This is a genomic window from Candidatus Pelagibacter sp. PS_16, from assembly GCF_059417965.1.
In genome coordinates this window covers 402,327-458,592 of sequence record NZ_CM182074.1, presented here as the reverse complement: position 1 = coordinate 458,592, position 56,266 = coordinate 402,327, and the positions used below count along the sequence as shown (strand labels likewise).

65 protein-coding genes and 1 tRNA gene (2 of these 66 only partly in view) are annotated in these 56,266 nt (G+C 30.2%); 24 read left to right on the top strand and 42 right to left on the bottom strand.

Features of this window, described 5'->3' with window-relative positions; translation table 11 throughout:
- From clpX to AC5SL0_RS02435, 4 genes are all read right to left on the bottom strand, one after another.
- Positions 1-1,047: the 5' portion of an ATP-dependent Clp protease ATP-binding subunit ClpX gene (clpX, locus tag AC5SL0_RS02450; protein ID WP_011282011.1), read on the bottom strand. It extends 222 nt beyond the left edge of the window; only the first 1,047 of its 1,269 coding nucleotides appear in the window; the start codon lies at positions 1,045-1,047; the stop codon falls past the left edge of the window.
- Between the two features lie 91 nt (positions 1,048-1,138).
- Entirely contained in the window at positions 1,139-1,750 is a 612-nt protein-coding gene (gene clpP / locus AC5SL0_RS02445) for an ATP-dependent Clp endopeptidase proteolytic subunit ClpP (protein ID WP_006997039.1), read from the bottom strand.
- Between the two features lie 31 nt (positions 1,751-1,781).
- Entirely contained in the window at positions 1,782-3,215 is a 1,434-nt protein-coding gene (tig, locus tag AC5SL0_RS02440; RefSeq protein WP_011282010.1) for a trigger factor, read from the bottom strand.
- 16 nt (positions 3,216-3,231) lie between these two features.
- A tRNA-Leu gene (locus AC5SL0_RS02435) sits at positions 3,232-3,316 on the bottom strand.
- A 101-nt stretch (positions 3,317-3,417) separates the two neighbouring features.
- Between AC5SL0_RS02435 and AC5SL0_RS02430 the strand changes: the two genes are divergently transcribed.
- Positions 3,418-3,669 (top strand): DUF1289 domain-containing protein, encoded by a 252-nt coding sequence (locus AC5SL0_RS02430; RefSeq protein WP_011282009.1) that lies wholly within the window; start codon positions 3,418-3,420, stop codon positions 3,667-3,669.
- Positions 3,662-3,838 (top strand): hypothetical protein, encoded by a 177-nt coding sequence (locus tag AC5SL0_RS02425; RefSeq protein ID WP_011282008.1) that lies wholly within the window; start codon positions 3,662-3,664, stop codon positions 3,836-3,838. Before AC5SL0_RS02430 ends, AC5SL0_RS02425 begins: the two co-directional genes overlap by 8 nt.
- A 77-nt stretch (positions 3,839-3,915) precedes the next feature.
- On the opposite strand, the gene AC5SL0_RS02420 is transcribed toward AC5SL0_RS02425, so the two are convergent.
- The gene (locus AC5SL0_RS02420) at positions 3,916-4,053 is read right to left on the bottom strand and encodes a hypothetical protein (protein WP_011282007.1); all 138 of its coding nucleotides are present in this window, start codon (positions 4,051-4,053) and stop codon (positions 3,916-3,918) included.
- Positions 4,054-4,071: 18 nt separating this feature from the next.
- Positions 4,072-4,623 (bottom strand): histidine phosphatase family protein, encoded by a 552-nt coding sequence (locus AC5SL0_RS02415; protein WP_011282006.1) that lies wholly within the window; start codon positions 4,621-4,623, stop codon positions 4,072-4,074.
- Positions 4,624-4,625: 2 nt separating this feature from the next.
- Between AC5SL0_RS02415 and AC5SL0_RS02410 the strand changes: the two genes are divergently transcribed.
- Positions 4,626-5,300 (top strand): uracil-DNA glycosylase, encoded by a 675-nt coding sequence (locus AC5SL0_RS02410; protein WP_011282005.1) that lies wholly within the window; start codon positions 4,626-4,628, stop codon positions 5,298-5,300.
- Here the strand turns inward: AC5SL0_RS02410 and AC5SL0_RS02405 are convergent.
- Positions 5,293-5,718 (bottom strand): YbgC/FadM family acyl-CoA thioesterase, encoded by a 426-nt coding sequence (locus AC5SL0_RS02405; protein ID WP_494618589.1) that lies wholly within the window; start codon positions 5,716-5,718, stop codon positions 5,293-5,295. The two genes, AC5SL0_RS02410 and AC5SL0_RS02405, sit on opposite strands and share 8 nt — an antisense overlap.
- A gap of 57 nt (positions 5,719-5,775) precedes the next feature.
- Between AC5SL0_RS02405 and AC5SL0_RS02400 the strand changes: the two genes are divergently transcribed.
- Complete coding sequence (locus tag AC5SL0_RS02400) at positions 5,776-5,913, top strand: hypothetical protein (RefSeq protein WP_011282003.1); 138 nt, start codon at positions 5,776-5,778, stop codon at positions 5,911-5,913.
- Between the two features lie 2 nt (positions 5,914-5,915).
- Here AC5SL0_RS02400 and AC5SL0_RS02395 read toward each other — a convergent pair whose 3' ends face one another.
- The 3 genes from AC5SL0_RS02395 to AC5SL0_RS02385 form a co-directional block, all read right to left on the bottom strand.
- On the bottom strand, positions 5,916-6,557 hold the full coding sequence (locus tag AC5SL0_RS02395) for a DUF3047 domain-containing protein (protein WP_494618587.1): 642 nt from the start codon (positions 6,555-6,557) through the stop codon (positions 5,916-5,918).
- A gap of 201 nt (positions 6,558-6,758) precedes the next feature.
- Positions 6,759-7,505, bottom strand: a complete 747-nt coding sequence (locus tag AC5SL0_RS02390) for an SDR family NAD(P)-dependent oxidoreductase (protein WP_011282001.1) — start codon at positions 7,503-7,505, stop codon at positions 6,759-6,761.
- A 4-nt stretch (positions 7,506-7,509) separates the two neighbouring features.
- Positions 7,510-8,922, bottom strand: a complete 1,413-nt coding sequence (locus AC5SL0_RS02385; protein WP_494618585.1) for a cytosine permease — start codon at positions 8,920-8,922, stop codon at positions 7,510-7,512.
- A gap of 116 nt (positions 8,923-9,038) precedes the next feature.
- On the opposite strand from AC5SL0_RS02385, the gene AC5SL0_RS02380 reads away from it, so the two are divergent.
- Positions 9,039-9,929, top strand: a complete 891-nt coding sequence (locus tag AC5SL0_RS02380) for a DMT family transporter (protein WP_271563930.1) — start codon at positions 9,039-9,041, stop codon at positions 9,927-9,929.
- Between the two features lie 4 nt (positions 9,930-9,933).
- Here AC5SL0_RS02380 and AC5SL0_RS02375 read toward each other — a convergent pair whose 3' ends face one another.
- The 6 genes from AC5SL0_RS02375 to AC5SL0_RS02350 all read right to left on the bottom strand — a co-directional run bounded on the left by AC5SL0_RS02375 (position 9,934) and on the right by AC5SL0_RS02350 (position 16,492).
- Positions 9,934-11,259, bottom strand: a complete 1,326-nt coding sequence (locus AC5SL0_RS02375; RefSeq protein ID WP_006997052.1) for a TRAP transporter large permease — start codon at positions 11,257-11,259, stop codon at positions 9,934-9,936.
- Positions 11,259-11,918: a TRAP transporter small permease subunit gene (locus tag AC5SL0_RS02370; protein ID WP_006997053.1), complete on the bottom strand. Its 660-nt coding sequence runs from the start codon at positions 11,916-11,918 to the stop codon at positions 11,259-11,261. Before AC5SL0_RS02370 ends, AC5SL0_RS02375 begins: the two co-directional genes overlap by 1 nt.
- An 88-nt stretch (positions 11,919-12,006) precedes the next feature.
- Positions 12,007-13,098, bottom strand: coding sequence for a TRAP transporter substrate-binding protein (locus AC5SL0_RS02365; protein WP_006997054.1), 1,092 nt, complete (start codon positions 13,096-13,098; stop codon positions 12,007-12,009).
- Between the two features lie 178 nt (positions 13,099-13,276).
- The gene (mmsB, locus tag AC5SL0_RS02360) at positions 13,277-14,203 is read right to left on the bottom strand and encodes a 3-hydroxyisobutyrate dehydrogenase (RefSeq protein ID WP_006997055.1); all 927 of its coding nucleotides are present in this window, start codon (positions 14,201-14,203) and stop codon (positions 13,277-13,279) included.
- A complete protein-coding gene (locus tag AC5SL0_RS02355; RefSeq protein WP_006997056.1) occupies positions 14,196-15,716 on the bottom strand; it encodes an aldehyde dehydrogenase family protein in 1,521 nt (506 codons plus the stop codon). Before AC5SL0_RS02355 ends, mmsB begins: the two co-directional genes overlap by 8 nt.
- Positions 15,716-16,492, bottom strand: coding sequence for an SDR family NAD(P)-dependent oxidoreductase (locus AC5SL0_RS02350; protein WP_494618582.1), 777 nt, complete (start codon positions 16,490-16,492; stop codon positions 15,716-15,718). The genes AC5SL0_RS02355 and AC5SL0_RS02350 overlap by 1 nt, the downstream gene beginning before the upstream one ends.
- A 124-nt stretch (positions 16,493-16,616) precedes the next feature.
- Here AC5SL0_RS02350 and AC5SL0_RS02345 point away from each other — a divergent pair, with 124 nt between their 5' ends.
- A complete protein-coding gene (locus AC5SL0_RS02345) occupies positions 16,617-17,033 on the top strand; it encodes a winged helix-turn-helix transcriptional regulator (RefSeq protein WP_494618581.1) in 417 nt (138 codons plus the stop codon).
- Between the two features lie 7 nt (positions 17,034-17,040).
- Here AC5SL0_RS02345 and AC5SL0_RS02340 read toward each other — a convergent pair whose 3' ends face one another.
- Complete coding sequence (locus AC5SL0_RS02340; RefSeq protein ID WP_494574280.1) at positions 17,041-17,787, bottom strand: FKBP-type peptidyl-prolyl cis-trans isomerase; 747 nt, start codon at positions 17,785-17,787, stop codon at positions 17,041-17,043.
- 88 nt (positions 17,788-17,875) lie between these two features.
- Between AC5SL0_RS02340 and AC5SL0_RS02335 the strand changes: the two genes are divergently transcribed.
- The 6 genes from AC5SL0_RS02335 (at position 17,876) to AC5SL0_RS02310 (ending at position 23,652) form a co-directional block, all read left to right on the top strand.
- Entirely contained in the window at positions 17,876-19,471 is a 1,596-nt protein-coding gene (locus AC5SL0_RS02335; RefSeq protein WP_006997060.1) for a GMC family oxidoreductase, read from the top strand.
- On the top strand, positions 19,471-20,061 hold the full coding sequence (locus AC5SL0_RS02330; protein WP_011281998.1) for a TerC family protein: 591 nt from the start codon (positions 19,471-19,473) through the stop codon (positions 20,059-20,061). Before AC5SL0_RS02335 ends, AC5SL0_RS02330 begins: the two co-directional genes overlap by 1 nt.
- Positions 20,062-20,820 carry an SDR family NAD(P)-dependent oxidoreductase gene (locus tag AC5SL0_RS02325; RefSeq protein ID WP_006997062.1) on the top strand — a complete coding sequence of 253 codons (759 nt, stop codon included), beginning with the start codon at positions 20,062-20,064 and terminating at the stop codon, positions 20,818-20,820.
- A complete protein-coding gene (locus tag AC5SL0_RS02320) occupies positions 20,805-21,605 on the top strand; it encodes a M23 family metallopeptidase (protein ID WP_018414037.1) in 801 nt (266 codons plus the stop codon). The genes AC5SL0_RS02325 and AC5SL0_RS02320 overlap by 16 nt, the downstream gene beginning before the upstream one ends.
- The gene (locus tag AC5SL0_RS02315) at positions 21,605-22,381 is read left to right on the top strand and encodes a fumarylacetoacetate hydrolase (RefSeq protein ID WP_006997064.1); all 777 of its coding nucleotides are present in this window, start codon (positions 21,605-21,607) and stop codon (positions 22,379-22,381) included. The genes AC5SL0_RS02320 and AC5SL0_RS02315 overlap by 1 nt, the downstream gene beginning before the upstream one ends.
- Before the next feature lie 119 nt (positions 22,382-22,500).
- Positions 22,501-23,652, top strand: a complete 1,152-nt coding sequence (locus AC5SL0_RS02310) for a M24 family metallopeptidase (protein ID WP_494618579.1) — start codon at positions 22,501-22,503, stop codon at positions 23,650-23,652.
- On the opposite strand, the gene AC5SL0_RS02305 is transcribed toward AC5SL0_RS02310, so the two are convergent.
- The gene (locus tag AC5SL0_RS02305; RefSeq protein WP_494618578.1) at positions 23,649-24,941 is read right to left on the bottom strand and encodes an NAD(P)H-dependent oxidoreductase; all 1,293 of its coding nucleotides are present in this window, start codon (positions 24,939-24,941) and stop codon (positions 23,649-23,651) included. The two genes, AC5SL0_RS02310 and AC5SL0_RS02305, sit on opposite strands and share 4 nt — an antisense overlap.
- 14 nt (positions 24,942-24,955) lie before the next feature.
- Positions 24,956-25,570: an arylesterase gene (locus tag AC5SL0_RS02300; protein WP_006997067.1), complete on the bottom strand. Its 615-nt coding sequence runs from the start codon at positions 25,568-25,570 to the stop codon at positions 24,956-24,958.
- Between AC5SL0_RS02300 and AC5SL0_RS02295 the strand changes: the two genes are divergently transcribed.
- Complete coding sequence (locus AC5SL0_RS02295; protein ID WP_011281992.1) at positions 25,569-26,234, top strand: ABC transporter ATP-binding protein; 666 nt, start codon at positions 25,569-25,571, stop codon at positions 26,232-26,234. The two genes, AC5SL0_RS02300 and AC5SL0_RS02295, sit on opposite strands and share 2 nt — an antisense overlap.
- The gene (locus AC5SL0_RS02290) at positions 26,170-28,755 is read left to right on the top strand and encodes an ABC transporter permease (RefSeq protein ID WP_006997069.1); all 2,586 of its coding nucleotides are present in this window, start codon (positions 26,170-26,172) and stop codon (positions 28,753-28,755) included. The genes AC5SL0_RS02295 and AC5SL0_RS02290 overlap by 65 nt, the downstream gene beginning before the upstream one ends.
- Here the strand turns inward: AC5SL0_RS02290 and AC5SL0_RS02285 are convergent, their stop codons facing one another.
- The 4 genes from AC5SL0_RS02285 to xsc are packed head-to-tail and all read right to left on the bottom strand — an operon-like array spanning position 28,756 to position 34,255.
- A complete protein-coding gene (locus AC5SL0_RS02285; protein ID WP_011281990.1) occupies positions 28,756-30,060 on the bottom strand; it encodes an NAD(P)/FAD-dependent oxidoreductase in 1,305 nt (434 codons plus the stop codon).
- A 4-nt stretch (positions 30,061-30,064) separates the two neighbouring features.
- The gene (locus AC5SL0_RS02280; RefSeq protein ID WP_006997071.1) at positions 30,065-30,814 is read right to left on the bottom strand and encodes an SDR family NAD(P)-dependent oxidoreductase; all 750 of its coding nucleotides are present in this window, start codon (positions 30,812-30,814) and stop codon (positions 30,065-30,067) included.
- A gap of 15 nt (positions 30,815-30,829) precedes the next feature.
- A complete protein-coding gene (locus tag AC5SL0_RS02275; protein ID WP_494618576.1) occupies positions 30,830-32,431 on the bottom strand; it encodes a flavin-containing monooxygenase in 1,602 nt (533 codons plus the stop codon).
- Between the two features lie 39 nt (positions 32,432-32,470).
- Positions 32,471-34,255, bottom strand: coding sequence for a sulfoacetaldehyde acetyltransferase (xsc, locus tag AC5SL0_RS02270; protein ID WP_006997073.1), 1,785 nt, complete (start codon positions 34,253-34,255; stop codon positions 32,471-32,473).
- Between the two features lie 111 nt (positions 34,256-34,366).
- Between xsc and AC5SL0_RS02265 the strand changes: the two genes are divergently transcribed.
- The 3 genes from AC5SL0_RS02265 to AC5SL0_RS02255 are packed head-to-tail and all read left to right on the top strand — an operon-like array spanning position 34,367 to position 36,915.
- Complete coding sequence (locus tag AC5SL0_RS02265) at positions 34,367-34,651, top strand: UxaA family hydrolase (protein ID WP_006997074.1); 285 nt, start codon at positions 34,367-34,369, stop codon at positions 34,649-34,651.
- 5 nt (positions 34,652-34,656) lie between these two features.
- Positions 34,657-35,823, top strand: a complete 1,167-nt coding sequence (locus AC5SL0_RS02260; RefSeq protein ID WP_494618575.1) for a UxaA family hydrolase — start codon at positions 34,657-34,659, stop codon at positions 35,821-35,823.
- A gap of 18 nt (positions 35,824-35,841) precedes the next feature.
- Positions 35,842-36,915, top strand: coding sequence for a YeiH family protein (locus tag AC5SL0_RS02255; RefSeq protein ID WP_494618573.1), 1,074 nt, complete (start codon positions 35,842-35,844; stop codon positions 36,913-36,915).
- Here the strand turns inward: AC5SL0_RS02255 and AC5SL0_RS02250 are convergent.
- The 13 genes from AC5SL0_RS02250 to mnmA form a co-directional block, all read right to left on the bottom strand.
- On the bottom strand, positions 36,912-37,994 hold the full coding sequence (locus AC5SL0_RS02250; RefSeq protein ID WP_011281987.1) for a sulfite exporter TauE/SafE family protein: 1,083 nt from the start codon (positions 37,992-37,994) through the stop codon (positions 36,912-36,914). The two genes, AC5SL0_RS02255 and AC5SL0_RS02250, sit on opposite strands and share 4 nt — an antisense overlap.
- Before the next feature lie 28 nt (positions 37,995-38,022).
- Positions 38,023-38,157, bottom strand: a complete 135-nt coding sequence (locus tag AC5SL0_RS02245; protein WP_494618571.1) for a hypothetical protein — start codon at positions 38,155-38,157, stop codon at positions 38,023-38,025.
- A 67-nt stretch (positions 38,158-38,224) separates the two neighbouring features.
- Positions 38,225-38,575, bottom strand: coding sequence for a hypothetical protein (locus AC5SL0_RS02240; protein WP_006997079.1), 351 nt, complete (start codon positions 38,573-38,575; stop codon positions 38,225-38,227).
- 18 nt (positions 38,576-38,593) lie between these two features.
- Positions 38,594-40,453, bottom strand: a complete 1,860-nt coding sequence (gene aprA, locus AC5SL0_RS02235; protein WP_006997080.1) for an adenylyl-sulfate reductase subunit alpha — start codon at positions 40,451-40,453, stop codon at positions 38,594-38,596.
- Positions 40,453-40,923 carry an adenylyl-sulfate reductase subunit beta gene (gene aprB / locus AC5SL0_RS02230; RefSeq protein ID WP_011281984.1) on the bottom strand — a complete coding sequence of 157 codons (471 nt, stop codon included), beginning with the start codon at positions 40,921-40,923 and terminating at the stop codon, positions 40,453-40,455. Before aprB ends, aprA begins: the two co-directional genes overlap by 1 nt.
- Before the next feature lie 20 nt (positions 40,924-40,943).
- A complete protein-coding gene (locus AC5SL0_RS02225; RefSeq protein ID WP_011281983.1) occupies positions 40,944-41,738 on the bottom strand; it encodes a hypothetical protein in 795 nt (264 codons plus the stop codon).
- A 104-nt stretch (positions 41,739-41,842) separates the two neighbouring features.
- The gene (locus AC5SL0_RS02220) at positions 41,843-42,277 is read right to left on the bottom strand and encodes an HIT family protein (protein ID WP_494618570.1); all 435 of its coding nucleotides are present in this window, start codon (positions 42,275-42,277) and stop codon (positions 41,843-41,845) included.
- Entirely contained in the window at positions 42,246-43,016 is a 771-nt protein-coding gene (locus AC5SL0_RS02215) for an aminotransferase class IV (protein WP_494618568.1), read from the bottom strand. Before AC5SL0_RS02215 ends, AC5SL0_RS02220 begins: the two co-directional genes overlap by 32 nt.
- A complete protein-coding gene (locus tag AC5SL0_RS02210; RefSeq protein ID WP_494618566.1) occupies positions 42,979-43,536 on the bottom strand; it encodes an aminodeoxychorismate/anthranilate synthase component II in 558 nt (185 codons plus the stop codon). Before AC5SL0_RS02210 ends, AC5SL0_RS02215 begins: the two co-directional genes overlap by 38 nt.
- A complete protein-coding gene (locus AC5SL0_RS02205; RefSeq protein WP_494618564.1) occupies positions 43,533-44,696 on the bottom strand; it encodes a chorismate-binding protein in 1,164 nt (387 codons plus the stop codon). Before AC5SL0_RS02205 ends, AC5SL0_RS02210 begins: the two co-directional genes overlap by 4 nt.
- 3 nt (positions 44,697-44,699) lie before the next feature.
- The gene (locus tag AC5SL0_RS02200) at positions 44,700-45,920 is read right to left on the bottom strand and encodes an MFS transporter (protein ID WP_494618562.1); all 1,221 of its coding nucleotides are present in this window, start codon (positions 45,918-45,920) and stop codon (positions 44,700-44,702) included.
- Complete coding sequence (locus tag AC5SL0_RS02195; protein ID WP_018414022.1) at positions 45,917-47,092, bottom strand: trans-sulfuration enzyme family protein; 1,176 nt, start codon at positions 47,090-47,092, stop codon at positions 45,917-45,919. Before AC5SL0_RS02195 ends, AC5SL0_RS02200 begins: the two co-directional genes overlap by 4 nt.
- Before the next feature lie 185 nt (positions 47,093-47,277).
- On the bottom strand, positions 47,278-48,393 hold the full coding sequence (mnmA, locus tag AC5SL0_RS02190; RefSeq protein ID WP_494618560.1) for a tRNA 2-thiouridine(34) synthase MnmA: 1,116 nt from the start codon (positions 48,391-48,393) through the stop codon (positions 47,278-47,280).
- Between the two features lie 5 nt (positions 48,394-48,398).
- On the opposite strand from mnmA, the gene AC5SL0_RS02185 reads away from it, so the two are divergent.
- From AC5SL0_RS02185 to AC5SL0_RS02175, 3 genes are read left to right on the top strand one after another with little or no spacing between them, the layout of a single operon-like run.
- Positions 48,399-48,605, top strand: coding sequence for a DUF3553 domain-containing protein (locus tag AC5SL0_RS02185; protein ID WP_006997091.1), 207 nt, complete (start codon positions 48,399-48,401; stop codon positions 48,603-48,605).
- Positions 48,602-49,372 (top strand): 3'(2'),5'-bisphosphate nucleotidase CysQ family protein, encoded by a 771-nt coding sequence (locus AC5SL0_RS02180; protein ID WP_494618559.1) that lies wholly within the window; start codon positions 48,602-48,604, stop codon positions 49,370-49,372. The genes AC5SL0_RS02185 and AC5SL0_RS02180 overlap by 4 nt, the downstream gene beginning before the upstream one ends.
- Entirely contained in the window at positions 49,372-49,518 is a 147-nt protein-coding gene (locus AC5SL0_RS02175) for a hypothetical protein (protein ID WP_006997093.1), read from the top strand. Before AC5SL0_RS02180 ends, AC5SL0_RS02175 begins: the two co-directional genes overlap by 1 nt.
- On the opposite strand, the gene AC5SL0_RS02170 is transcribed toward AC5SL0_RS02175, so the two are convergent.
- Positions 49,510-50,064: a regulatory protein RecX gene (locus tag AC5SL0_RS02170; RefSeq protein WP_006997094.1), complete on the bottom strand. Its 555-nt coding sequence runs from the start codon at positions 50,062-50,064 to the stop codon at positions 49,510-49,512. The two genes, AC5SL0_RS02175 and AC5SL0_RS02170, sit on opposite strands and share 9 nt — an antisense overlap.
- Before the next feature lie 37 nt (positions 50,065-50,101).
- On the opposite strand from AC5SL0_RS02170, the gene AC5SL0_RS02165 reads away from it, so the two are divergent.
- Positions 50,102-50,575 carry an ABA4-like family protein gene (locus tag AC5SL0_RS02165; RefSeq protein WP_020169300.1) on the top strand — a complete coding sequence of 158 codons (474 nt, stop codon included), beginning with the start codon at positions 50,102-50,104 and terminating at the stop codon, positions 50,573-50,575.
- A complete protein-coding gene (locus tag AC5SL0_RS02160; RefSeq protein ID WP_271480717.1) occupies positions 50,568-51,152 on the top strand; it encodes a 2-hydroxychromene-2-carboxylate isomerase in 585 nt (194 codons plus the stop codon). The genes AC5SL0_RS02165 and AC5SL0_RS02160 overlap by 8 nt, the downstream gene beginning before the upstream one ends.
- Here the strand turns inward: AC5SL0_RS02160 and AC5SL0_RS02155 are convergent.
- On the bottom strand, positions 51,149-51,532 hold the full coding sequence (locus AC5SL0_RS02155) for a rhodanese-like domain-containing protein (RefSeq protein ID WP_271480716.1): 384 nt from the start codon (positions 51,530-51,532) through the stop codon (positions 51,149-51,151). The two genes, AC5SL0_RS02160 and AC5SL0_RS02155, sit on opposite strands and share 4 nt — an antisense overlap.
- 39 nt (positions 51,533-51,571) lie before the next feature.
- Between AC5SL0_RS02155 and bcp the strand changes: the two genes are divergently transcribed.
- A complete protein-coding gene (gene bcp / locus AC5SL0_RS02150) occupies positions 51,572-52,039 on the top strand; it encodes a thioredoxin-dependent thiol peroxidase (protein WP_320412632.1) in 468 nt (155 codons plus the stop codon).
- 53 nt (positions 52,040-52,092) lie between these two features.
- Here bcp and AC5SL0_RS02145 read toward each other — a convergent pair whose 3' ends face one another.
- The 3 genes from AC5SL0_RS02145 to rseP all read right to left on the bottom strand — a co-directional run bounded on the left by AC5SL0_RS02145 (position 52,093) and on the right by rseP (position 55,090).
- Positions 52,093-53,394 (bottom strand): ammonium transporter family protein, encoded by a 1,302-nt coding sequence (locus tag AC5SL0_RS02145; protein ID WP_494618557.1) that lies wholly within the window; start codon positions 53,392-53,394, stop codon positions 52,093-52,095.
- Positions 53,395-53,540: 146 nt separating this feature from the next.
- Positions 53,541-53,816 carry an HU family DNA-binding protein gene (locus AC5SL0_RS02140; RefSeq protein WP_006997102.1) on the bottom strand — a complete coding sequence of 92 codons (276 nt, stop codon included), beginning with the start codon at positions 53,814-53,816 and terminating at the stop codon, positions 53,541-53,543.
- Between the two features lie 140 nt (positions 53,817-53,956).
- Positions 53,957-55,090: an RIP metalloprotease RseP gene (gene rseP, locus AC5SL0_RS02135; protein WP_011281967.1), complete on the bottom strand. Its 1,134-nt coding sequence runs from the start codon at positions 55,088-55,090 to the stop codon at positions 53,957-53,959.
- Positions 55,091-55,208: 118 nt separating this feature from the next.
- On the opposite strand from rseP, the gene AC5SL0_RS02130 reads away from it, so the two are divergent.
- Positions 55,209-55,613 (top strand): carbonic anhydrase, encoded by a 405-nt coding sequence (locus tag AC5SL0_RS02130; protein WP_018414011.1) that lies wholly within the window; start codon positions 55,209-55,211, stop codon positions 55,611-55,613.
- Between the two features lie 28 nt (positions 55,614-55,641).
- Here the strand turns inward: AC5SL0_RS02130 and AC5SL0_RS02125 are convergent, their stop codons facing one another.
- On the bottom strand, positions 55,642-56,266 hold the 3' portion of the coding sequence (locus tag AC5SL0_RS02125; RefSeq protein WP_020169293.1) for an ABC transporter permease. The gene runs 143 nt beyond the window's last position; 625 of the gene's 768 nt are visible here — the last part of the coding sequence; the start codon falls outside the window, past its right edge; it ends in the stop codon at positions 55,642-55,644.

Here is a 56,266-nt window from a genome sequence, read left to right as displayed (position 1 = left end):
GATCGCATTTTCTTTAAAACTTAACTTAGCTCCATCTAATTTAAATAATTCTTGGTATTGTTTAATTAGTGAGTTTTTTGGTTCTTGTAGTATTTTAACTAGAGATTTTTCATCAAGATCTTCTAATGTAGCTATCATTGGAAGTCTTCCAATAAATTCTGGGATTAAGCCATACTTTAACAAATCTTCAGGTTCTAAAGTTTTCATCCACTCACCTGTTTTTTTATCATCTGTTTTTTTTACATTTGCACCAAATCCTATTGATGTACCCTTATCTCTTTGAGATATTATTTTATCTAAGCCAGCGAATGCTCCACCACAAATAAACAAAATATTTGTAGTGTCTACTTGTAAAAATTCTTGTTGTGGATGCTTTCTGCCACCTTGAGGTGGAACGCTTGCCACTGTCCCTTCCATAATTTTTAATAGAGCTTGTTGTACACCTTCTCCAGACACGTCTCTAGTTATAGAAGGGTTTTCTGACTTTCTGCTAATCTTATCAACTTCATCGATGTATACAATTCCACGTTGTGCTTTTTCAACGTTGTAATCAGCAGCTTGTAATAATTTTAAAATTATATTTTCAACATCTTCACCAACATAACCTGCTTCTGTTAAAGTGGTTGCATCTGCCATTGTGAAAGGAACATCAAGGATTCTTGCTAGAGTTTGAGCTAATAAAGTTTTTCCACAACCAGTTGGACCAACTAAAAGAATATTTGATTTTGAAAGTTCAACTGTTTTGCTAGTTTTAGTCTCGTAATTAAGTCTCTTATAATGATTATGAACAGCAACTGATAAAACTTTTTTTGCGTGAGGCTGCCCAATAACATAATCATCTAATACAGCACAAATTTCTTTAGGCGGTGGTAACCCATCATGATGTTTAACAAACGTGTCTTTACTTTCTTCTTTGATGATATCCATGCATAGTTCAACGCATTCATCACATATAAATACAGTTGGACCTGCAATAAGTTTTCTAACTTCATGTTGGCTCTTTCCACAAAAAGAACAGTAAAGAATATTTTTATTATTTGTTGTCATATAATTTATAAACGAATCAGTAAAGTTACTTTAATATAGAAGACTCATACTAATCAAGTATCAGTTTAAAGGGGTGTCAAGATGTTGTGTATTAAGATCTATTTTCAACTACTTCATCTATCAAACCAAACTCTTTTGCTGTATCTGGAGTCATAAAGTTATCACGTTCTAGTGCTTTCTTCACATCATCAACAGATTTTCCAGTATGTTTTGAATAAATCTCATTAAGTCTTTTTTTCAAGGCTAAAACTTCGTTAGCATGAATTTCAATATCTGTAGCTTGTCCTTGAAAACCAGCAGAAGGTTGGTGAACCATAATTCTAGAATTTGGCAAAGAAAATCTTTTACCTTTTTTACCTGCAGCTAATAAAAATGAACCCATTGATGCAGCTTGACCAATACATAATGTTGAAACATCTGGTTTAATGTATTGCATAGTATCATAAATTCCAAGACCTGCTGTCACTAGTCCTCCAGGACTATTGATATATAAATTGATTTCTTTTTTTGGATCCTCAGACTCTAAAAACAAAAGTTGAGCTGTAACTAAAGATGCTACGTTATCATTTATTGGTCCTACCAAAAAAATAATTCTCTCTTTGAGAAGTCTTGAATAAATATCATAAGCTCTCTCACCTTTATTTGATTGTTCAACAACCATAGGTACAAGAGTATTCATTTGATCTAATAAATTTGTTGTCATAAGTTGATTCTCTTACTTATACAACTTGTGATTACTTTTTACTAACTTTTTTTGTTGAAGGTTTTTTAGATGCTGAGGGTTTTGGTTTTTTTTCAATTTTAGTAGATTTTGAAGCTTTTTTTTCCTCAGGATGATCGTGGTCATGATTGTGGTCATGTTCATGATTATGATCTTGTTTTTGATGTTCCTTTAAAATTTTTTCTGCTTCTTCTTTGCTAATTTCTTTTTTAGATGGTTTTGCTTTAGTTTTAATTAAATCGATAATTTTTTCTTCATACACGGTTCCTCTTAAGCTAGCTAATGCTGATGGATTTTTTTGATAAAATTCCATAACCATCTTTTCTTGGCCAGGCATCATTCTAAGTTGTTTTTGAACTTCAGCTTGAACTTCTTGTTCGGTTACTTTGATTTTATTTTGTTCACCGAATTCATTTAAGATCAACCCAACTTTAATTCTTTTTTTAGCGATTTCCTCAAAATTTTTTCTACTTTTTTTAGAATCTTCTTCAGTCATACCTTGAGATAAAATCTTAACTTCTTCTTCAATTAAGTTTTCTGGAATTTCATCTACTTTAAAATTTTCAATTTCTTTTAAGATTTGAGTTTTTGCCAATTTATCTAGAGAATTTTTATATTCATCATTAATTTGTTTACTAACTAATACTTTTAAATCAGCAAGATCTTTTGCACCTAAGTTTTTAGCAAAAACATCATCTATTTTTACTTCCTCTGATTTTTTTACTTCTGTAATTTTACAAATAAAATTAGCTTTCTTATTTGCGTATTCTTTTTGTGGATAATTTTCAGGCAGAGTAACGTCAACAGATTTTTCATCATTTTTTTTAACGCCGATAAGCTGCTTATCAAAGCCTTTAATAAATAAGTCCTTACCTAGAATTAATTGAGTATTTTTTCCTTCACCACCAGTAAAATCTTTTCCATCAATCGTTGCTTTGTAGTCAAAAATAACTAAATTTTCCTCTACTGCTCTAACATCTGCTGCAACTTCTTTAAAATTGTTCTGACTTTTGGCAATTTCTTTAATTCTTTTATCTGTTTCATTTGTGTCAATTTTAACTGAATATTCATCAAATTTAATATTTTCAACAGACTTTAACTCTACTTTTGGAAGTTCTGTTATCGACATTACATATTCTAAATCCTTATCTTCACCATAGGTTTTAAGATCAAGCTTTGGTTGTCCGGCTGGCTTAATTTTATTATCTTCTAAAGCTTTAACTGATGTGTCTTTTAGAACTTTATCTAGAACTTCACTAAAAATTGCTTGGCCAAATTGTCTTTTTAAAACTTCTTTAGGCACCTTCCCAGGTCTAAAACCTTTTAAGTTAACAGTCTTTTTAATTTCTTCATATTTTTCATCCATATAAGAATTCATAGTTTCTTTATCTATGAAAACTTTAATGTCTTTGTTTAAACCTTTTTTATTTTCTACTGTAACTTTCATAATTTTTTAAACTTGTTGGTAGGCGAAAAAGGACTCGAACCTTCACATCTTTCAATACTGGTTCCTAAGACCAGCGCGTCTACCAATTCCGCCATTCGCCCACAATTCTTGTGGCTTTATATAGGATAGTTTCTATTTGTCCAATGACAATAATAATGAAATATATTAATAATCAATTATATTTACTAATAATTTAAAAAAAATGATTATTTCTCCATGTATAAGCATATGTAAAACAGATCCTCAAACAGGATATTGTTATGGTTGTGCAAGAAATAATGAGGAAAAAAAAATGTGGAAAATGCAAGAAACTACAGAAGAATGGAAAAAATCAAACTTAACGATTATTCAGACACGTCTGAGTGGCTGGCAATTAGAGAGTTTTAAAGAATCTTATGATCATAAGATTGAAAATGGAATTTCACTTTATAAAAAGAATTTGAATAATGAGTAAATCTACTTTAGCTATATTAATTTATGTTGCGGGATTAATCTTTGGAGCATTGGTTTTAAATATATGGAGTGCAGAAACTGGACCCAAAGCTTTTATAGGGATAATTTGGACAGCGATTTTATTAATTGCACTTTTTTATGCAGACAAAAATGAAAAAAATATTAATTAAAATTAAAGCAGTAATAAATAGAGACACAGGTGCCTCCAAAATTTAAATGTTGATAAGTGCAAGTTTTTGTAAAAAAATTAAGATTTTTTATGTTTCTTGTTAACTTTACTTGTAAAATTTATTTTTTTTGAACCAAATCTACTATTAGTTATATTGCTTCTATGTTTAGCATAAGCTTGTTTTTGAGCTAACTTCATAGCTTTTTTAGATGACATTTTATTAGTTTATATTTTTTAAAAATTTTGTCGAGCAAGAACATTAAAATTTTTATCTGAAATGATTATCTCTCCAGAAGAAGGTGAAATATTTAGTACTTCTTGAATTGTTACATAATGTGTTACTAACACTAAATTATTATCACCGTTCCATTCATTAATATATTTTTTTAAATCATAAATTTGTTTATTTTTATTACTTGCAAATTTTGCACTGAAAAATGAATTTAAGAAACTTTTTGTTTGATATTTATCAAAAGCATGCTGAGCTGTTTGTTTACATCTACACCACTCACTTGATAATACTTTATCAATTTTAATATTATTTTCTGAAAAAAACTTCCCAATGTTTTTAGATTGTTCAATACCCTCTATGCTTAAATTTCGTTGGGTTTCACAATTTAATATATCAAAATCTAACGGATCACCTCCACCTGGTGCAATTGCATGTCTTATAAATATTAATTTTTTACCTTCTTTTAACAAACTTTGTATTTCATCATTTGAATTTGCTTTTACTGAAATATTGAAAGATAAAAGTATTAATAAAAAAAATTTTATAAATTGCATATATGAGTATAAAATTCAAAAAATTAAATAATTCAATAGTTAAATGTAAAAGTTGTCCTAGGTTAATTGAATTTAGTAAAAAAATTTCTGTAAAAAAAAGAAAACAAAATATGAAAGAAACTTATTGGGCTAAACCAGTTACAGGATTTGGTGATATTAACGCTAAACTATTAATAGTAGGTCTAGCACCTGCAGCTCATGGAGGTACTAGGACAGGCAGAGCCTTCACTGGAGATAAATCTGGAGATTTTCTATTTAACTGTTTATTTAAAGCTAACATATCGAATAGATCAACTTCTACGCATATTGATGATGGTTTAAAATTAAATAAAACCTATATTACAAATATTCTTAAATGTGTCCCTCCAGAAGATAAACCTTTAAAAAATGAATTAATCAACTGTTCAACATTTTTTAAAAATGAATTGATCTTATTAAAAAATTTAAAAGTTATTATAGCGTTAGGTAAAGTTTCATTTGATAATTGTATAGAATTTTATAAAAAAAATTATCATTTTGATAAAAAATTAATCTTCATACATGGTGTAAAATATTTATTACCAGATAATAAAATTCTAATTCCTAGTTATCACCCTAGTCCAAGAAATGTTAATAGAAAAATAATTAATACACAAAAAATGGTAAGCTTGTTAAAGAAGGCTAAGAAAATTATTTAATTTTAATGCTATCGCAAAAATAAGGTTTAAAATCTTTGAAAATGTCCTCTGGAACTTTTATAGGTTTTCCATTTTTATCTACAAAAACTAAATGTACTTTTGCCTCAACAATTAATTCTTCATCTCTAGAAATAAATTGTGACATAAAAAAAGAAGTCTTTGTAATAGATTTAACAAAGGATCTAATTTTTAACTCGTCTTCAAGATAAGAGGGTTTTTTGTACTCAATGTTACAAGATTTAACAATAATTAAGGCTCCATAATCTTCTTTAATTTTTTTATTATTAAAACCGATTGTAAACAATGCTTCTGTTCTTGCTCTTTCAAGAAACTTCAAATAGTTCGCATAATAAACAACACCACCAGCATCAGTGTCTTCATAATAAACCTTTATATTGTGAAAAAAATTTTTGTGCATGAATTTATACTATCAAAAATAAATATTTTTAACATCAAACTAAGATATAATATAACAATGAAAGTTTATATAACTTGGCTTTTAGGTGTAATTGCTTGGAATTATTTGGTCCCTAATGCTGCACCCATTGAAGATGTAATTGTTGCGGTACTTTTATCTTTTTTAAGTATTGGTCTTAAAAAAGTATTTAAATAATCTTATTTAGCTGAAAAATAAATATCTTGATAATAAGATATAGCTTTTAATTTCGAATTATCAGTGTCAGTCATTATAGCAATACCTGAAATTTCTGTAACATCAATTTCATGAAGTTTCTTAAAATCTTTTTGCACATTTGCTTTAACAGTAACCCATGTATTTTTGTTATTTTTTGTAGTTGAGAGAACATAATCAATAGATTTTTTTGTATATGGACTTGGCCAATATTTTCCAACATCATTATTACTTGAAAAAATATAATTAATTGCCCTGTTAGATAATGGTGTAGAACCTGTTTTCTTTATTACAAAAACTCTAGCGGCATAATCGTGCCCTTTTTTACTATTTTCTATAATTCCAGATAAATCTTTCTCAACTTTCCATGTAATATTAATAAAAGGAGTTTTATTAAGATCAATTTTAATTTCTTTCCCCAAGCCTGACCCAACACCTTCAGCCTCTGCTCTTATAAAGTTACCATTTTCGTTAGACCCAACTTTCCAGCTGGTCTCTCCTTTAACTTTTTTAACTTTTAATGTATTTAGCTCATTGTTAGTAAAATCAAAAACGTAAACATTTTCAGCTAACAAAGGTTTTGTTATTAAAAATAAATATCCTAATAATATTAAAAAAAATTTCATCAGTATGGGGGTATATCTAAATTAAATTTTAAAACAATATTTGAACACACTTTAATCATTAAATTATCAATATTGGATACTATATAAATAGAATGAAATTAATTTCTATATTTGTTTTATTAATATATTGGTCCATAATTCTACTGGCACCAGTTATTTCTAAAGAAAGTAAGTCTCTTAATATTGATTCTAAAGTGCTAGTTAGTAAGTAGAACGACCACCACTAATATCAAAAACAGCTGCTGTTGAAAATGAGTTTTCTTCTGAAGCTAGCCAACAAATTAATGAAGTAAACTCTTCTATCTCCAAAAATCTACCTCTAGGAACCTTAGAAAGCATTCTGGCAACATGTTCTTTTGACATTTGATCAAGAATTCTTGTTTTAGCTCCTGCTGGAGTGACAGCATTTACAGCTATATTCTTATCAGCCAGTTCTTTTCCTAGCGATTTTGTTAAACCAATAACACCCGCTTTTGCTGAACTATAAGCGCTTGCGTTTGCATTACCATCTTTTCCAGCAACAGAAGCAACATTAACTATTCTACCATAATCATTTTTAATCATATAAGGCACCACACATTTACAACAGTTAAATGTACCCATTAAGTTAATTTCTATTATTTTATTCCATTCAACTACATCGTAATCCCAAAGTGAAGACGTAGACCCAGTAATACCTGCATTATTAATTAAAATATCAATATTTGAAGATTTTGCTATTTCATCAACTGTATCTTTGACATTTTTGAAATCAGATACGTCAACAACATTATATGAAAGATTTGGATCGTTCACAGCTTTAACAGCTTTTTTTAATTCTTCTTCATCTATGTCCCAGATAATAGCTTTTGTTCCTGACTTTAAAAACCGTTTAGCAATATCTAAACCAAAACCTTGTGCACCACCGGTGATAATTGCTGTTTTATTTTTTAAATCAAATTGATGCATGAAATTATTTACTTGTTAATAAATAGTAAGTCAATGAAGAGACAAAAGCACCAATTAACCAAGAGTAAGAATTAAAATTCATTAAACTTTCATTCCAAATTGTTGAAGCAGCAAAAATAAAACCTAGAGTAATAGAGTATACCGCTTTTATATGCCATCCATTAGAGTAAAAGTAAACTCCATCAGGTTCTGCTGAAAGTATATCTTTATTATCTAAGTTTGATTTTTTAACTAAATAATAATCTATGATTATAACACCAAAAAGAGGTCCAAAAAATGCAGCAAATGTATCAATAAAAGATAAAATTCCTATCTGACTTAATAATGGTAACCAAAAAATACCAATTACAAATCCAAAAATAACAATAATAAAAGAAGAAGTTTTTAGATTAAGTTTACTTGGAAAAAAATTTAACAAAGAATTTTGAGCAGGCACATAATTTGCAATTAGATTTGTAGATGCTGAAGCTACAATAATGAAAAATAAAACTATTACAGTTATAATAGTGTTATCTAGAGTTCCTATAATATCTGTAGGATTTGTAAGTATCTTTCCAATTTCCTCAAGTTTTTGATGAAAAATTACATCAGCTCCAACAACTATAAACACAGCAAAAAATGAAAATATAATAAGATTTAAAAATAAACTCAAATTACCTTTTTTTAATTCCTCTTCATCTTTAACGTAACGGGCAAAGTCTCCAAAATTTACAAGTATAATTGAAAAGTAAGCAAAAACTATTCCAACTACAGTAATTAGGGGAGCAATATTACTCTTAAGAAATATATTGTTATAAGTAAACATGTCAGCAAATGATCTTGAAACCTCCTTAACATCTAAGAGAAGCACAACAAAAAAAAATAACAACATTCCAGAGTAAACTGTTGCTGCTGAATAATTAATAATTAATTTATTAAATTTATGACCTCTACTAAATAAAAAAGATTGTAATAGAATTGCTATTAAAAAAGCAGCCCAATCAATAATGTTAAGACCTGAAATAAAAACTAAAAAAATATCATGTTGAAGAAAAGTATTATCAACAGAAAAGAAAAATATTCGGATTAAATAACTAAATGCTTTTGATAAAAAATAAGTTTGAATTCCAAACATGAAGATACCAACAAGGCCTCTTATTAAAGAAAAATATTTTGCTCCAAACACACCCAATGAAGTCCTTAAGATAACAGGAAATGGAAGACCATATTTTTGCGAAGGTTTTCCTATTAAGTTAGCTAAAAAATAAACTAGAAGGGATCCAATTAAACTTCCTAAAAAAACAACCGCAATGTTTAAGTCATAAACCAGATATAATGATGCTATTAAGGAAAAAGCAATAACACTTTGTATATTAATGCCCCAAAAACAAAAGACATCTTTCCAATTCCAAGTTTTATCATTTGGGTTGACTGACACTAATTCCCAGTTGATAAGATTATTTTTGTTTTTATGCTGAATCACTAACAAATAATAAACTAATAAGTTAAAATGGAATATCTTTTTTTTTCATTTGTAATAGTATTTTCGATCTAATGCTCTTTCTTAAAAAAAATATTGGTTACTTAGCAATGTTTCTTGCTGTAATTGGTTTTGGCTCAGGCCCTCCATTTGTAAAACTTGCTCTAGAGGAATTTCAAATTGTTGATTTACTAGCTGTAAGATTTGCAATTGCTTTTTTGCTTATGTTAACATTTGCTTTAATAATGAGAGTTGACTTGTCAATTAAAAAAATAGGTCTAGCACCTTTCTTGATGGGTTTATTAAACCCTTTTCTTGTAACATTAGCCTTCCATGTAGGTTTAATGCTTACGTCGCCTATTAATGGTGTTGCTATTATAAGTACAATGCCAATCATGCAACCTTTTGTTGCTAAAATATTTTTAAATGAAAAAATTGAGATAAAGGTTTTAATAGGAGCTTTTATAACAATTATTGGAACTTACATCCTCTTATCAAGTCAAACTATTATTGGTCAGGGAAATTATATTGGGGACTTTATTATTTTTGCAGGAATGACTTTGGCTTCAATTAATGAAGTTATTGGTAGAAAAAAAATGCAAACTAATGTTAACCAGCTAGGTGTAAATACTTACCAATATTTTACTGGTTTCATTTTATCATTTTTAATATTATTTATTATTTGGCCTAACTCTACCTTTAGATATTCATTTCATTTAGAATTTACACCATCAGTAATAGCTGCAATCACTTTATCTTTTATAACTTTTGGTTCTTATTTATTTTATAATTATGCCTTAAGGAGGGTTCCAGTAGGAAGAATTAGTCTTATGTATCCTTTAACAGGGCCCATAGGAGCTTTATCTGCCTGGGTAGTAATTGATGCAGAAATTACTTTAAAGATATTTATTTCATTGGGAATTATTTTAGTTGGAACTGTAATTCCTTATATAAATAAAAAATAAACTCTTAAGGGTACATTACACTAGGTAACCAAAGTGCAATTTGAGGAAATGCGATGATCAAAATTAAACCTAAAAGCTGTATTCCCATAAACTGCATCATACCAAGATAAATATCTTTAAGTTCCCATTCTGGCACAACACCTTTTAAAAAATACGCAGATAGAGCTACAGGTGGAGATAACCAGGCGGTCTGTAAATTCACAGCTACAAGTATTGCAAACCAAGTCAAGTTGAAGTCTAATTCTTTAATCAATGGAACAAATATTGGTAATACAATAAGAACTATTGGTACCCACTCTAAAGGCCAACCTAACAAGAAAATTACTGCCATTAGTATAGCTAAAATAACATATCTGTTAACTTCTAAGTTTAATAAAAATTCAGTTAATAAAGATGGTGTTCCTAATTTTGAAAAAACTGCTCCAAAGAAATTCGATGCAGCAACTAAAAACATTATCAATGCAGTAATCTCTAAAGTTTTAATTAAAGAATTTTTTAAAGTTTTTAAAGTTAATTTTTTATATGCTAAAGCAAGTAACAAAGATCCAATAGCTCCAATACCGGCACCTTCAGTAGGTGTTGCTAAACCAAATAATATGCTACCTAGAGCAAAAAATACTAATCCGGCAGGCGGTACTAACCCTAAAAAGAATTCTACCCAAACTTTACCCATACTTTTTGGTTGCATACTTTTTGGTAAAATTGGACCAAGTTTTGGATCAAAATAACATCTAACAGTGGTGTAAAGAGCATAAAGAACTGCCAACATTATTCCTGGAATTATTGCTGCAGCAAATAAATCTGTTACTGGGATTTCTAAAACAGGCCCCATTACCACTAACATAATGCTTGGTGGAATTAAAATTCCAAGAGTTCCTCCGGCACATATTAAGCCTGCAGATAATCTAGTATCGTATCCAGATTTAATCATAGTTTTACCTGCCATGATTCCAAGGATTGTTACTGATGCCCCAACTATTCCTGTTGCAGCAGCAAAAATTGTAGACACAAACATAACTGCATAAAATAATGCACCCCTTGTTCTAGATAGCATTAATTGTATGGCTGAAAATAGTCTTTCCATAAGACCTGCAGATTCCATTAATATGCCCATAAATATAAAGAGTGGGACGGCAACCAGCGTACTTTCCGTCATAATCATATTAAACTGTAGGGTCATTAAATAAAAAACTAACTTTCCAAAACCCCAATAACCAAACACAAGACCTAAAAATATTAATGTAAATGAAATAGGAAAACCAATAAAGATAGCAAATAGCATTACTCCTATCATTATTGCTCCAATTAATTCTTGTGAAAAAATTTCCATTATGGCCATCTACCTTTCACAAACGCATAATATGTTTTAAATAATTCTGATATCCCTTGAATTAATAACAAAAAAGCTCCAATTGGCATGCAGCTTTTTAATGGCCACATTACTGGCATCCAAGTAGTATCCATTGCTCTTTGAATTCTAACTTTTCCATCTAAGCATTCTGCTAAAATAGATCTCCCACATATAGAAGTATAAGCATAATCAAAACTTACCCAAAAGAAGACTATGAAACCTGGAAAGAAGAATAATAAATATAAGAATAGATCTACTTTTGCTTGAGTTTTAACATTCCAATTTCTATATAAAAAATCAGCTCTTATATGAATACCTTTTGATAATGCGTAACCAGCACCCAACATAAAAAATGCTCCTGCAATCATTCTGGTTACATCATAAGCCCAAAGAGTTGGTCTATTAAAAAAATGTCTACCAATAACTTCAAAAGTCATTGCAAAAATTAAAGGAATTACCATCCAACAAATTACTTTACCAATTCTCAACATGTTAAGGTCGATAAACTCTATAGTTTTTGCCATCCAAGGAACCATATCCTTAGGCATTTTTAAACTAGTTCGACGTTCTGCTATTAACTCATCAGTAATATCTAGAGTTTCTTTAACACCAGCAGAATGTGATTTTTTTTTGACCATTTTATTGATTGGTAATGTCGATTAAAATTTTTTCTATTTTAAAAAAACGGGAACTTAAAAATATTAAGTCCCCGTTTAAATTATTTATTTACTTTTGCGCTTTTGCAAATGCAGTTCCAATTGATGCATCAGATGTTTCCATTTGAGCAATAAAAGGTACTACGATTTTTGCGTGAGCAGTCATGTGCTGGTAAACTTCATCAAAGAACTTATTTTCTTTTGAGTTCTTTTGAATAGTAGCTTTAGCAGCAGCCATATACTCAACAAAGTAATCAGCTGGTGTATCATGAAGGATAACACCATGCTTAGATGTTAATTCAATTAACGCTTTTCCATTTTCAACAGCTCTGTTAGTGATGTTTCTAGTTATCATCGCTTCAGAAGCAATTTCCATTGCATATTTCTCTTGGTCAGTTAACTTATTATAAACATCCTTGTTAAAGAACACATCTCCATTTACAACGTTTTGGTGTAAGCCTTGAAGGTAGTAATTTTTCAATACCTTTTGGAAACCAAATACTAGATCTGGTTTTGGACAACACCATTCAGCAGCATCGATTGTTCCTTTTTCAAGTGCTGGTAGAATATCTCCACCACCCATTGAAACTGATGCAACACCAATGTCTTTGTATGTTTGACCAGGAATTCCCGGAGGAGTTCTAAATCTGTATTTTCTGAAATCAGCCATACTGTTGATCGGCTCTTTGAACCAACCTAAAGCCTCTGGACCAGAAGATGCCATGATGAAACCTTTTACGTTCATACCCATTTCATCCCATAGTTGATCGTATAAAGCTTTTCCACCGTTATCAAAATACCAAGCTAACCAAGATTTAGTACTTAAACCAATACCACCACCTGCAACTGGCGAACCAAATAACATTGCAGCAGGGTGATAGTTAGACCAGTAATGAGTCCAAGCAGCACCACCATCAACAAGACCCTTGTCAACAGCTTCTAATGTTTCTTTAACACCTACAACTTCTCCAGCTCCTAGAAGTTCAAATTTTAATGAACCACCAGTAAGGCCAGTAACTCTTTCAGCCCACATTCCTACGATTTGCGCATCATAAGAAGTTTTTGGAAAGGTCATTTGTATTTTTAAAGTTTTAGCAGAAGCAGAAGCAATAATAGATACTGCAAATACTAAACTTAAAATCAATGATGTGATTTTTTTCATGTTTATCCCTCTCTGTTTTTTTATTTAGTCTTAATAAATTTGAAATAAACATTATTGTAGGAGAAAAGTAAACTTAAAATAAGTTAAATATAGACGATACAACCTATAATATACTACAATCAATTGAATTGTTTGGTATACTTTTAATACTGTTAAGTAAATTTACAAATATTGTTTTTTATTTATTTCCTTTTGGATCAAATGGATAATTCCAAGCATCACCACCAATCATTTTAGATATACCTGAATAGTCAGTGTCACTATCACCCTCATCACAGAATTTTGAAAAAATTTCTAAAGCAGCTTTACCTAATGGTGTAGAGGCATCTACAGACTGAGCGGCATCCATGGCTAGCCTTAAATCCTTTCTCATCATTGATGCTGTAAAACCTGGTCGGTATTTATTATTTGAAGGAACTCCATCAGTAAGATTTGGTAAAGGTGTATAATTAGTCATAGCCCAATTATTTCCTGAAGCTGCTTTTATTATTTCATGAACCTTTTTAATATCCATTTTTAATCTTTTAGCTAACATTAAAGATTCAGATGCTGCTATCATAGAAATTCCTAAAGACATATTGTTGCAAATTTTTACACCTACTCCACTTCCTTGAACACCTGCATGTAAAATTTTTTGTCCCATAATATCAAATAAAGGTTTTGCTAATGCTACAGCTTCATCACTTCCACCAACTAAAAAATTTAATTTTCCAATTCTTGCTCCCATCACACCACCAGTAACTGGTGCATCTATCATTTTAATTCCAAGTTTTTTTGATTCATTACCTAGCTCTAGAGAAGTCTCAATATCAATTGTTGAGCAATCAATTATCAAACATTCTTTTGGAATTTTATTTAATATTCCTTTGTCTCCTAAATAAAGAGATCGAACATGCTTTCCCTCTGGTAGCATAGATATAACAGTACTAGCGCCATCTAATAATTCATCAATAGTGGATACAACGTTTAAACCTGACTCTTTTGCAATTTTTATTACCTCTGGTGAAACATCAAAAGCTTTTACTTCTTTGCCAGCTTTTACTAATTGATCAGCCATAGGGTTTCCCATATTTCCAACACCTATAAATGCAATGTGATTAGTCATCTAAATTTGATTTACCTCTATTAATTAAAACTGTTTTACTTTGTGTAAAGTGGTTAATCATACTATCAAAAGCATATTCTTTACCTAAACCACTCATTTTAATTCCTCCATAAGAAACATTGGCTCTTGGAGCAACGCATTGATTTACCTGAACAAAGCCAGCTTCAATTTCATCTACAAATTGCAATGCTCTAGATAAGTTTTGAGTCCATAAAACGGCTGATAAACCAAAAGGTGTGTCGTTAGCGCTTTTCATAACTTCATCAAAACTCTTAAACGGAATTGCGCAAGCAACAGGGCCAAATACCTCTTCTTGACATACAGGAGATTCTACAGGAACGCCTGACAATAAGGTTGGTTCATAAAAGAAACCTTCCTTATAATCTCCTCCTTTAGGTTGATTGCCACCATGTAAAACCTTTGCAGATGATGTTTTTTTAGCAATGTCCATATAATGTAAGGTTCTTTTGAGTTGTTCATTAGATATTATTGCGCCAATATCAGATTTACTATCAAGTGCATTTCCCATCTTAAGTTTACTTAATTTAGAAACTACACCTTCTAAAACTTTATCATAAATTTTTTCGTGTATATAAACTCTTGATCCTGCGGTGCAAGCCTGTCCTTGACGAGTATACCTCATACCATCAATTACGCCTGGTATTGCTATATCTAAGTCAGCATCACTCATTATAATATTTGGATTTTTTCCACCTAATTCTAATGTAACTGGACATAATTTTGGAGCAGCTTTTATTGCAATAATTTTTCCAACAGAAAACGATCCTGTAAAAGTAACCTTTCTAACTTTAGGATGATCAATTAATGGTTCACCACACTCTTCTCCATAGCCTGAAATTACATTTAAAACTCCAGGAGGAAGTTCTTGTTGTAATATTTCACATAAGAGTAAAGCACAAAGTGGTGCTTGCTCAGCAGTTTTTAACACTACAGTATTTCCCGCTACAATAGCTGGTGCAATTTTTGCAACAGTCAAAAATAAAGGAGCATTCCAAGGAATAATTGCACAAACAACTCCAATTGGATCTTTGGTTGTGTAATGAATTGTATTTGGAATGTTTGGTGGATAATTTTCACCTTTTATTTCTCCTGCAAGTCCAGCAAACATATGAGTTAATTCAATTGATGCTGCTGTCTCCGGTATGGCTTGAGTTCTAAGTGCGTTACCAGTATCTAAAGCTAATAATGTTTCAATTTCATTTTTTCTATCTTCTAATTTTCTAGCAGCAGCCGTCATTATTTTACCACGTTCTCTCGCAGGTACTTTTTTCCATTTTTGAAATGCAGCTTCTGCTGCATCAACCGCTATATTCACATCAACCTTATTGCACTGTGGAGCTTCACCAATATTTTCACCTGTACTTGGATTTAATACGCTAATTTTAGCTTCAGCTTTAGCAGGTGACAATTTTCCATTAATTAAAATTTTATTAGATAATCTTTTTGCATTACCTAGTGCTAGTTCTAAATTATTTTTAAAATCATCACTCATTAATTACTTATTTCACCTTTTCTAGTTTTTGCTGCTAACCATCCACCATCAATTTTTATTTCAGATCCATTTATAAAATCTGCATCATCGCTAGATAGAAAAACAGCTGCACCAGATATATCAGATGGCAAACCCCAACGTCCAACTATAGTTTCTTTGCCCCAAGCTTTACCGTGAGTAGGATCTTCAGCAAATTTTTGATTGAAAGGTGTTGAAATTAACCCAGGACAAATAGTATTTACGTTAATATTTTTCCCAGTTAAATCGACCGCTAAGGCTCTCGTTAAACCTAGTATACCAGATTTTGCAGCAACATAGGCTACTCTATCAGGTCTACCCATAAAACTTGCAATAGATCCAAAATTAATAATTTTTCCTTTACCATTTTTTATCATATGAGGAATAACAGACTTACAGCATAGATATGGTCCGGTTAAGTTTACCGATATCATGTCATCCCATTGCTGTTTTGTATGATCTAGAATATTGTTAATATGTCTTATACCAGCATTATTAACAAGAATATCAATCTTACCAAATTTTTTAATAGCAACATCAGCCATGTTATTTGCACTATCTTCTTCGGCAACATTTGTTTCTACAACAATTGCTTCACCATTATTACCTTGAATTTTTTTAGAAATTTTTTCACCATTTTCAATATCCATTTCAGCTATAACAATTTTTGCTCCCTCACTTGCTAGTCTTAAACAAATCTCTGCACCAATTCCTTTTCCACCACCTGTGACTATTGCTATTCTATCTTTTAGTTTCATTGAAATCCTGTTATAAAAATTTTTAATTTTAATTAAGTTATTACTTTTTAAAATATTAATCAAAAGAATTATTAAATATAAAATTTTTTTGGTATTAAAACTAAACTAGTATATTAAACATACCATGATAAATAAATTAGAAATAAATAAAGATCCATTAAATAATGCTTTAAAATTAATTAGTGGAAAGTGGAAAATTAAGATACTTGAAAAGTTAATTAATAAACCAATAAGATTTGGTAAACTTAAGAAAGATTTAAATACGATAACTGCTCAAATGTTGTCTAAACAATTAAAAGAAATGGAGAATGACACTCTAGTAAAAAGAAAGGTTATTAAATCAAACCCAATAACTGTTGAATATTCTTTAACACAATTTGGCAGCTCTAGCTTACCAATAATTAGAGCTTTAATTAAATGGGGAAGTATTAATAAAAGGAAAATGTCAAGCGTTATTGGAAAAGACCAGGAAAGAGCAATTGATTTATTAAATGATGAAATTAGATTTAAAAACTTACAAAGAAAAAACTTTTATCGATAGAATGATATTACTTATGAGGGCCAAGTTTTTTATTTTCACTCTGCCAAGCTTTAATTCCACCTTTTAAAACCGAAACATTAGTAAAGCCCAAGTCTTCAGAAAATGAATTAGCCAACATTGATGCCGTTTCTCCATCATGACTTATAAAAATCAAATTAACATCTTGAGATTGAGAAGCAGCTAGTGCTCTAATTTTATCCATAACATACACTTGAAATTTACCATTTTTATCAAAAGCTGTTTCTGGGAATGAACCTTTGATAACACCTGTTTTATCCCACTCTTCTTCTGTTCTAATATCAAGTGCCACGGCATTATTTTCAATCATGTCTATTAACTCATCTGATGAAACTGATTTATAACTAGGATCTAAAACGTCAATTACTTCAAATTCAAATATTAGATCTGTATTAGGTGGTATAATATCTCCACCACCCTTTTTTCCATAGGCTAATTCAGCTGGAATTTTAATTTTTCTTTTAGTTCCTTTGGTAGTTCCCATTATTCCTTGTTCAAAACCAGGAATTACCTCTTTCATACTCATTTGTACTACTAAAGGTCTATCTTTACCAATATTTGTATCAAAAACTTTTCCATTTTCAAATGAGCCTGTGTATTCAAGCTGAACCCAAGAATGCTTTATAATCTTTTTTCCCGTACCAGGCTTATCATTAATAATTTCAATTTCAACAGACTGAACGTGAAATGATAAAGATAAAAAAATTGTACATATAAATATTAATATTTTTTTCATTATTTTGTAGTTGTTCAAATATCAGAAATAAATATGCTTTTCTATATATTATTAGATTATTAATAAAAATTAATTTATAAAAATATATATGGATAATTTTGACTACATTATTATTGGAGCTGGATCAGCAGGTTGTGTTCTTGCAAATAGATTATCTGAAAATCCAAAAAACAAAGTCCTTTTAATTGAGGCTGGTGGTAAAGATAATTACCCATGGATTCATATACCAGTAGGATATTTCAAAACTATGCATAACCCCAATGTTGATTGGTGTTATAATACAGAACCGGATGAAACTATGAACAATAGGTCCATAAGGTATCCTAGAGGAAAAACTCTTGGAGGTAGCTCATCAATAAATGGTCTACTTTATGTTAGGGGTCAACACAGAGACTACGATGTTTGGAGGCAGCTAGGAAATAAAGGCTGGAGTTGGGAAGATGTATTACCTTATTTCATCAAAGCTGAAAATCAAGAACGAGGAGAAAGTGAATTTCATGGTGTAGGAGGTCCTTTGTCTGTTTCTGACCAACGAATACAATTGCCTTTATTAAATCAGTTTCAAAAAGCGGCTGAGGAATTTGGAATTCCAAAAACTAAAGATTTTAATACAGGAGACAATCATGGCTGTGGTTATTTTCAAGTAACAGAAAAGGATGGCTTTAGATGTAGTACTGCTGTTGGTTATTTAAACCCAGCTAAGAAAAGACCTAATTTAAAAATAGTTACAAAAGCTCATGTTAAAAAGATTAATTTTGAAAACAAAGTTGCTAAAGAAGTTGAGTATTGGATTGAAAATGAAATATTCACTGTAAGTGCAAATAAAGAAATTGTCTTATCTTCAGGAGCAATAGGTTCTCCACAATTATTACAAGTATCTGGAGTTGGAAATTCAGATAAATTAAAGGAACTAGGAATTGAAATGGTGCATGAATTAAAGGGTGTAGGTGAAAATTTACAAGACCATTTAATGTTTAGACCAATATATAAAATACAAAATATAAAATCTCTTAATAAAAAAATTAATAGTTTATTTGGTAACTTGTTAATTGGATTGGAATATATCTTTAATAGAAGTGGGCCCATGACTATGGGTGCAAGTCAAATGTGTATGTTTGCAAAAAGTGATCCTTCATTAGAGCTGCCTGATTTACAATGGCATGTTCAGCCAATGAGTATGGATACATTGGGAGCTACCAAAAACCATGATTTTCATGGTTTTACTCCAACAGTTTCACAAATTAGACCAACTAGTAGAGGTCATATTAGTATAACAGATAAAGACTCACGAACTTACGCAAAAATAAAAATGAATTATTTGTCGACAGATGAAGATAGAAAAATTGCAGCAGCTGGTCTTAAATTAACAAGAAAAATTGTTTTAGAATCTGAGACATTTAAAAAATTTAGCCCAGAAGAATACCGACCTGGAATTCATTTAACAGAAGATGAAGATATTTTAAAAGCAGCAGCAGATTATGCTCAAACTATTTTTCATCCTGTTGGAACATGTAAAATGGGTCAAGATGATATGGCCGTTGTTGATGATCAGCTAAAAGTTCATGGAATTAAAAATTTAAGAGTAATAGATGCATCAATAATGCCCAATATCACCTCTGGAAACACTAACGCACCCACAATAATGATTGCAGAAAAAGGTGCTGATATGATACTAAGCAGCTGATGTTTGCAGAATTATTCGGGCCTGAACAACTTATAATTTTAGGCCAAATTATATTTATCGATTTAGTATTAGCTGGTGATAATGCCATTATTATTGGAATGGTTGCCTCTAAATTTCCACCCGAACAAAGAAAAAAAGTAATTTTTTGGGGGATAGGTGGTGCAGTAATTTTAAGAATTATCTTAACCATGTTAACTGCTTATTTATTACAAATAACAGGATTAAGATTAATAGGAGGATTGCTTCTTCTTTATATAGTCTACAAACTCTATACAGATGTAATCAAAGGTCAGTCAGGTGATGAAGATATTAAAGTAGATAATTCAAGCTTTATGAAGGCTATATGGACAGTTTTACTTGCTGATTTTACGATGAGTTTGGATAATGTTTTAGGTGTAGCTGGTGCTGCTGGTGATCACTATGTATTATTAATATTTGGTTTAGCTTTATCAATAATTCTTATGGCAACAGCTGCTACTGTAATATCAAGATGGATTAATGAATATAAATGGATAGCCTGGATTGGTTTAATTGCTATACTGGTTGTTGCTATCGAATTAATTTATACTGATTTAAAGTTATTTATTTAAATGTACTTACAAAAAATAAATCTTAAAAACAAATATGCATTAGTTACAGGTGCAGGTAAAGGATTGGGAAGAGCTTGCTCAATTGCTCTTGCTGAAGCTGGAGCTACAATCATTGCTTTAAGTAGAACTCAATCAGATCTTGATAAACTTGAAAAAGAAATAAAAAAGATAAAAGGTAAAGTTATCAAAGTTAATTGTGATGTAATGAATTATGAAGATCTTAAAGAAAAACTAGATAAGATTAAGATTATAGATATTTTAGTTAATAATGCTGGGACAAATATTCCAGAACCTTTTGAAAAAATTAAACAAGAAAACATGAACTACTTAGTAGATTTAAACCTTAAAGCTGCTTTTAATGTTGCTCAATTAGTTGTTAAAAAAATGTTAAAGAATAAAAAAAGAGGTGGATCTATTATTAATATGTCATCTCAACTTGGTCATGTTGGAATGTCTGGTAGAAATGTTTATAATATGACAAAATTTGGTATTGAAGGTTTGACTAAAGGTATGGGTGTTGAGCTTGCAAAAAACAATATTAGAGTAAATACAGTGGCCCCTACTTTTGTAGCAACACCGATGGTTAAAAGATTTTTTAAAAACAAAGAATTTAAAAAACTAGCTTTAGGCAATATTCCTATGGGAAAATTAGCAACAGAAAGTGATGTTGCAACAAGCGTTTGTTTTTTAGCTTCATCCGCTTCATCGATGATTACAGCCACATCAATCCTAGTAGACGGTGGATGGACAGCAAAGTAATATATAGATTACTTTCATTAGTAGCGTTATTTTTTTCAACTCAATCTTTTGCAGTAGAGTTTCAGGGAAAATTCATTCAAGGACATTACATTATTGGAAAAACTGAGCCTGGTTCATCAATTTTTGTAGATAAAAAAAAAGTTAAAGTCACAAAAGATGGTTATTTTGCATTTGGAATTGAAAAAGATAGAAAATTTGACATTACAATTACTGAAAATAATAACAAAATTATAAAAAAAATTAAAAAAAGAAAATATAATATTCAAAAAATTGAAGGCTTACCTAAAAAAAAAGTTACACCACCTGAAGAATTTTATGCAAGAATAAAAAAGGAAAACAAATTAATAGCTGATGCAAGAGAAATTGAAAGTGACTTACAGTTTTTTAAAGAAAAGTTTATTATCCCAGTTGATGATGCAATAATTACTGGTGTTTATGGTAGTCAAAGAATTTTAAATGGCATACCCAAATGGCCTCATTACGGTTTGGATTTTGCTCAAAAAAAAGGTACTCCAGTTAAAGCAATGAATAACGGTGTTGTTACTCTAGCTGAAAAGGACTTATTTTATACTGGAGCAACTTTAATATTTGACCATGGTCATGGTGTTTCAACTCTTTACATGCATATGGATGAAATTTTTGTAAATGTAGGTGATCATGTTAAAAAAGGAGATATCATTGCTACAGTTGGTTCCTCTGGTAGATCAACAGGACCACATCTTGATGTAAGACTTAATTGGTTTGGTACTAGACTAGATCCTGCAACTATATTAAACATTCAATAATGAAAAAAACCATATTAGAAAAAACAGCAAATAAATTAGTTAATGCATTTATTAACAATAAAATAATTGCACCACTTCCAATAAAATTTACAAAAACATTAAGTGAAGCTCAAAAACTAAGAAAATTATGCGAGAGTAAAGTTAAAGATCCAATAATAGGATTTAAAGCTGCAGGGACAGGTATACCTGTCATGAAAAAACTTAAAGAAAAAAAACCTTTCTATGCTGCAATCTTTAAAAAGAATTTTATAAAAAGTGGAAAAAAAGTAAAAATTAATAAATCAACTTTAGGGATAGAACTTGAGGTTTGTTACCTAATTAAGAAAAACTTTTTCTCATCAAAAGGATTAATTACAACGAAAAATATAACAAAACATATTTCTCACATGGCAGCTTGTATTGAGGTTATTGGTTACAGGCAAAAGAAAAAAGGCATTACTAGTTTTGGAGATTTATGTAGTGACTTTGGTGCTAATGTTAAGTTTTTAATTGGGCAAAAGAAAAAATATAAAAAAATTAATATTGGAAATTTAAAGACAAATATTGCTAATAAAAAAATTGGACAAAGCGTTAATGGAAATACAAATACCGTTTATATAAACCCATTAAACTCACTTAGATTTGTTTTGAATGAGTTAAAAAAAGATAAAGTCACTCTTGATAAAGATTTTTATGTATTTACAGGATCGACTGTTGGTGTTGTTCCAATCCTAGGTAAAGGTCTTTATACTGGAAAAGTTGATCAACTAGGTTCAGCTAAAGCTATTATTCATTAATTTTAGATTATCATTTAAAAAACCTTAATAATTAACAATAATTTGGGTTCGTTTTACTAAAAAAAATCTTAATTTAAGGCTACTTGTGCTTAATATTTTTAAAAGTTATAGTTTTTATTATGGCACTTCATTTTAGCAAACAAGAATTTGAGAAAAGAAAACTGGCTACATTAAAATCAATGAAAGAGCATAATCTTGATGCTCTTTTAATGTTTCGTCAAGAATCTATGTTTTGGCTTACAGGCTACGATACCTTTGGTTATGTTTTCTTTCAAACATTAATATTGGACAATAAAGGAGATATTATTCTTTTAACAAGGGCTCCAGATTTAAGACAAGCACAAAATACATCAAACATTGAAGATATAAGAATTTGGGTAGATAAAGACCAGTCTAACCCTACAGATGATCTTAAAATTATTTTAAACGAATTAAATTTAAAAGATAAAAAAATCGGAGTTGAATACGAAGCTTACGGTATGACAGGTCGTAATGCTTTAAGACTTAATAAATCGCTAGAAGGTTATTGTGAGGTAGAAGATCAATCAGAATTAATCACCAAACATAGGGTTGTTAAATCTACTGAAGAAATTGTTTATGTAAAAAAAGCTGCAGAACTTGCAGATCAAGCACTTGATGAGGTTTGGAAATATGCAAAAGCTGGTATTGGTGAAGCAAAAATTTTAGCTGAAATGCAAAGAGTTGTTTTAGAAGGTGGCGGTGATTATCCAGCAAATGAATATATTATAGGCTCTGGACACAATGCATTATTATGTAGATATCAATCTGAGAAAAGAATTTTGTCAGATACCGATCAGTTAACTATTGAATGGGCTGGGACTTATAAACATTATCACTCTGCAATGTTTAGAACTATTCCTATTGGTAAAGCTGATCCAAAGCATATTAAAATGCATGAGGCTTGTCTTGAGGCTTTGACTAATTGTGCAAAAACTCTAATACCAGGAAAAACCGCAGGAGATGTATTTGATATACATGCTAAAACTTTTGATGCTCTTGGGTACAATAAATCAAGAATGAATGCTTGTGGCTATTCATTAGGGACAACCTTCTCACCCAATTGGATGGACTGGCCAATGTTATACAAAGGTAATCCTTATGTAATAACTCCTGGTAATGTCTTCTTTATGCATATGATCTTAATGGATTCAGATAGTAAACTTGCTATGAATTTAGGTGAGACCTATCTTGTAACCGAGAATGGTAATGAGAGATTAGGTAAGCAAAAGTTGGATTTGGTTGTTCTTTAAATTAAATCATATTGATACTGTCTAGCTTTAACAACATCTTCTGGAAGACTTAACTCCACATCATCTAATCTTATAGATTGATCTTTATTAATATCTTTCTTAACAATTGCTCCATCAGTTAAACCAAGAGGTAAAATTTTTTCATCTTTTGATTTTTTAGAAGTAATTAATTTCCCTCTAGCACAAAAACCACCCTCACCGTCTAATCGCTCACCAATTTTTAAATCTTTTTTAGCATAAGCTGCAACATCTGCATTATAATTTATAGTTTGACCTGTTGCTTTTTGATCAAGTGCAATTGCATATATCGATTGAGCAAGTTCTAAACCAATATAATGATATGGCCTCCATATAGCTGAATAACTGCCAGACAAATCGGTCACCATTCCATAATCTTTAAAGCAATTTTTGACATATTGATTTTGAGCTTTAATTACTATGTAAACACCCCATCTAAGATCATTTGGAATATCTTTTTGATTTAAATCAATGCTAGATATCACCTCTACTTGACCTTCATAATCAATTAATCCTCCTTCCACTTTTGGAATTAATTTTTTAGCAATGTCATAAACCCCAACAGGTGGAAAAGTTAATCCATTACTTGGACATTTTAAATTTGATGCATTACTGACTGCACACATTTCAATTGCAGATTTATCTCCACATAAAAAACTATTAAACATTTTAGGATTCATACCAGATTCAATTTCAGCACGTTCTTTACTTAAACCGTAGTGACCCCAAACCGTGTCTGGTGTTGAATATTCAAAATCTGGGTGGTACTTCGTTCCTTTTCCTGCACAAACTACAGAAAAACCGTTTAACTTAGCCCATTCAATCTGTTCCATAATTAATGAAGGTTGATCACCATATGCCATTGAACAAATAACATTGTTTTCTTTTGCAAGATCAGCAAGGTATTTCCCACAAGTAACATCAGCTTCAACATTTACTAATATGATGTGTTTTTTGTTTTTAATAATCTTTACAGCATGAACTGTTCCTATAATTGGATTTCCAGTAGCTTCTATAAAAACTTCAACATCTCTATCAATTGCCTCATCTAAAGTAGTTACAAAATTTATTTTATTAACTGTCTCTGTAGTTAAACCGCTCTTAAGACAGTTTTTTTTGGCGTTATCAATATTAATATCAACGATAGTATCAATAGTAATTTTTTGTAATTGATTGTATTGAGCAAGAAACATGCTTACAAATTTTCCACAGCCAATGAATGCAACTTTTATCGGTTTTTTTCTGGATTGTAGTTTGGTATTTAAAAACATTTGATCACGATATACTATTTTTTTATAAAATTGATGATACTTTTTGTAAGTGTATCACTTATAATTATAGTTCCTTTTTCATTTGGGTGCATACCGTCATCTTGATTAAGTTCAGGTTTTAAAGCAACACCCTCTAATAGGAAAGGGATTAAATTTAGTTTATATTTTTTAGCTAAACTTGGATAAATATTATCAAATTTTTTTTTATAACTAATTCCATGAGTTGTTGGAGCAATCATTCCTGCTAAAATTATTTCTATATTTTTTAATTTTGCTGTTTGAATAATTTTTTCTAAATTTTTTTCAGTCTCGATTGGGCTTATTCCTCTTAACATGTCATTAGCACCCAATCCTAAGATCATTAAGTCAATATTCGGTTGAGATAAAGACCATTCAACTCGATTTAATCCTCCAGCAGATGTGCTTCCAGATACACTTCCATCAATAATTCCAAGATCATAACCACTATCATTAAGGTTATTTTGAAGGACAATGGCTAAATGTTTTTCCTGTGGAAGACCATAGCCTGCCATTAAGCTATCACCAAATAAGATAACGTTTTCTAGAGCATTGACGTTTATGCTCACTAGACAGACGGCAATAATTTTAATAATAAATCTTTTAATCATGGATAGTCTTCTTAAGCTAAAAAACGTTAATCTTAAATACCAAACTGGTAATGATACTATTAAGGTTTTAAAGAATATTAATTTAGAAACTAAAAAAAATGAGTCTATTTCAATAGTGGGTGAAAGTGGATCTGGAAAAACTAGCTTAATCATGCTTGCTGGGGGACTAGAGAAAGCAACCTCTGGTAAGATATTTTTTGAAGATCAAGAAATATCTAAAATGAGTGAAGATGAAGTTTCTAAAATTAGAAGAAAAAATATTGGTATTGTTTTTCAATCTTTCTATCTTATTCCAAATTATACAGCTGTTGAAAATGTTGCTCTAACCTTAGAGTTAAATAATTTAAAAAACCCTACTGAACGAGCCAAAGAGTTGTTGGATCGATTTGGACTAAAAAATAGATTTAATAATTTACCTAGTCAACTTTCAGGTGGTGAACAACAACGTGTAGCAATTGCTAGAGCTATAGCCATGAAACCTAAGCTAATTTTGGCAGATGAACCTACGGGAAATTTAGATAGTGAAAATTCACAAATGATTGCAGATATTTTATTCAAATATATTAAAGAAGAAAAATCATCTTTAATTATGGTCACCCATGACCCAAAACTTGCAAATAAAGCAAAAAGAAAAATTAAAATCAAAGATGGAAAAATTGTCTAAGCTTTCAGAGTACAAGTTAACTTTGATATATGCCTTAAGAGACTTGAGTAGAAATTATAAAAAAATTTCTAGTATTATTCTAACACTTTTTATCAGCCTATTTATTTTAAGTTCAATTTTCACCATTGAAGATAGTTTGAATAAAGAATTAAATAATAATTCAAGAGCACTTTTAGGTGGAGATATTGAAATTGACTATAATCGTAATGTTGGCAACTTAGAATTAATTAACCAAGTTAAAGAATTTGCTACTGTTTCACAAATGGTTGAGTTTAGCACCATGATCTCAACTACCAACCAATCTAAAAATAAATCAATATTTTCTAGAATTAAAACAGTAGATCAAAATTACCCATTATTTGGCAAGGTAGGTTATGAACCAAGTGGTGCATTTGAAAAATTACAAACTATAGAGAATACAATCCTTGTTAATGAAAACATTTTCAAAAATCTCAATTTAAAAATTAATGATAAAATCAAAGTTCAAGATCAGTTATTTACTGTAATTGGTATCGTAAAATCAGTACCTGATATTGGGGGTGCTTTTGTATTTGGTGATTTTGCTTTAGCTGGCAAACAAACATTAGAATTATTAAAACTTAATAATCTAGGGAGCTTTTTAAATTATGAGTATAAAGTAAAATTTAATGAGGGAGATAATCCAAATACTTTATCTAAAAAAATTGAGCAGTTATTCAAAAATGAAAAGAAGGTTAGAATTAGATATCACGAAAAATCTGACGGTCCTTTAAAGAGAATAATTGATAATTTCTCTCAATTCTTATCTCTTGTATCAATTAGTGCAATGTTAATTGCAGGAATTGGAATTGCTAACACTCTACTTTCATTCATTAATCAGAATAATATGTCTATTGCAGTTAAGAAGTCTTTAGGCTTTTTCTCAAAGGATATAAAGATAGTCTACTATTTACAATTGCTCATTCTACTATTCATAATATCAACTGCCGCCTACTCTTTTAGTTTCTTTCTAGTCCCTATTGTTGATGTTTATCTGTCAGCTGGTCTTGGATTAAATATTGAAGGTAGTTTTTCTATTCTTAATTATTTCAAAGTTTTTTTAGTAGGGTTATTAGTATTAATCATATTTTCTATACCAACCATTAATGCAATTGATCAAGTTAAGGCATCAAACTTATTTAGAAATGTATTTCAAAACCTTCAATTTTATTATTCAAAAAAATCAATTCTTTTAAGTCTGTTACTATTATCAATTTTAATTTCTTTATTTACCATCGGTTCTGCTCGACCTGTTTATAGTTTGGGTTATTTTGGAGCTTTCTTTGTTTGTTTATTAGTCTTCTACTTATTATCAAACTTAATCATTAAATTGTTTAAAGGACTTAAAGAGCATCCAAATATTTCAATTAAAGTATCAGTTAAAAATATTACTCAAACTAAAAGTATTACCCCTATAACTATTATGTCTTTAGGTTTGGGGGTCACTTTACTATTAACTTTAGCTTTTGTAGGTTCAAATTTTAAAAGAGAAATTGCTAAATCTATACCAGAACTTGCGCCTGATTATTTTTTCATTGGTATTCAAAGTGATGAAAGACAAATATTTGAAGATTTAATTTTTGACATGGATAAAGAAGCTAACCTTGAAATTGTTCCAATGGTTTCAACAGGTATTGTAAAAATAAATGGAATAGATCCAAATACTTATATCGATTCAAGTAATGATAGCCACTGGGTGATCAGAAATGACAGAAGGTCTTCTTGGGCTGATAAAGTTTTAAAAGATAACCCAATTGTAGAAGGCAAATGGTGGGATCTAGATAGACCTGATAAACTTCAAATTTCACTTGATAGTAAAATTGCTAAAGATTTTGATATTAAAATTGGTGATATTTTTACTCTTAATATTTATGGACGTGAAATTGAAGGTGAAATAGTAAATTTTAGATTAGTAGACTACAGAGATTTTTCTATTAACTTTGCAATGTTATTAAATCCTCAATTTGCAAAAAATATACCTCACGAATATTTGGCTACTTCAAAGTTTAAAAGTTTAGAGAATTTTAACGAAACTGCTTTACTAGATAAAATGCCTAGTCTTTCTATTATAAAAATTACTGATTACTTGGAGAAAGTAACAGATCTTTTAAACAAAGTGTTTATTGCTGTAACCGTTATCTCTGCAATAACTATAGTCATTGGTTTAATTGTCATTTCAAGTGCAATTATAGTTCAGGGTAAAATTAAAGAATTTCAAAATTTAATATTCAAAATTTTAGGTTTTTCCAAAGTTGAGGTTATACTTTCTTCAATTATTGAGTTTTTTATAATATTCACATCCATAATTCTAATAGCTCTCTTTTTTGCGGTCATAGGTTCACAATTTATCATTGAAAATATTTTTCAAATCACTTGGAAGTTTGATTTAGCAATATTTTTACAGGTAACTATTGGAATTGGGCTTGCAACATTAATCTTAATTATGATTACTAATTTTAAGTATTTAAGCCCTAAAGTTTATCCACTTATAAGAAATCAATAACTACACATCAGATCGAGATCTAAACCTCTCAAACATCAATCTTGTTTTAACCCCAATATTTAAAAACGGCTGAGGTGGAAGCCAAGTAGGTTTAGTTCTAGATTCTATTATATTAATTTCATCACTATTTTCATTACTTGCTTTAATTGCTATCTGTTCACCAAATAAAGTTCCAACTCCAATACCAGAACCGTTATAGCAGCCTGCCACAAAAACATTGTCTTCTACTTTTTCAAAAATTTGTGAACTATTTCTAGTTCTAGATACAACCCCAGACCAACTAGATTCAATAATATTATCTGCTAAACTTGGAAATCTTTTTTTTATTCCAAGTTTTTGAGTTAAAGATCTTTCATCCAACTCTGTTTTAGACATTTTAAAAGGACTATGAACTTCAGCAGTGTTTCTAATTAAAATTCTTTTATCTTTTGTCATTCTAATGGTTGCGCCCATTGGTCTAATAGGTAGCACACCCCACTCTCTAGGCTCACCAATAGACTTAAATTCTCTATCAGTTAATGGTCTTGTCATGCTTGCAGTTAAAGTTAAGGGAAAATTATAATTTTTTTTTACACCAAGTGATTTTAAAAAACCATTAGTACAAAAAATAATCTTTTTAGTAATTATTTGATGCTTATTAAATTTACAAATAATTCTATCAGTATTTTTTGCCCATTCATTTAGCTGAGAATTCTCAAGCAACTCAACATTATCAGGTAAGGTATCAATCATAGCTCTGACTAATTTTCCCGGATGCAATAACACTCCACCTTTGGTATAAAGGGCAAGGTTATAAAAATTTGTACCTAATCTTTTACTTAAATCATCTTTTTCTAAAATATTATGTCCGAAGTTTAATTTTGACAAAGTTTTACTAAAATTTTCTAATATCTTTCTATCTTTTTGATTTGATGAGGCAAAATATTTTCCACTTTCATTCCAATCACAATCTACCTGATGTTCTTTAATAAACTTTTTTACAACATCAATTCCCAATTTATAAATGTCTGTTTTCTTTCTATATTTAGAAAGTTCTTTGTTAGACGTGAAACCATCATTAAGTGTAGTATCAACTAAATAACCAGAGTTCCTTCCACTTGCTCCCTCACCTGCTAATTGGGCATCTACAACAATAATTTTTTGATCTGGATGAAGTTCTGATAATTTTCTAGCAGCAGACAAACCTGTATAACCAGCACCTACTATTAACCAGTCACAAGATTTATCTTTATCTAAATTTTTTATATTAGATCTTCTATCAAGGTCACTAATCCAGCTACAGCCTAAGTCGTTTACTATCCTCATATTTTTAGTATGTTGCTCTTCCGCCCGTAAGATCATAAACGGCACCAGTAGCAAAAGAATTTTCTTCACTAGAAAGCCAGGAAACTAAAGAGGCTAACTCTTCAACTTTAGCAAATCTTTTTCTAGGAATTTTTGAAAGCATATAGTCTATAAATTCAGGTTCCATTTCATCAAAAATTCTTGTTTTTGCAGCTGCAGGTGTAACACAATTAACAGAAATATTTTTATCAGCTAATTCTTTTCCTAAAGATTTAGTTAAAGCGATAGTTCCAGCTTTAGCAGAACTGTAACATGCTGCAGTTGGGTTTCCTTCTTTTCCAGCATTTGATGAAATGTTAACAATTCTTCCATAATTATTTTTAATCATGTGAGGAACAACAGCCTTACAGCAGTAGTATGTTGCTGTTAAATTAATTTTTAAAATCTTTTCCCATTCATCAATTGGGTAATCCCATGTATTTGCATTTATCCCATGGTATCCAGCGTTGTTAACAAAAATATCTATCTTATTACAAATCTTTAAAACTTGTTTGATGCCTTCTTTAACTTTTTTATAATTTGTTATATCAATTGGAAAAGCATAACATTTCTTTGAATTTATAATTTTTATTGCGTCTTTAGTAGCTATTGAATCTATATCCCAAATTACAACAGTTGCACCAGATTCTATAAAGCGTTTTGAAATAGCCAATCCAAAACCTTGAGCTCCTCCAGTTACTACTGCAATTTTATTTTTTAAATCAATTTTATTCATAATTATTAAATAATTTTAATGCTTATCAAAATTAAAACCTTCATAGTTTTTTAAAACAATGTCTTCACAAATCTTTTTATACTTTGGAAGTCCAGATGGGTAAGGCATAAAAACTTTGGGTTTTCCTTCAATATTACCACCATACAACCATGAGCTTTTAGACTCTGGTATTAATGTTTCTTCTACAGCTTTATCAATTACCCCTCTCCACTTTAAAGAGTAATCATTATTAGTTTCAATTGTTGAATATTTATTTTTTTCCATATGTGAAATACAATCAGTTATAAACTCGACATGTTGCTCTATAGCCATTGGAACATTTGTTAATACTGAGGGACTTCCAGGTCCGGTAATGGTAAAAAAATTAGGAAATCCAGGTATCTGTAGACCTAAATAAGTTAATGGACCATTTTTCCATAATTCACTTAGTTTGATATTATTTTTACCCACCATATCAATTGATAATAGTGCACCTGTAATAGCGTCATACCCTGTTGCAAATACAATTATATCAAATTCATAGTTATTTTCTATGGTGCTGATTCCAGTTTCAGTAATTTCTTTTATTGAGTCTTTCGAGATATCAATTAATTCGACATTATCTTTATTAAAAGTTTCATAATAATCAGTATTTAAAGTTGGTCTTCTAGTTGCAAATGGATATTTAAAATCTGTCACAACTTTAGCATAATGTTTATTTAGCATTGTTGTCTCTACCTTTTCTTTAATAAAATTAACAATTGTTTTATTAGCATCCAAATTTGTTGTTATATCTTTAAAAAGACCGCGAAAACCCAACCCACCCTTTTGCCACCCGTTTTCATAAATTTTTTTTCTATCTTCATTACTGACATCAAAAGTGGACTGACTTGAAAAATGAAAAGCGTGACCAGTTGGTGTTGACTTAATTAAATCTCTAATTTCTTGATAATTATCTTTTATCTTTTTCTTATATTTATCATTAACAATTTCATTTCTTGCTGGAATACTAAAATTTGGTGATCTCTGAAAAATTGAAAGCTTCTTTGCTGATTTAGCTATCTCGGGTGCCAACTGTATTCCAGTAGACCCAACACCAATTTGTGCAACTCTTTTATTTTTAAAATCTACACCAGTATGAGGCCATTTTCCTGTATGGTACCATTTACCTTTAAATTTTCTTAAACCATTTATTTTTGGAATGTTTGCTGCTGATAAACAGCCAACAGCACTAATTAAATATTTGCATAAAAAAGTTTTGTCTTTATTGGTTTTGATGTTCCATAAATTACTTTTTTCATCGAAATGTGCTTTAATAACTTTATTATCAAAAAGCATATTTTTTTTTAAACTTAATTTTTCAACAACATAATTTAAATATTCTAATATGATGTCTTGCTTTGAATATCTTTCTGGCCATGACCAATTTTCAAATATCTCTTTTGAAAATGTAAAGTTGTAAGTATGACTTTCTGAGTCACATCTGGCCCCTGGATATCTATTCCAATACCAAGTACCACCTAAGTCCTTACCTGACTCAATTACTAGAGTGTTAAGTTTTAATTTATCTCTTAAGCTATGTAATTGATAAATACCTGAAAAGCCTGCACCAATTATTATAGCATCATAACTAACCATAATAGAATATTATGGTATTTTATTTGATATTAAAACAATTTATGAAACTAGCGAAGGTTGCTTGATCATGTCTTCTTTTTTGATCCCTGCAACTTTAACTGGTCTTTTCATAGCATCTCTTCTGAAAGGCTCTCCCAGTTCTTGGTTAAGAATTACTTCAATAAATGTTGTAATCCCTTTCTTTTGATCTTCACATGATTGCTTGATAGCAGCAGTAGTCTCTTCCATGGTTCGAACAGTAACCCCTTTTAATCCACAAGCATCAGCAACTTTTGCATAACTTAATTCTGGATCAAGCTCTGTTCCAACGAAGTTATCATCAAACCATAAAGTAGTATTTCTTTTTTCAGCACCCCATTGGTAATTTCTAAAGATTACCATTGAAATTGCTGGCCATTCTGATCTAGCACATGAGCTCATTTCGTTCATGCTAATACCAAATGCACCGTCACCTGCAAAACCAATTACTGGTGTATCAGGACATCCAATTTTTGCTCCAAGAATTGCTGGAAAACCATAACCACAAGGACCAAATAATCCTGGTGCTAAATATTTTCTACCTTTTTCAAATGTTGGATAAGCATTTCCAATTGCACAGTTATTACCAATATCACTTGAGATAATTACATCATCAGGCATACCTGCTTGAATTGCTCTCCATGCTTCTCTAGGAGACATTCTATCTGCATCTCTTTTTCTTGCTTCTGCATTCCAAACTGTACCTTCATCATCATCTTCGTGATCTAAACTTGATAACTCTTGTAACCAAGCAGATTTAGTTTGGTGAATTGTATTTTTTCTCTCTTCTCTATTTGTATCTCCTGCTGTTGGAGAAAGTTGAGCTAAAATTTGTTGTGATACTAATTTTGCATCCCCACAAATACCAACTGTGACTTTTTTAGTTAAACCAATTCTATCTGAATTCATATCAACTTGAATGATACTTGCATCTTTAGGCCAGTAATCCATTCCATAACCTGGTAAAGTTGAGAAAGGATTTAATCTTGTACCAAGTGCAAGAACAACATCAGCTTTCTTAATTAATTCCATTCCAGCTTTTGATCCATTATAGCCTAAAGGTCCAGCTGCTAATGGGTGACTTCCTGGAAAACTATCATTATGTTGATACCCTGAACAAACTGGAGCATCTAATTTCTCAGCTAATTTTTTACAATCTTCAATTGCCCCACCAATAACAACACCTGCACCAGATAGTATTACTGGAAACTTAGCGTTTGATAATAAGTCAGCTGCTTTTTTAATTGCATCAACTCCACCTGCTTGCCTTTCAAGTCTAACAATTGGAGGAAGATCTATATCAATTACTTGTGTCCAATAATCTCTTGGAACATTTATTTGTGCTGGAGCTGATCCTCTGATCGCTTTTTCAATTACTCTATTTAATACTTCTGCCATTCTTGAAGGGTCTCTAACTTCTTCTTGATAGCAAACCATATCTTTAAATAAATTCATTTGTTCTACTTCTTGAAAACCACCTTGACCCATAGTTTTATTGGCAGCTTGAGGTGTTACTAATAATAATGGTGTGTGGTTCCAGTATGCAGTTTTAATTGGTGTTACAAGACCGGTAATTCCAGGACCGTTTTGAGCAATAACCATTGACATTTTGCCAGTAGATCTTGTGTAACCATCAGCAATTAATCCACCGTTTGTTTCATGAGCAACATCCCAAAAGGTAATTCCAGCATCAGGAAAGATATCTGAAATAGGCATAAAAGCTGAACCGATAATTCCGAATGCGTGTTCAATTCCATGCATTTGTAAAACTTTTACAAAAGCTTCTTCTGTTGTCATTTTAGTCATAATAATTAGGCCTTCCTGCTTAAGTTGTTAAAAAATCTATAAATAATTTGTTAATTTTAAAGATTAATATATAAGATTTAAAAAATTTCAAACAAACAAATCGACACAATTATGGCTACAGATATTATTATACACGACGAGAAAGACAACGTAGGAGTAGTTGTTATTGATAAAATTACTCCAAAACAAGATTGCGCATGTTGGATTATGGAGAATGATAAAACAGTTCAAATTCAATCAGTAGATGAAATTCAATTAGGACATAAAATTGCAATGGTTGACCTTAATGAAGGTGATACTATTTTGAAATATGGTCACGATATTGGAAAAGTAGTTAAATCAATCAAAAAAGGTGAACATGTTCACGTTCACAATGTAAAAACGAAGAAGTGGTAAAAAATATGGAAATTCCAAAAAGTTTTTTAGGTTATAAAAGAGAAAATGGCAGAGTTGGTACTAGAAATCACGTAATCATCTTACCTGTAGATGATATATCAAATGCTTGTGCTGAAGCTGTAGCAAATAATATTAAAGGTACAATAGCTCTTCCTCACTCTTACGGAAGACTTCAATTTGGTGCTGATTTAGATCTACACTTTAGAACAATGATTGGGACTGGGAAAAATCCTAACGTTGCTGCTGTAATTGTTATTGGAATTGAACCTAAATGGACAAAAAGAATTGTTGATGAAATTGCTAAAACTGGAAAACCAGTTGAAGGATTTCACATTGAAAGAACTGGTGATATTGGAACAATCATGAAGGCTTCTAAAAAAGCACAAGAATTTGCAATGTGGGCTTCTGAAAAACAAAGAGAAGAATGTCCTTTAAGCGATTTATGGATTTCAGTTAAATGTGGTGAATCTGATACAACATCAGGTCTTGCTGCTAACCCAACAGTTGGAAACTTAATGGATAAATTAGAGCCATTAGGAGTTCATTTATGTTTTGGTGAAACCTCAGAATTAACTGGTGCTGAAAAAGTTTGTGCTACACGTGGTGCCACTCCAGAAGCTTCAGAAAAATTCATGAAAACTTGGGGCGATTACAACGACTTTATTTTAAAAGAAGCAACAGATGATCTTTCTGAAAGTCAACCAACTGCGGGAAATATTGCAGGTGGATTAACTACAATTGAAGAAAAAGCATTTGGTAATTTCCAAAAAATTGGAAATTGTAAGTTTATTGATGTTTTAGAACCAGCTGAAGAGCCTACTAAAGGAAAAGGATTATACTTTATGGATACTTCATCTGCTGCAGCAGAGTGTATTACACTTCAAGCAGCTGCTGGATTTAACATTCATTTATTCCCAACAGGTCAAGGTAATATCGTAGGTAATCCAATTGAACCTGTTGTTAAGTTAACTGCCAACCCATTAACTGTAAAAGGTATGGGTGAGCATATTGATTGTGATGTATCGAAAATTCTATCTCGTGAAATGAATTTATCACAAGCTGGTGACGAATTAATCAAATCAATGATTAGAGTTGCTAACGGTAGATTAACTTGTGCTGAAGCTTTAGGTCATAAAGAGTTTGTTATGACTAAACTTTACAGAAGTGCTTAAAAATTTATCTATAAAGTAATGTTATTTAAAAAATATCTGGTCATTTTGCCAGGTATTGTTTTAGCGTTTGTTCTCTACAGTTTATCTCAAGGATTTAATAATATTATTGGTATTGAATTATTAGGTTACGATAAAAGTCCAATATCGACAGCCATGATTGCTATTTTACTTGGAATGCTTTTTGGAAATATATTCAAAATGAGAGATAACTTTGTAAAGGGTTTGGACTTTACTCAATCATATATTCTCAAACTTGGAATAATTTGTTTAGGAATTCAATTAAAACCTTTTGAGTTTTTAGAATTTGGAGCAGTGGCTATACCTTTAATTATAATTTGTATTGTAACAGTACTAATAGTTATTAAACTCTTAATTAAAAAACTTAAAATCCCAACAAGAATGGCTTACTTAATATCTATTGGTAGCACAGTATGTGGGACAACAGCAATTATGGCAACTGCTCCAGTAATTGGTGCAAAAAAAAATGAAGTATCATATGCAATTACTAACATCACTTTGTTTGGAATTTTATCGATGCTTATATATCCTTATTTTGCTAATTATTACTTTGATGCTGAACCAATGTTTGTTGGTTTATTTTTAGGTACATCAATTCATGAAACATCACAAGTTGCTGCAGCTGGACTTATTTACGATCAACAGTTTAACAGCCCAGAAACATTGAATATTGCAACAGTCACAAAATTAATAAGAAATACTTTTTTGGTAATAATGATTCCATTATTTGCATTTCTTTATAATAGAAACAATGTTGTTAAAAAAAATTACTCGATATTGGCTATTTTCCCTTATTTTGTAATAGGTTTTGTAGCTATGATAATTTTAAGAAATATTGGGGATCAATTTTTTTTAAACTCATATAATAATTTATGGCTAGAGACAGTTGACATTATCAAATCATCTTCAAAAGTATTTTTAACAATGGCAATGGCTGCTATTGGTTTATCTACAAATCTGAGAGATCTTAAAAGCATGGGTTACAAACCTTTTTTAGTCGGATTTATAGGGATGGCGACAGTAGGTTTGGTAAGTATTTTGAGTATAGAATTATATATTAACTTTTTAAACTAAGACTTCTTCAGTAACATCTTTTTTTTGAAATTAGAGAAAATACGTCTAATAAGAGCAGCACCTACACCCAATAGAATTGCAAACATAATTGAAAATAATCCGTAAAAGAATGGCATGTCTTCTGAAAATTCTAAAATAAATAATGAGAAAAAATTCAAATCTGCATTTAAAACTTGTATTATTTCTTTTTCAGTTTGTTCTGCAAAAAAAGTTTCATAGGCAATAGCTATTCCAACTATCAATAATAAAATTGCCAGTAATGCTTTTAAACCAGAACTATCAATTTTTTCACCAAGTTTCTGCCCCGCTTGAACCCCTACAATTGATCCAATAACTAACATAAATACCAACATTAAATCTATAGAACCAAAATTAATTGAATGCAAAAAAGTAACTATGACACTGACAAAAATTGTAACAAACAAAGAAGTTCCTGGAACTAATTTTGTTGGCATTTTAATTATATAAATCATTGCGGGTACTAATATAAAAGCACCACCTATACCCATTATAGCGGCAATAAATCCTACAACTAAACCAATTATAATTGGAGTAAAAATACTTTCGTATAATTTTGATTTTGGAAACCTCATTCTTAATGGAAGACCATGTATCCAATAATGAACGTGTAATTTTTTTTTAACTACAAGATTTCTTTTTGCTCTGTCTATTTCTCTAAGACTTTCAACCAACATTAATGTACCAATAATTGCAAGTATATACATGTAGGCTAAAGAAATAACCGTATCAATTTTTCCAATACCTTTAAAATATGTAAAAGTATAAATACCTAAAGCTGTTCCAATTGATCCACCAATTACAATCATAAGACCCATTTTGTAATCTAAAGTATTTTTTAAATAATGAGTTGTTGATCCTGATACTGATGTTGCAAGAATATTGTTAGCTTCATTTGCGACTGCATATGCAGGTGGCACGCCTAAAAAAATTAAGAATGGTGTCATTAAAAAACCACCACCAACACCAAATAAACCAGAAAGTACTCCAACGATTGCACTCAATAAAAGTATTTCAATCGGGTTAACAAATACTTGAGCTATTGGTAAAAATACATCCATAAAAAATTATTAGTTGTTAAAAAACAAACTAATTAAATGTGATAAAAGTTCCAACTAAAATAACACCCCAATAAGCAGCTAAGCTAACAAAGATACCTGTTTTAATAATAGTTACCTTAAAATCTAAAATTTTTTTTAATATTTTTATGTTGGAAATTGACATTACAACCGTCAATACACCCAGTTAATTATTTGTCAAATAAATATTTAATATAAAGTGATTTTTTTTATTAGTAGATTGTTGCTCCAAAAACCTTAACATCATCACCCTCGATACCAAGAACCAATCTACCTAGGAACTCACCTTCAATCTCTTTACTTCTTTGTTTAAATAGAACGGTGATGTTTTGACCTCGTCTTAAACAACCAAATGCTTGGTAGTCTTCTTTTAGGCTTGTTAAAAGTTTATTATTAGCCCACTGTTTTCCAAGCTCTACTTCATTTGCTCCAAATAACATTTGAGTTCCAAAATCTTTAGTAAAACCACCATAATCTTTCATATTGGAAGTTTTAACAAGATTATCCCAAATAGGATTAGCAATTGCTATAATCTCATCATCAGATTTCTCTAAAAGATTCATAATTTAAGTTTAACTGTTTTAAGAAGCTTTTTTCTTCTCGTTCTCGTCAACTATGTGGTAAACCGGCACTTTCTCAAGAGAGAATTTACCAGTTTTAGGATCACGTCTAGAAACTGTTAAACAATGCCAATTATCATCATCAAGTTTCATATGATCACCTCTATAATAGTAACCAGGCCAACGTGTTTCTTCACGGAACATAGTGTGTTCAGTTACACATTGAGAAGTTAAAGCTCTGTGTTTTAATTCCCAAGCTCTCATAAGTTGGTGCAAATCTTCAGCTCCTACTTTTTCTAAATCTTCCTCTAACCAAGCAAGTAATTCTAGGCCTCTTTTAAGCATATTACCATTTGTCATGTAGTTAGTTGCAATACCTCCAACATATTCGTCCATAATTCTTTGTAAACGTTGAAGACCTTGAATAGGAGAAATATAACTTGGCGAAACTGTTCCACCTGTGATCTCATTTTGAGCTACTTGGTATGTCTCTAAAGGTTTGAATACAGCAGTTTTAAAGTCTTCACATTGTTTATCAGTAACTTTAATACCTTCTGCTTTTTTATCTTGAATATATTTAACAGCAGCTTTTGCAGCTAAACGACCTTCGGTAAACGATCCAGAAGAAAACTTATGGGCACTTCCACCTACAGTATCACCTGCACCAAAAAGACCATCAATTGTTAACATTCTGTTATAACCCCAGAAATATTCTGGTGGAGATAAATCTTCAGGTCCACTAACCCAAGCTCCAGAGCATGTTGCATGAGAACCCATAACATATGGCTCAGATGTAGTTAATTCTGGATTTGTGTATTTAGGATCTATGTTTTGAGATGCCCAAACAACAGCTTGACCAACGGTCATACCTAAAAAGTTTTCCCAACCAACTGTTTCTAAATGTGGATCTTGGAATGCTTCAGTAGTCACCATATGAATAGGTCCACCGCCTGCAATAGTTTCTTGTATAAATGCATGGTTTCTTAAACATGTTGGTGTTGGATGGTGATCAATATACTCACCAACTAATTCTTTAGTTTGGTCATACCATTTCTTTTCATAATTCTCTCCATTTGCATTTTGAGTATATGTTTTAAGGTGCAAGAAATATGCTCCAACTGGACCATAACCATCTTTAAATCTACATAACACAATTCTGTTTTCCATTTGTGTCATTTTAGCTCCAACAGCGATAGGTAATGCATAAGCTGAACCATTACTCCATGGTGCATACCAAGTTCTTCCCATTCCTTCTCCGACTGCTCTTGGTTTGAAAATGTGAGATGCTCCACCTGCTGCAACGATTACAGTTTTTGCTCTAAATACATGGAAATCACCAGTTCTCATATTAAAACCAACAGCTCCACCTACTCTATTTTCTTGAGCCTCATCCATTAAAAGATGAGTAATCATTATTCTGTTATAAATTTTATCAGCTGATTTTTTTGCAGCCTCTGCAACGATTGGTTTATAACTTTCACCATGAATCATGATCTGCCATTTACCTTCTCTAAGGTAACGACCTGTTTTTTCATTCTTCATCATTGGTAGACCCCACTCATCAAACATATGAACAGTTGAATCAACGTGACGAGCCATGTCATAACCTAAATCTTCTCTAACCATACCCATCAAATCATTACGTGCATATCTTACGTGATCTTCAGGTTGGTTTTCACCCCACTGCATACCCATATAACAGTTAATAGCGTATAAACCTTGAGCAACTGCTCCACTTCTATCGATGTTAGCTTTTTCAACACAAATAATTTTCATGTCTCTTCCCCAGTGCCTAGCTTCAAAAGTAGCACCAGTTCCAGCCATTCCACCACCAACAACTAGAACATCACAATCTTCAAAATGTGTTTTATGCTTAGCCATTAGTAGTAAACCCCTTTTTTAAATGAATCTTTTGGTACTACCGGTAATTTACCATCAATATTTAAACCATTAGGCTCAGTGTAAAGCATTTGAGAATTGATCTCACCTTGATTAGGTTTTTCACCTTCTGCTAATTTAGGAATAAATTTTCCCCAAGGTTTTGTTGTAATTGGAGATACAAAATCTTTTGTAGTTCCATTTCTAAATTTAATTTTCCAAGAAATAGTTCCTTTTTCTTCTTCACGTCTAACTCTTACACTGTGACCCATAGGAGCAAAGTCAGCATAACCACGAACATCAATTGCATGATTAGGACAAGCTTTTACACAAGAATAACATTCCCAACAAAAATTTGGTTCAATATTTACTGCTCTTCTAATATTTTCATCGATGTGCATTATATCTGATGGACAAATATCCACACAGTGACCACATCCATCACATCTCGTCATGTATACAAAAGTTGACATATTATTTTACCTCTCTCTTTTTAATAATGTTTTGGTTGTTCTCTTTTAATTCCTAGTCCAAATTGTTTTGGTGCATCTGCAAGTGGAGGAAGATTATCTCTTGATCCATCTGCTTCTGCTAAGTTTTTTTGGATTGCTGCACCAGGTTTATAAAACATATGTGCAAATTTTGACCAATAAACTCCCCCAAATAAAACAATGTTTGAGGTAATAAATAAAATTAAAAATAAATATCCTAATCCAGCTGATCCTGAAGATTGAAAGTATGACCAAGCAAGTCCAGTAGTAGCACATGCAAGAAGTGCTAAAACAAATAAGTCAGCTTTAATAATTCTGTACCAAGGATGAGCCTCGGCTAACACATCCACTCTTAAAAATAACCAAAACCAATATCCACCTACACAAGTCATAATTGCTCCGACATGCCAAATTATAGGCCAAACTGTCGGTGTGGTAGTTCCTTGTGCTGTATAACAAAAAACCATTACAACAGATGCAACCCAAAATAAAATAGTTCCATACATTCCCATAACGTGTGCAACTCTTCTTTTACCAGCTCCAAGCTCTGCAGTAGTTGCGATATCATGAGCTACAGTTTTTAAAATAATTGATGTTTTTTCTCCAGCTCCTAATTCTCTTTCAGCTGCTAATTTTGCTTTTTTTGCATTATTAAAAAAGTAAGTTACATTTTTATGATGGATCATCTGAACTATTGTTCCAATAATAATTAAAGCAATCATAGCTAAAACAAAAAATTGTATGGCTGCAGGAGATATTGTTTCAGCTAAAACTGAAAAAGGGTTAATTGACATCATAATTAGTAATACCTTTATTTAGAATCTATGTTGATTGTGATTATTTAGTACAGATGAAATAATAGATCAACCGTTTTATATGGGTTATTTTACCATATAAGGTTTTACACCTTACGCTTGTAATGCTGTTTCTTTGGTATAACTGACCGAACTCCTCCTTGTGGGTTATCAACATCACCTTCTCTACGAGGAATTAGATGAATATGACAATGCAAGATTGATTGTCCAGAAATAACTCCAGCATTTGTTCCAATATTAAACCCTTTAACTGCCGGATCTTTTAACAATATTTCCTCTTTAATTTGTTTGATTAAGTTATTGCAAGCAATCACTTCATCGTCATTTAAATCAAAATAATCCATAACATGCCGTTTTGGAATAATTAAACAATGGAATTCGGACACTGGATATGTGTCATAACTAGCATAAGCCAAATCATTTTCAGCAGCTAGCCCACTTTGTTTGGAGTTGCAGAATAAACAAGGATTGTTTGGGTCAAACATAATTTTATCTATAGATAGAGCATTTGTTAACTTCATTTTTATAAAAATTAAATAGTTTTTTATAAAATTTAAAACTTTTTCTCTTCCACTTGATTTCATTAATATTTTTTATTGAAGCAACACCTTTTCCAGAACCAATGAGAAGAATTTCACTAAATTCAGATAAAGTTTTTATCAATATATCTTTGTTAATAATCTTACCTAATTTTTTATTAAAAAATTTATAGGTAATGCCCTTATAAATATTATTTATTGGAGAGTACACTTTATCATCTTTTATAAACAGCATATTTGAAGTTCCACTTTCTAAAATTGTATTCTTGTAACAAAGACCAACATCTGAAGTGGTATTATCCATTTTAGATAAATGCTTTAATATAAAGTTATATTTAAGATTTTTAAATTTAGGATCAAATCGTTTGTGACGGATAAGTTTTAAATTAAAATTTAATTTAGGAGTTTTTCTGTTTCTCAAAGAAATTGATATCATCTTTTTATTTACTGCAACTCTAAGAAGATGATTATAAGATTTTTTTTTATCAATATTCAATTTGATTAATTTAAGAATATTTTTTTTAAGATTTGGGTTATTTAATTTATAAACTTCTAAAGATTTTATTAAATTTTTAATATGTTTTTTAAAAAAAAGTATTTTAGCAGGTTTTCCAAAAATCCACATCGTAGTGAATACACCATTATCCCCCCAAAGATCTTTAAAATTAATCTCTTTGTAAGTTTTATGCTGATAAGATTTTTTTAATAAGTAAGTTACCATTTTCAGTTAAAAAAGATTCAGGATGAAATTGAAAGCCAAATATTTTCTCATTATTATTTTCTATTGTCATTGCTGTATTTGAAATAGCACACCTCATTGTAATTTCAAAATTTTTTGCAGCAAACGGCTCTTTTAATTTTAGAGAGTGATATCTACCTACAGTAAATTGACTATTTTTTTTAAACAATGAATTTTTGCTAGTTACTTTTATTTTAGATTGGAAACCATGGTAAATCTTTTTTTGTTCAACTATTTTTCCATTTTCACAATGAAGAATTTGTTGAAACCCAAGACAAATTCCAATAATTTTTTTTTTACCTTTAAATTTTTTATAAATCTCAGAACTAATTGGATAATCTTTTGGAGCACCTGGACCTGGTGAAAAAACAATAATATCTGCTTTTTTTAATTTATTTTGATTTATTTCATTAAAATTAGTGCAAACAACTTCATCAAAATTTTGAAATTGATGTACTACGTTTTGAGTAAAAGAGTCATGATGATCGATAATGTATATCATTTATAAAGATCCATTAATGACTTTGCTTTAATATAATTTTCATTAAATTCATGAGCTGCATTACTGTCAATTACAACACCAGATGCCACAGAAATTTCCGATTTACCTTTAAAATTTAATATTGATCTAATAATGATATTAAACCTCATATCTCCATTGAACTTTAAGTAACCAAAGCTACCTGTATAAATATTTCTACTTTGTTTTTCCTGTTTGTTTAACAAATTTAATGTACTAATTTTAGGACATCCTATTACAGATCCTCCCGGCATCATTGCCTTTATAATCTCTAATGAGGTAACTCTATTTTTGAGTTGTCCTCCAATTAAACTCACATAATGATAAAGATCTTTATATTCTTCAACTATCTTTTTTTTTAAAATTTTTACTGAACCTGGTTTACAAATTTTAGATAAGTCATTTCTTTCCATATCAACAATCATGTTGTGTTCTTTGGATTCTTTTAAGTTTTTTCTAAAAAAAGTAAGGGCTTTATTTTTATTTAATTTTTTAGTTTTCTTTAAAGTGCCTGCAATTGGTTTTGTTGTTATAAAATTATTTTTTTTTGTTATCAAATTTTCAGGAGAACAACTTATTATTGAATAGTTTTTATCCTTAATCATAAATGCTTCAGGCGCCATATTGCTTTTTACAAGTCTACTAAAAAAATCTAAAGCATCTATTTCTGATTTATTACTATATTTAGTACAAATTTTAATCTGATATGTTTCTCCAGATTTTATTTTCTTTTTAAATTTATCAAATATTACCTTATAGGATTTTTTATTAATATTTATTTTGAATAAATCATTAGACTTTAATGATCTTGTTTTTTTATACTCAAGGTCGTTTGGAAGTTTTATTTTTGTTTCAGGTTTATAAAATATGCCTTTAGGGAAATTTATTGTTTTTTGTTTTTTTATTTTTACGTCAATTAAATTATTTAATATTTCATAGCCAAAAAAACCAATAAACAGATCAGTTTCTTTATAGGGAAGTTTTAACCTATTATTTTTGTTAATAAATTTTTCAATATTATTATTGTTTAAAATAATCTTTTTTGAAAAGTCTGTATAAAGATCAAACCCTTTATCTGATTTATAGATTATAAAGGGTTTCTTTGAATTATTTAAATCTAGTAAGTAGTTTTTCTTATTCAATTTTTATTCTGTTTTTAATCTTAAAACTGCTTCTTCTTTAATTGGTAGATGTATTATTGCTGCAAAAATAGATAAAACAATTGCTAAATACCAAGCATAATCATAAGAGCCATATAAATCATGAAATAGTCCTCCAAGAAATGCTCCAAAAAATGAGCCTACTTGATGACTTAAAAAAACTATTCCATAAAGAATACCAAGATATTTTGTTCCAAAAATATGAGCAACTATTCCACTTGTAGCAGGTACTGTTGATAGCCATAAAAAACCAAAACTTGCACCAAAGATAAATGCATTAATGTTACTTGCGGGTAAAAATATAAATAAGATAATTGAAATTCCTCTTAATGCGTAAATAGAGCTTAAGATAATTTTTTTACTAATTTTCGTAGATAAGTATCCACTTAATAAAGAACCAAATATATTAAATAATCCAATTAATGACAATATTGCAGCAGCCGTCCAGCTTTCTAAACCTCTATCTATTACGTATTTTGGAACGTGTGTTCCAACTAAAGTTATATGAAAACCACATACAAAAAATCCAGAGACTAGAAGTATATAACTTTTGTTTTTGAAAGCTTCCTTAAATGCCTCTATGGCGCTTTGGTTGTTTGGTTTTTCAATAGACTGATCAGCAGATGGAGATCTTACAAAAAAAGCTATTATAAGCCCGATAAATAAGAATATTGTGAATACAAAAAGTGTATCCACCCATCCATTTTTAATTAATGAATAGCTCGTATAAAGTGGAGAGATAAAATAGCCCAAAGAACCAACAGCTGTAACAATGCTCATTGCTATTGTTCTATTTGATAATGGAAAATGCTTTCCAACAATTGACATTGGAATACTAATTGCAGTTCCACCTAAACCAATTCCAACTAAAAGTCCTAAATCGATTTGAAAAAAAATTCCAGTATTTGGACCATCATACAAAAAGTAAATTCCCAAAATATAAAAAACAAAAGCTAAACAAATTGCTTTGTGTCCACCATATTTATCTGCAATGGCTCCAAATATAGGACCTGTTAAACCCCACATTAACATTTGAATGCCTATTGCTAATCCAGATTGAGTTATTGAAATATCTAGGTCATTTTTAAAATCCATGAAAAACAAACCAAAAGTTTGTCTAACACCAAGAGAAATTAAAACTACAATACAAGCTGCGATCAGCGTTATTAAAGCTGTTTTATTTTGAATAAATTTTTCTGAACTCATTTTATATATTTAAGAGATTTTTTTAAATCATCAATGAGGTCTTTTGGGTCCTCTAAACCAATATGTAATCTTACTAAATGTTCATCTTTTGCTAATTTTAGATATTCTCTATTACCTTGTTCACGTTTATCTTGATATAAAGCAAGGCTTTCAAATCCACCCCAACTATATCCATAACCAAATAATTTTAAAGAATTAACAAACTTAATTACAGAGTTTTTGTTTTTTGATTTAATTTTCAGACCCATCAATCCTGAGGCACCAGAATAATATTTTTTCCACATTCTAAAATTAAAGGAATCTTTTTTATGCGGGTATAATAGTTTTATATTTTTATAATTAGATAAAAACTCAGCTACTTGTTTTGAGCTTTTTTCATGTTTGTCTAATCTAACATCTAAAGTTCTAAGTCCTCTTGTTATTAAATACGCATCATCAGGACCAAGTCTTAAACCTGTTATCTTATACGCTTTATCAACTTGTTTAAAAACTTTTTTATTAACAGCTAAACTTCCACCCATAACATCTGAGTGACCTGAATAATATTTGGTAGCAGATACAATTGACATATCAAAACCAAGTTTAATTGGTTTTAAAAAATAAGGAGTTCCCCATGTATTATCAATTACAGAAAAAATTTTATTCCTTTTTGCAATTGATACTATTTTACCTAAATCTTGAAAATCAAACGTATTGCTTCCAGGATTTTCAACAAAAATTAATTTTGTTTTTTTTGTAATTGCTTTTTCTAAAGTTTTCAAATCATGTGGGTCATAAAACACAGATTTTACATTAAATTCTTTTAGAAAGTCTTGAGTTAAAATTCTCGTAGGTGAATATGTTGGATCTGCCACAATAATCTCATCACCAGGACGAACAATGCTAAAAATAGATAAAAAAACTGATCCAAATCCAGTTGGTGTTAAAAATACATGATAACACTCTTCCATTTCTTTAAGTATTTGTGATAAAACATGGGTTGTTGATGTTCCTTGTCTTCCATAATCAAAATGTCCACCTGTTGGATCTTTTTTGCTCTTATCCTGCATTTTTCTAATATCTTGCATGGATTTGAAGATAATAGTCGACGCTCTTACCACAGGGGGGTTAACTGACTGATTATGGTAATCTTTTGCAGTATGTTTAAGAAAAGTCTTGAATGATTTAGTCATAAAAAATTTGATAAGTTAAAGGGAGAATGCTATATCCCTCCAATAACGTCAATAAAATTATAAATAGGATAGTATGGGTTACCCAAAAAAACATAGAGGTCGAAGAAAACAGGGCTCTAAAAAAAGAAGAGCTAAAAGAAAAAATAAGAAAAAATAGTCTCTTAACTTTTATATCTCAATAATACCTAACTTTTTATCCAACCACCACCAAGAACCTTATAGCCATTATTGTTTTTTGCATAAAACACACACGCTTGACCTGGCGCAATACCGTGCTCCTCTTCCAATAAATTAACGTTCGCATTAGTATCATTGATATCTATCTTGGCTTTAATTAATCTTCCAGTAGACCTTACTTTTACAAACAATTCATTTTTAAAATCATTTTGATCGTTTGTAATGATATTCAAATCTTTTAAATTTATTTTTGTTTTAACAAGTTGTTCCTTGGCTCCAACAATAATTTCATTTTTATCAGCAATAATCTTTACTACATACAATGGGTTCTTATCAGAAACTCCAATTCCTTTTCTTTGACCAATTGTATAATTAATAATGCCGTCATGAACTCCTATCACTTCACCATTCATATTTTTAATATTACCTTTGCTAAAAGAGTTTGGTCTAAATTTTTCTATAACTGAAGCGTAGTCTCCATTTGGAACGAAACAAATATCTTGACTGTCAGGTTTGTCTGCAACATTAAGATCAAGTTCTCTTGCAATATTTCTTGTTTCATCTTTAAGAAGATTGCCTAAAGGAAATCTTAAAAAATTTAATTGATCTTTTGTGGTATTGAATAAAAAATAACTTTGATCTCTATTTAAATCAATTCCTCTGTACATATCTGTATTATCTTTTTCAGTAATACTTTTAACGTAGTGTCCTGTTACTAAAGCATCAGCGTTAAGTCTTTTAGCTTCTTCAAATAAGTCTGTAAATTTAACTGTCTTATTGCATTGCACACATGGAATAGGTGTTTCTCCATTTAAATAGCTATCAATAAAATTATCAATAACTCCTTCTTTAAATTTATTTTGATAATATAAAATTTTATGCTCTATCTTTAATTTATCAGCTACTCTTTTTGCATCCATAATATCTTGGCCTGCACAACATTGTTTTGAAGAAGCTGTCTCTTTATTGTCATTATAAAGTTTAAGAGTAATACCGATGACATTATAACCTTCATTTTTCATCATTGCTGCAACCGTTGAAGAATCTACTCCACCTGACATTGCAACAATAACTAAGGTGTCTTTTGGGTCTTTAGCTATTCCAATAGAATTCAATTTTGTCATATTTAATGATATTTATTAGTATATTAACTATAAGTAAATTAATGATTTTAGATTTTGAACCAGGTGACAAAGTTATCAATCCTAACAACAAAGACTGGGGAACAGGACAAGTTCAATCAATAATTAATGGTAAAGTTACTGTAAATTTTGAAAATGTTGGAAAAAAAGTTATTAATTCAAAAATAATTCAATTAGAAAAATTATATAAATGAATCTTGAAGAAAAAAAGAAAATTACTCTTTCACTGATAGAAACTTTTAATAAAGCAAGTCAGGTAGCCTTAGATTTAAGAGGGGCTGGTTTAAAAAAAGAAATTAAGTCAGACAATACTCCTGTAAGTAACGGAGATATTGAAGTTAATAAAATTTTAACCAGCAAGATTCAAGAAATAACTCTAAATATCCCTATTGTTTCAGAAGAGAGTGCAAACCATAAGATGGATAATGATTTAAATACTTTTTGGTTAATCGATCCAATAGATGGCACTAGAGATTATATTAATAACCGTGATGAATTTACTTTAAATGCAGCATTAATATTGGATAAAAAACCCGCTATTGGGATCATAACAGTTCCAGCAAAAAAAAGAGTTTTTTATTCTTACGGTTTGTCTCACAGTTACGAGTTAATTAACAATCAAGAAATTTCATTAATGAATAAAGAGAAAAACTATGTTGGACATACAGCAGTAAGTTATTCTAACGATCTTAAACCTGAAATTTTAGAAATTCATAAAAAATATAAAATAAGTTCTTTTCAAAAAATGAAAAGCTCACTAAAATTTTGTGTTATTGCAGCAGGTGAATTTGATATGTATGTTGCTGAACCAAGAGCTTGTGAGTGGGATATTGCAGCTGGTCATGCAATCCTTGAGCACTCAGGAGGGAAAGTGACTGACTTTAATTATAATGAAATACTCTATGGAAAAACTGAATTTAAAAATCCAAGTTTAATTTTAAAAAGTAAAAACATATTATAATGGATGAGCAATTAAGAATAATTTTAATAATTATAGTATCAGTTTCTATCTTTGGTTTATTAGTTTTTGTATTTGTCAAAAATGTTATTAGAAATAGAATTCAGTCTCTTGTTGAAGAAGAAGAGAAAGAAAAAAAATTAAAGTAATCTAATTATTTTCATATAGTCAGCTTGATCAATATCCATGATCCTTTTAGAGGTTTCAAAATCAAAACCATTTCTTGCTAGTAAAGCAATATCCTTTTTATAAAATAGGGCTCTATTATCCTCTACTCTTGCTGGTCCAATTCTCTTTTTTTTACATATTTTTATTCCAGAAAAAAAATCTTGGTCAGAATTATCCTCTTTAATCTTATCTATTGTTTCTTTAATGTAGCGATCATTAATTCCTTTAGTCATTAAATAGTTTCTAATTTTATTAACTGAACTGCCTCTTTGGATTAAGCTTCTAGATTTACTTTCAGAATAGAATTTATCATTAATAAACTTAGTTTTTTCAAGATCTTGCAAAACAACATCTATTAAATCTGTAATATCTTGTTTTTTAATATTTTCTAAATTAGCTTTTAGATACTTCTTTAATAGATAGGTTCTAAGCTGTTGTTTGGATGGTGCGTATCTTTCGATATAGGCAAATGAGAAATTTCTCATTTCCTCTACCGTCACTTGTAATGTTTTTTTTCTATTTCTCATATGAATCTTAATAGCTTGTTGTATAATACACTAAAAAATGATCGATCAAATCTATACATATTTTACAATTGAAATGATTTTTCTTTGGTTAAATCTAGGTGTCTTACCTTTTTGGTTAATATTAGTCTTCTTTCCGCAATCACAAATATGTAGAGTTTTTATTACATCTATTTTTCCTTTTATTATTTTAAGTTTCGCCTACGGTTACTTAACATATGTGCTGTTTAACGAAGGCTATGACTTTATTAGAAATTTTGAACTATATTTAGGCTTAGACTCAATTAGTTATTTGTTTAAGGATAAATCCTTCTTAATTTTATTTTGGACTCATTTTCTATCTATTAATTTATTTTGTGGTGGATGGATTGTTAAAGATTCACAAAAATTTGGTATCAATAAAATAATAATGTCTTTTCCACTATTAATAACATACTTTATTGGTCCTATTGGACTTACTCTTTATTGGATTGTAAGAATTTTTTACGCAAAAAGAATTAATCTATATGATTAAAGAAATAGATTTCTATTTTGATTTTATTAGTCCTTACGCATATTTAGCTTACAAAAAAATCCAATCGTTACCAAAAGATATTCGAATAAATTATAAACCAATTTTATTAGGTGGTCTTCATAACTTAGAAGGTATAACGGCACCAGCGTTTATTAAACCTAAATTAAAACATATGATTAATGATTGTTTGTTAATTGCAAAAAAAAATAATTTTGATTTTAGGTGGAACTCTAAATTTCCTATTAATTCACTAAATATAATGCGTGGTTATTTAAGTGTTAATTCATTAAATAGAGATCAATATATTAAAACAATGTTTGACGCTTATTGGAAAGATGATCTGGATATCTCTAAAGAAGAAATTTTAATACCACGACTTGAACAATGTAAGATTGATAAAGATATTTTTTTTGAAACAATTAAAGATCCTGCTATTAAAGAAAAGTTAAAAGATGCCACAAAAAATGCCCATGAAAAAGAAGTTTTTGGAGCGCCCACATTTATTGTTAATAATAAATTATTTTGGGGACAAGATCGATTGGAATTTGCCTTAGATGAGTATAATAAAATAGATTAAACTATTTTAAAATCACTTTGGCTAATTGCTGCAAAGCCACCATCAATGTGCGAAACATTTTCAAAACCCATTTCTTTTAATGATTTAGCTGCAAGTGCAGATCTTAATCCACCAGCACAAAACAAAACCATCTCTTTAGTCATGTCAAGTTTTCCGCTTTTAAAATAAGGACCTTCTGGATCTAACCAAAATTCTAACATTCCACGAGGAATATGGTTTGAATTTTCTACTCTTCCCGTTTTATCTAATTCACCTTTTTCTCTGATATCAATTAAATTACATTTACCATCATTGAATAAAGTTAAGGCCTCATCTGTATTGATTGTTTTGATTTCTTTAAGTGCTTCTGAAACTAATGTTTGTGATGATTTTATATTCATACTTTTTAGTATACATATGTAACAATACAATTAAATAAAATTATGAAAATCAATTCTAAAGCACCTTTATTTAAATTAAACTCAACAGATGGTGAGATTTATTCTTTAAAAGATTCACTTGGCAAATATGTGGTTCTTTATTTTTACCCTAAAGATGACACTCCAGGATGCACAATTGAGACTAATGATTTTAACAAATTATTACCTAAATTTAAAAAACTGAATTGTGAAATATTTGGGATTTCTAAGGATGATCTAAAAAGCCACCACAAATTTAAAGAAAAATTTAAGATTAAATTTGATCTTTTATCTGATGTAGAGCTTAATATTTTAAAAAAATACAAAGTTTGGGCTAAAAAGAAATTTATGGGTAGAGAGTTTATGGGAATAGTGAGAACAACTTTTTTAATTGATCCAAATGGTAAAATAGTAAAAATTTGGGATAATGTAAAAGTTAAGGATCATGCTAAAGAAGTGTTTGATACCCTAAAAAACTCTATAAATTAAAAAGGCCCCAATTAAGGGGCCTATTTTCTAACTATAAGAGAGATAGTTTTTTATTAGTCTCTGATTGCGTAAGCAATTACTCCTGTTTCAGTAACATCTGTACCTTTGGCTTGAGCTTCTTTACTCAATCTAATTCCAAAGAGACTATTCATAATCGACCAGACTATGTAAGCCACTACAAAAACAAAAATATTAATTGATAAAACACCAATTAACTGTGCTCCGAATGTTGCATCTGCATTTGTGATCGGTACTACTAAAGTTCCAAATATACCTGCAAACATGTGAGCTGGAATTGCACCCACTACATCATCAAGTTTAAATGAAAACAGTAGTTTAGTTCCAAATACAACTATCACACCACCAACAGCACCAATTAATATTGCTGCTAATGGAGATGGTGCTAATGGTTCAGCTGTTATTGCAACTAACCCACCAATTGCACCGTTTAACATTTGTATTACATCAGTTTTACCAAACAATAATCTTGTAACTACGGCTGCAGCTAATACACCACCACATGCTGCTAAATTAGTGTTAATAAAGATTGTTGAAATAGCTACTGCATCAGCAAATGAACCTAATGCTAGTTGAGAACCACCATTAAATCCAAACCAACCTAACCATAATACAAACACACCAATAGTTACTAATGGAATTGATGATGCTGCAAATGGTTGAATGGCTTTTGGATTACCTTTGCTATCAAATCTTCCAAATCTTGGACCAAGTATTATAATACCAGCAAGTGCAGCAGCACCCCCAGTTGAGTGAACTAGAGTTGATCCAGCAAAATCAGAAAATCCGATAGTTGCTAACCAGCCTCCACCCCATTGCCATCCCATTACTATAGGATAAATAACACCAGATAAAATTGCTGCAAATAAAAAGAATGGCCACAACTTAATTCTTTCAGCCATTGCTCCTGAGCAAATTGAAACTGTTGTTGCACAAAATACCATTTGGAAAAACCAATCTGATCCAGCAGAATAGCCTGTCTCTAGTGAACTAGAGTCTGACCAAGGTGTAAATGTACCTATATATCCACCTTCTGGTATACCGTATGCTAAATTGTAACCAACTAACCAAAACATAATTCCTGAAATTGCATACAAACCAATATTTTTTGCACAAATTACAGAAACACTTTTAGAAGTAACCATTCCTGACTCAAGCATTGCAAAGCCTGCCGCCATGAACATTACTAAAAAACCACAAATTAAAAATAGGAGTGTATTAAATACAAACCCTACTTCAGCAGAAATAGTTGTTTCTGCTATTCCAGCACTACTCATGTTTATTAAAAAAAATAAACTAATAAGTGGAACTGATATTTTTTTTATTATTTTTATCATTAAGACCTCCATGTTTAAGTTTTCACTTATATTTTAGATGAACTTAAAAACTAATGTTGATTGGGAAATTTAGGTATGCAGTGATTGCATATAGTAACAGCCTTATTACATTTCTGTAAAAGGCTGTTAATGAATTTACTATTTAATTACTTATTAAATATTTCTTTAAGTGCCTTAGCTGGTAAGAACTTAACTTTTTGAGAAGCACCGATTTGGATTTGCTCTCCAGTTCTAGGATTTCTTCCAACTCTAGCTTTTCTTTTTGCTACTTTGTAAGTTCCAAATCCAGCAATTTTCACTGTATCGTCACCTTTTAAAGCATCTAGAATAGTGTTTGTAATAGTATCAAAAGTACGCTCAGCATCAGCTTTACTTAGGTTTAAAGAACCTGAAAGTTGTGCTATTAATTGTTTTTTGTTCATTTATTTAGCTCCGGTTTTATTGGTTATTTTCACATAATTGACATTAAACCTCATAAATCAAGCTTTTTATTAGTGTCTACTAAAATAAAAACCTCAATATATAGTGATTTGTTAAATAAATGTTGATTTTAAAGGATTATTTAAGAAATATAATTATTAAAAAACTTAAATAAACCAACGTCTTTTAGATCATTAAACGTTGTAAAAAACATCAATGATAGCAATAAAAACATTCCGATTCGAAAAAAACCTTCTTGAGTTTTTTGTGATAATGGACGCCCTAATACCTTTTCAATTCCATAAAACATTAAGTGCCCACCATCTAACATTGGAATTGGGAACAAGTTTATTAACCCTAAACTAATAGAAATATAAGCCATAAGGCTTATAAAAGGTAAAATTCCAAATTCTGCAACTTGTCCGCTAATTTTTGCTATTCGAATTGGCCCACCCAACTGTGAAGTATCACCATTTCCAGTGAGCATGCTTCCAATATATTTAAGAGAAGAAGTGCTTACATAATAAACTTCATTAACCGCATAAAACAGCGCTTTGGTAGGACCGAGTTTAACGTGATTTACCTCATTGTTATAAGCACCAAGTTTAATACCAACCATACGTTTGCTGATTTTGTTTCCAAGATTATCTTCGCCTTCAACAATATTCGGTTTTACTCTAAAGGTTAAATCTTGATCAAATCTATTTACTGTAAAATTGATAAATTCATCAGTAGACATCATAATATATTTTGAAACATCCATAATGCTTGTAACCTCGTTGCCATCAATAGAGACCACAATATCATTGTCTTTAAGACCAGCTACCATTGCAGGACTATCCTTTTGAACTTCGTTAATTACAGCTGGTGTAAAATCTTTTCCAAAAAAGGTATAAACTGAAAAAAATATCAGAATTGCTAATAAAAAGTTAGCTAAAGGACCACCAAATACAATTAAAGCTCGTTGATATAAAGGCTTTAGTACAAACAGTTTATCCTGATCTTCTTTACTATATTCTTTTATAATTTTGTCATTATCAGCTTGGCTATAAACATTTCTATCACCAAAAAACTTAACATATCCCCCAAGAGGTATGACACAAACCTTCCAACGAGTTCCTGATTTATCATTCCAACCAAACATTTCTTTGCCAAAACCAATTGAAAAATCAGTAACTCCTACACCGTATCGTTTAGCAAAATAATAATGTCCATATTCATGGATAAATACCACCACAACAATTAAAGCAATAAAAGGCAATATATAAGATAGCATAATAATTACACTCTAACTGACTTTAAGGCTGTTCTCAATAGTCAATTCATTTAAAAAATAAACAAATTAATGACAAATAAAAAAAAATTTTGTATTTAAATTTTATTAATTAATTTTTATGCAAAAAAAATTTAAAGCAATGGTTCTTTCTTGTATGGATCCAAGGTTCCAATCCCTAGTCTATAAATTTACCAAAAAAAAGAACTTAACTGGAAAGTATAGCTCATTTACTATTGCAGGTGGAGCTATCGGGGTTACTCATAATAAATTTAAAAAATGGCATCAAACATTTATTGATAATTTATCAGCTTCAATTGAGCTTCACAAAATAAGCAAACTCATTGTTATAAATCATGAAGACTGTGGGGCGATTAAAATTGCCGAAGGTAAAAAAGATTTAGATGAAGATGAAATTCACAAAACTTCTTATCAAAAACTAAAACAACTATTAAATAAAAAATTTCCTAAGCTTCGATTAGAATTTCATATCATGAAATTAAATCAAACAATTATAAAACTTTAGTAGTTATTAATCTTAAAATGAAAGCGAATTAACTTTTAATATTATAGCCTTTTTTAAGCAAGATAGACACAAGGGTAATACAAACCATTAAAAAGAAAACCATCGAACTAATACTAATCCAAATATCAAAATCAGAGACGCCGTAGAAAGAAAATCTTAAGCCATCAATTAGATAAACTACTGGATTAAAATATGAAATTGTTTGCCAAAATGGTGGCAGCATATCAAGAGAGTATAAGCTTCCTCCTAAAAATACCATTGGAGTAATGACTAATGATGGAATAATCGACATCTGCTCAAAGTTTTTACTAACTACACCAATTAAAAATCCAAATAAAGCAAAAGTAAAAGAAACTAATACTAATAAAAATATCATTAACATTGGATGCATAACACTCACATCAGCAAAAAAAGAGGCGGTTGCATAAATTACAGCACCAACGACTAAAGTTTTAGTGGCTCCTGCCCCCACAAAAGCTAGAACGGTTTCAAGTGTTGAAATGGGTGCTGCTAAAATTTCATTAATAGTTCCATTAAATTTTGGAAAGAAAATTCCAAACGAAGTGTTACTTATTGATTGAGTAAGGAGTGTTAACATTAATAAACCTGGTACAATGTAAGACCCATAACTAACCCCATCAATTTTTTGAATA

Excerpts from the sequence above, each read along its gene's own strand:
- AC5SL0_RS02155 (WP_271480716.1), bottom strand. The coding sequence starts at position 51,532 with ATGAATATAAAATCATCACAAACATTAGTTTCAGAAGCACTTAAAGAA.
- AC5SL0_RS02410 (WP_011282005.1), top strand. The coding sequence starts at position 4,626 with ATGAGTATAAAATTCAAAAAATTAAATAATTCAATAGTTAAATGTAAA.
- AC5SL0_RS02185 (WP_006997091.1), top strand. The coding sequence starts at position 48,399 with ATGATATTTATTAGTATATTAACTATAAGTAAATTAATGATTTTAGAT.
- AC5SL0_RS02405 (WP_494618589.1), bottom strand. The coding sequence starts at position 5,718 with ATGCACAAAAATTTTTTTCACAATATAAAGGTTTATTATGAAGACACT.
- AC5SL0_RS02295 (WP_011281992.1), top strand. The coding sequence starts at position 25,569 with ATGGATAGTCTTCTTAAGCTAAAAAACGTTAATCTTAAATACCAAACT.
- AC5SL0_RS02175 (WP_006997093.1), top strand. The coding sequence starts at position 49,372 with ATGGATGAGCAATTAAGAATAATTTTAATAATTATAGTATCAGTTTCT.
- AC5SL0_RS02375 (WP_006997052.1), bottom strand. The coding sequence starts at position 11,259 with ATGGAAATTTTTTCACAAGAATTAATTGGAGCAATAATGATAGGAGTA.
- AC5SL0_RS02145 (WP_494618557.1), bottom strand. The coding sequence starts at position 53,394 with ATGATAAAAATAATAAAAAAAATATCAGTTCCACTTATTAGTTTATTT.
- rseP (WP_011281967.1), bottom strand. The coding sequence starts at position 55,090 with ATGCTATCTTATATATTGCCTTTTATTGCTTTAATTGTTGTGGTGGTA.
- AC5SL0_RS02320 (WP_018414037.1), top strand. The coding sequence starts at position 20,805 with ATGGACAGCAAAGTAATATATAGATTACTTTCATTAGTAGCGTTATTT.
- AC5SL0_RS02220 (WP_494618570.1), bottom strand. The coding sequence starts at position 42,277 with ATGAAGTTAACAAATGCTCTATCTATAGATAAAATTATGTTTGACCCA.
- AC5SL0_RS02165 (WP_020169300.1), top strand. The coding sequence starts at position 50,102 with ATGATCGATCAAATCTATACATATTTTACAATTGAAATGATTTTTCTT.
- AC5SL0_RS02225 (WP_011281983.1), bottom strand. The coding sequence starts at position 41,738 with ATGATGTCAATTAACCCTTTTTCAGTTTTAGCTGAAACAATATCTCCT.
- AC5SL0_RS02260 (WP_494618575.1), top strand. The coding sequence starts at position 34,657 with ATGGAAATTCCAAAAAGTTTTTTAGGTTATAAAAGAGAAAATGGCAGA.
- AC5SL0_RS02415 (WP_011282006.1), bottom strand. The coding sequence starts at position 4,623 with ATGCAATTTATAAAATTTTTTTTATTAATACTTTTATCTTTCAATATT.
- clpP (WP_006997039.1), bottom strand. The coding sequence starts at position 1,750 with ATGACAACAAATTTATTAGATCAAATGAATACTCTTGTACCTATGGTT.
- AC5SL0_RS02250 (WP_011281987.1), bottom strand. The coding sequence starts at position 37,994 with ATGGATGTATTTTTACCAATAGCTCAAGTATTTGTTAACCCGATTGAA.
- AC5SL0_RS02280 (WP_006997071.1), bottom strand. The coding sequence starts at position 30,814 with ATGAATAAAATTGATTTAAAAAATAAAATTGCAGTAGTAACTGGAGGA.
- AC5SL0_RS02275 (WP_494618576.1), bottom strand. The coding sequence starts at position 32,431 with ATGGTTAGTTATGATGCTATAATAATTGGTGCAGGCTTTTCAGGTATT.
- mmsB (WP_006997055.1), bottom strand. The coding sequence starts at position 14,203 with ATGACTAATCACATTGCATTTATAGGTGTTGGAAATATGGGAAACCCT.
- tig (WP_011282010.1), bottom strand. The coding sequence starts at position 3,215 with ATGAAAGTTACAGTAGAAAATAAAAAAGGTTTAAACAAAGACATTAAA.
- AC5SL0_RS02420 (WP_011282007.1), bottom strand. The coding sequence starts at position 4,053 with ATGTCATCTAAAAAAGCTATGAAGTTAGCTCAAAAACAAGCTTATGCT.
- AC5SL0_RS02395 (WP_494618587.1), bottom strand. The coding sequence starts at position 6,557 with ATGAAATTTTTTTTAATATTATTAGGATATTTATTTTTAATAACAAAA.
- AC5SL0_RS02265 (WP_006997074.1), top strand. The coding sequence starts at position 34,367 with ATGGCTACAGATATTATTATACACGACGAGAAAGACAACGTAGGAGTA.
- AC5SL0_RS02215 (WP_494618568.1), bottom strand. The coding sequence starts at position 43,016 with ATGGTAACTTACTTATTAAAAAAATCTTATCAGCATAAAACTTACAAA.
- AC5SL0_RS02325 (WP_006997062.1), top strand. The coding sequence starts at position 20,062 with ATGTACTTACAAAAAATAAATCTTAAAAACAAATATGCATTAGTTACA.
- AC5SL0_RS02380 (WP_271563930.1), top strand. The coding sequence starts at position 9,039 with ATGCTCTTTCTTAAAAAAAATATTGGTTACTTAGCAATGTTTCTTGCT.
- mnmA (WP_494618560.1), bottom strand. The coding sequence starts at position 48,393 with ATGACAAAATTGAATTCTATTGGAATAGCTAAAGACCCAAAAGACACC.
- AC5SL0_RS02335 (WP_006997060.1), top strand. The coding sequence starts at position 17,876 with ATGGATAATTTTGACTACATTATTATTGGAGCTGGATCAGCAGGTTGT.
- AC5SL0_RS02245 (WP_494618571.1), bottom strand. The coding sequence starts at position 38,157 with ATGTCAATTTCCAACATAAAAATATTAAAAAAAATTTTAGATTTTAAG.
- xsc (WP_006997073.1), bottom strand. The coding sequence starts at position 34,255 with ATGACTAAAATGACAACAGAAGAAGCTTTTGTAAAAGTTTTACAAATG.
- AC5SL0_RS02425 (WP_011282008.1), top strand. The coding sequence starts at position 3,662 with ATGAGTAAATCTACTTTAGCTATATTAATTTATGTTGCGGGATTAATC.
- AC5SL0_RS02290 (WP_006997069.1), top strand. The coding sequence starts at position 26,170 with ATGACCCAAAACTTGCAAATAAAGCAAAAAGAAAAATTAAAATCAAAG.
- AC5SL0_RS02390 (WP_011282001.1), bottom strand. The coding sequence starts at position 7,505 with ATGCATCAATTTGATTTAAAAAATAAAACAGCAATTATCACCGGTGGT.
- AC5SL0_RS02255 (WP_494618573.1), top strand. The coding sequence starts at position 35,842 with ATGTTATTTAAAAAATATCTGGTCATTTTGCCAGGTATTGTTTTAGCG.
- AC5SL0_RS02200 (WP_494618562.1), bottom strand. The coding sequence starts at position 45,920 with ATGAGTTCAGAAAAATTTATTCAAAATAAAACAGCTTTAATAACGCTG.
- AC5SL0_RS02355 (WP_006997056.1), bottom strand. The coding sequence starts at position 15,716 with ATGAGTGATGATTTTAAAAATAATTTAGAACTAGCACTAGGTAATGCA.
- AC5SL0_RS02430 (WP_011282009.1), top strand. The coding sequence starts at position 3,418 with ATGATTATTTCTCCATGTATAAGCATATGTAAAACAGATCCTCAAACA.
- AC5SL0_RS02340 (WP_494574280.1), bottom strand. The coding sequence starts at position 17,787 with ATGAAAAAAATATTAATATTTATATGTACAATTTTTTTATCTTTATCA.
- AC5SL0_RS02315 (WP_006997064.1), top strand. The coding sequence starts at position 21,605 with ATGAAAAAAACCATATTAGAAAAAACAGCAAATAAATTAGTTAATGCA.
- AC5SL0_RS02305 (WP_494618578.1), bottom strand. The coding sequence starts at position 24,941 with ATGTTTTTAAATACCAAACTACAATCCAGAAAAAAACCGATAAAAGTT.
- AC5SL0_RS02170 (WP_006997094.1), bottom strand. The coding sequence starts at position 50,064 with ATGAGAAATAGAAAAAAAACATTACAAGTGACGGTAGAGGAAATGAGA.
- aprB (WP_011281984.1), bottom strand. The coding sequence starts at position 40,923 with ATGTCAACTTTTGTATACATGACGAGATGTGATGGATGTGGTCACTGT.
- AC5SL0_RS02160 (WP_271480717.1), top strand. The coding sequence starts at position 50,568 with ATGATTAAAGAAATAGATTTCTATTTTGATTTTATTAGTCCTTACGCA.
- AC5SL0_RS02310 (WP_494618579.1), top strand. The coding sequence starts at position 22,501 with ATGGCACTTCATTTTAGCAAACAAGAATTTGAGAAAAGAAAACTGGCT.
- AC5SL0_RS02370 (WP_006997053.1), bottom strand. The coding sequence starts at position 11,918 with ATGGTCAAAAAAAAATCACATTCTGCTGGTGTTAAAGAAACTCTAGAT.
- AC5SL0_RS02345 (WP_494618581.1), top strand. The coding sequence starts at position 16,617 with ATGATAAATAAATTAGAAATAAATAAAGATCCATTAAATAATGCTTTA.
- AC5SL0_RS02140 (WP_006997102.1), bottom strand. The coding sequence starts at position 53,816 with ATGAACAAAAAACAATTAATAGCACAACTTTCAGGTTCTTTAAACCTA.
- aprA (WP_006997080.1), bottom strand. The coding sequence starts at position 40,453 with ATGGCTAAGCATAAAACACATTTTGAAGATTGTGATGTTCTAGTTGTT.
- AC5SL0_RS02180 (WP_494618559.1), top strand. The coding sequence starts at position 48,602 with ATGAATCTTGAAGAAAAAAAGAAAATTACTCTTTCACTGATAGAAACT.
- AC5SL0_RS02300 (WP_006997067.1), bottom strand. The coding sequence starts at position 25,570 with ATGATTAAAAGATTTATTATTAAAATTATTGCCGTCTGTCTAGTGAGC.
- AC5SL0_RS02350 (WP_494618582.1), bottom strand. The coding sequence starts at position 16,492 with ATGAAACTAAAAGATAGAATAGCAATAGTCACAGGTGGTGGAAAAGGA.
- AC5SL0_RS02240 (WP_006997079.1), bottom strand. The coding sequence starts at position 38,575 with ATGAATCTTTTAGAGAAATCTGATGATGAGATTATAGCAATTGCTAAT.
- AC5SL0_RS02210 (WP_494618566.1), bottom strand. The coding sequence starts at position 43,536 with ATGATATACATTATCGATCATCATGACTCTTTTACTCAAAACGTAGTA.
- AC5SL0_RS02365 (WP_006997054.1), bottom strand. The coding sequence starts at position 13,098 with ATGAAAAAAATCACATCATTGATTTTAAGTTTAGTATTTGCAGTATCT.
- AC5SL0_RS02130 (WP_018414011.1), top strand. The coding sequence starts at position 55,209 with ATGCAAAAAAAATTTAAAGCAATGGTTCTTTCTTGTATGGATCCAAGG.
- AC5SL0_RS02195 (WP_018414022.1), bottom strand. The coding sequence starts at position 47,092 with ATGACTAAATCATTCAAGACTTTTCTTAAACATACTGCAAAAGATTAC.
- AC5SL0_RS02400 (WP_011282003.1), top strand. The coding sequence starts at position 5,776 with ATGAAAGTTTATATAACTTGGCTTTTAGGTGTAATTGCTTGGAATTAT.
- AC5SL0_RS02285 (WP_011281990.1), bottom strand. The coding sequence starts at position 30,060 with ATGAGGATAGTAAACGACTTAGGCTGTAGCTGGATTAGTGACCTTGAT.
- AC5SL0_RS02330 (WP_011281998.1), top strand. The coding sequence starts at position 19,471 with ATGTTTGCAGAATTATTCGGGCCTGAACAACTTATAATTTTAGGCCAA.